This window comes from Methylobacterium hispanicum (genome assembly GCF_022179285.1).
GTDB classification, from domain to species: domain Bacteria; phylum Pseudomonadota; class Alphaproteobacteria; order Rhizobiales; family Beijerinckiaceae; genus Methylobacterium; species Methylobacterium hispanicum.
This window is the reverse complement of record NZ_BPQO01000039.1, coordinates 1-50,725: the sequence shown is the minus strand read 5'-3', so window position 1 is coordinate 50,725 and position 50,725 is coordinate 1. Positions and strand designations below refer to the sequence as shown.

At 71.1% G+C, this 50,725-nt stretch carries 46 protein-coding genes; 24 read left to right on the top strand and 22 right to left on the bottom strand.

Features of this window, described 5'->3' with window-relative positions:
- The 3 genes from MFF56_RS28850 to MFF56_RS28840 all read left to right on the top strand — a co-directional run.
- Positions 1-169 (top strand): Holliday junction DNA helicase RuvB C-terminal domain-containing protein (locus tag MFF56_RS28850; protein ID WP_283207448.1); only part of this gene is annotated, 169 nt, incomplete at its 5' end.
- Complete coding sequence (locus MFF56_RS28845) at positions 162-1,106, top strand: metallophosphoesterase (protein ID WP_066920058.1); 945 nt, start codon at positions 162-164, stop codon at positions 1,104-1,106. The genes MFF56_RS28850 and MFF56_RS28845, both read left to right, overlap by 8 nt.
- Before the next feature lie 303 nt (positions 1,107-1,409).
- Positions 1,410-2,126 (top strand): DUF4142 domain-containing protein, encoded by a 717-nt coding sequence (locus MFF56_RS28840; RefSeq protein ID WP_066920059.1) that lies wholly within the window; start codon positions 1,410-1,412, stop codon positions 2,124-2,126.
- 90 nt (positions 2,127-2,216) lie between these two features.
- Here the strand turns inward: MFF56_RS28840 and MFF56_RS28835 are convergent, their stop codons facing one another.
- Positions 2,217-3,230: a 2-dehydropantoate 2-reductase gene (locus MFF56_RS28835; protein WP_066920060.1), complete on the bottom strand. Its 1,014-nt coding sequence runs from the start codon at positions 3,228-3,230 to the stop codon at positions 2,217-2,219.
- A 242-nt stretch (positions 3,231-3,472) separates the two neighbouring features.
- Between MFF56_RS28835 and MFF56_RS28830 the strand changes: the two genes are divergently transcribed.
- From MFF56_RS28830 to MFF56_RS28805, 6 genes are all read left to right on the top strand, one after another.
- The gene (locus MFF56_RS28830) at positions 3,473-3,685 is read left to right on the top strand and encodes a CsbD family protein (RefSeq protein WP_066920062.1); all 213 of its coding nucleotides are present in this window, start codon (positions 3,473-3,475) and stop codon (positions 3,683-3,685) included.
- 86 nt (positions 3,686-3,771) lie between these two features.
- A complete protein-coding gene (locus MFF56_RS28825; protein WP_066920063.1) occupies positions 3,772-4,155 on the top strand; it encodes a CsbD family protein in 384 nt (127 codons plus the stop codon).
- 204 nt (positions 4,156-4,359) lie between these two features.
- Positions 4,360-5,760, top strand: coding sequence for an adenosylhomocysteinase (ahcY, locus tag MFF56_RS28820; protein WP_066920065.1), 1,401 nt, complete (start codon positions 4,360-4,362; stop codon positions 5,758-5,760).
- Positions 5,761-6,081: 321 nt separating this feature from the next.
- Positions 6,082-8,562, top strand: a complete 2,481-nt coding sequence (locus MFF56_RS28815; RefSeq protein ID WP_066920067.1) for a sensor histidine kinase — start codon at positions 6,082-6,084, stop codon at positions 8,560-8,562.
- Between the two features lie 70 nt (positions 8,563-8,632).
- On the top strand, positions 8,633-9,865 hold the full coding sequence (locus MFF56_RS28810; protein ID WP_238231908.1) for an MFS transporter: 1,233 nt from the start codon (positions 8,633-8,635) through the stop codon (positions 9,863-9,865).
- 107 nt (positions 9,866-9,972) lie between these two features.
- Entirely contained in the window at positions 9,973-11,043 is a 1,071-nt protein-coding gene (locus tag MFF56_RS28805; protein ID WP_066919524.1) for a GSU2403 family nucleotidyltransferase fold protein, read from the top strand.
- A gap of 7 nt (positions 11,044-11,050) precedes the next feature.
- Here MFF56_RS28805 and tolB read toward each other — a convergent pair whose 3' ends face one another.
- The 8 genes from tolB to secA all read right to left on the bottom strand — a co-directional run bounded on the left by tolB (position 11,051) and on the right by secA (position 21,343).
- Complete coding sequence (tolB, locus tag MFF56_RS28800; protein WP_066919522.1) at positions 11,051-12,391, bottom strand: Tol-Pal system beta propeller repeat protein TolB; 1,341 nt, start codon at positions 12,389-12,391, stop codon at positions 11,051-11,053.
- Between the two features lie 46 nt (positions 12,392-12,437).
- The gene (gene tolA / locus MFF56_RS28795) at positions 12,438-13,805 is read right to left on the bottom strand and encodes a cell envelope integrity protein TolA (protein ID WP_066919520.1); all 1,368 of its coding nucleotides are present in this window, start codon (positions 13,803-13,805) and stop codon (positions 12,438-12,440) included.
- A 12-nt stretch (positions 13,806-13,817) separates the two neighbouring features.
- Positions 13,818-14,261: an ExbD/TolR family protein gene (locus MFF56_RS28790; RefSeq protein ID WP_066919518.1), complete on the bottom strand. Its 444-nt coding sequence runs from the start codon at positions 14,259-14,261 to the stop codon at positions 13,818-13,820.
- Positions 14,262-14,280: 19 nt separating this feature from the next.
- On the bottom strand, positions 14,281-15,000 hold the full coding sequence (gene tolQ, locus MFF56_RS28785; protein WP_066919516.1) for a protein TolQ: 720 nt from the start codon (positions 14,998-15,000) through the stop codon (positions 14,281-14,283).
- 177 nt (positions 15,001-15,177) lie between these two features.
- Positions 15,178-15,603 carry a tol-pal system-associated acyl-CoA thioesterase gene (ybgC, locus tag MFF56_RS28780; RefSeq protein WP_066919514.1) on the bottom strand — a complete coding sequence of 142 codons (426 nt, stop codon included), beginning with the start codon at positions 15,601-15,603 and terminating at the stop codon, positions 15,178-15,180.
- Between the two features lie 71 nt (positions 15,604-15,674).
- The gene (locus MFF56_RS28775; protein WP_066919512.1) at positions 15,675-17,597 is read right to left on the bottom strand and encodes a potassium transporter Kup; all 1,923 of its coding nucleotides are present in this window, start codon (positions 17,595-17,597) and stop codon (positions 15,675-15,677) included.
- Positions 17,598-17,641: 44 nt separating this feature from the next.
- Positions 17,642-18,370, bottom strand: a complete 729-nt coding sequence (gene bioD, locus MFF56_RS28770; RefSeq protein ID WP_082772891.1) for a dethiobiotin synthase — start codon at positions 18,368-18,370, stop codon at positions 17,642-17,644.
- A 78-nt stretch (positions 18,371-18,448) separates the two neighbouring features.
- On the bottom strand, positions 18,449-21,343 hold the full coding sequence (secA, locus tag MFF56_RS28765) for a preprotein translocase subunit SecA (protein ID WP_066919510.1): 2,895 nt from the start codon (positions 21,341-21,343) through the stop codon (positions 18,449-18,451).
- Positions 21,344-21,696: 353 nt separating this feature from the next.
- Between secA and MFF56_RS28760 the strand changes: the two genes are divergently transcribed.
- Entirely contained in the window at positions 21,697-22,653 is a 957-nt protein-coding gene (locus MFF56_RS28760; protein ID WP_066919508.1) for a peptidylprolyl isomerase, read from the top strand.
- A gap of 347 nt (positions 22,654-23,000) precedes the next feature.
- Positions 23,001-24,524: an exopolyphosphatase gene (gene ppx, locus MFF56_RS28755; protein WP_238231906.1), complete on the top strand. Its 1,524-nt coding sequence runs from the start codon at positions 23,001-23,003 to the stop codon at positions 24,522-24,524.
- A gap of 226 nt (positions 24,525-24,750) precedes the next feature.
- Here the strand turns inward: ppx and MFF56_RS28750 are convergent, their stop codons facing one another.
- Entirely contained in the window at positions 24,751-27,084 is a 2,334-nt protein-coding gene (locus MFF56_RS28750; protein WP_238231904.1) for an NADP-dependent malic enzyme, read from the bottom strand.
- Between the two features lie 66 nt (positions 27,085-27,150).
- Between MFF56_RS28750 and MFF56_RS28745 the strand changes: the two genes are divergently transcribed.
- Both MFF56_RS28745 and MFF56_RS28740 read left to right on the top strand, forming a co-directional pair.
- Complete coding sequence (locus tag MFF56_RS28745; RefSeq protein WP_066925561.1) at positions 27,151-27,756, top strand: CatB-related O-acetyltransferase; 606 nt, start codon at positions 27,151-27,153, stop codon at positions 27,754-27,756.
- Between the two features lie 44 nt (positions 27,757-27,800).
- Positions 27,801-28,064, top strand: a complete 264-nt coding sequence (locus tag MFF56_RS28740) for a DUF3297 family protein (RefSeq protein ID WP_066925564.1) — start codon at positions 27,801-27,803, stop codon at positions 28,062-28,064.
- Here the strand turns inward: MFF56_RS28740 and MFF56_RS28735 are convergent.
- From MFF56_RS28735 to aspS, 5 genes are read right to left on the bottom strand one after another with little or no spacing between them, the layout of a single operon-like run.
- On the bottom strand, positions 28,022-28,384 hold the full coding sequence (locus MFF56_RS28735) for a hypothetical protein (RefSeq protein ID WP_238231900.1): 363 nt from the start codon (positions 28,382-28,384) through the stop codon (positions 28,022-28,024). The two genes, MFF56_RS28740 and MFF56_RS28735, sit on opposite strands and share 43 nt — an antisense overlap.
- 25 nt (positions 28,385-28,409) lie before the next feature.
- Entirely contained in the window at positions 28,410-28,931 is a 522-nt protein-coding gene (locus MFF56_RS28730; RefSeq protein ID WP_066924038.1) for a Fic/DOC family protein, read from the bottom strand.
- 4 nt (positions 28,932-28,935) lie between these two features.
- Positions 28,936-29,157 carry a hypothetical protein gene (locus tag MFF56_RS28725; RefSeq protein ID WP_066924041.1) on the bottom strand — a complete coding sequence of 74 codons (222 nt, stop codon included), beginning with the start codon at positions 29,155-29,157 and terminating at the stop codon, positions 28,936-28,938.
- Positions 29,158-29,188: 31 nt separating this feature from the next.
- Entirely contained in the window at positions 29,189-30,055 is an 867-nt protein-coding gene (locus MFF56_RS28720) for a glycosyltransferase family 2 protein (RefSeq protein WP_156453830.1), read from the bottom strand.
- 52 nt (positions 30,056-30,107) lie between these two features.
- On the bottom strand, positions 30,108-31,919 hold the full coding sequence (gene aspS / locus MFF56_RS28715; RefSeq protein ID WP_066924045.1) for an aspartate--tRNA ligase: 1,812 nt from the start codon (positions 31,917-31,919) through the stop codon (positions 30,108-30,110).
- Between the two features lie 119 nt (positions 31,920-32,038).
- On the opposite strand from aspS, the gene MFF56_RS28710 reads away from it, so the two are divergent.
- The 3 genes from MFF56_RS28710 (at position 32,039) to MFF56_RS28700 (ending at position 34,072) form a co-directional block, all read left to right on the top strand.
- Positions 32,039-32,449, top strand: coding sequence for a hypothetical protein (locus tag MFF56_RS28710; protein WP_066924101.1), 411 nt, complete (start codon positions 32,039-32,041; stop codon positions 32,447-32,449).
- A 77-nt stretch (positions 32,450-32,526) separates the two neighbouring features.
- The gene (rnd, locus tag MFF56_RS28705) at positions 32,527-33,678 is read left to right on the top strand and encodes a ribonuclease D (protein WP_066924047.1); all 1,152 of its coding nucleotides are present in this window, start codon (positions 32,527-32,529) and stop codon (positions 33,676-33,678) included.
- Between the two features lie 106 nt (positions 33,679-33,784).
- Positions 33,785-34,072: a hypothetical protein gene (locus tag MFF56_RS28700; protein ID WP_066924049.1), complete on the top strand. Its 288-nt coding sequence runs from the start codon at positions 33,785-33,787 to the stop codon at positions 34,070-34,072.
- A gap of 8 nt (positions 34,073-34,080) precedes the next feature.
- Here MFF56_RS28700 and MFF56_RS28695 read toward each other — a convergent pair whose 3' ends face one another.
- Positions 34,081-34,497, bottom strand: coding sequence for an EVE domain-containing protein (locus MFF56_RS28695; protein ID WP_066924051.1), 417 nt, complete (start codon positions 34,495-34,497; stop codon positions 34,081-34,083).
- A 148-nt stretch (positions 34,498-34,645) separates the two neighbouring features.
- On the opposite strand from MFF56_RS28695, the gene MFF56_RS28690 reads away from it, so the two are divergent.
- Positions 34,646-35,392 carry an RNA methyltransferase gene (locus tag MFF56_RS28690; RefSeq protein ID WP_066924053.1) on the top strand — a complete coding sequence of 249 codons (747 nt, stop codon included), beginning with the start codon at positions 34,646-34,648 and terminating at the stop codon, positions 35,390-35,392.
- Positions 35,393-35,416: 24 nt separating this feature from the next.
- On the opposite strand, the gene xoxJ is transcribed toward MFF56_RS28690, so the two are convergent.
- From xoxJ to MFF56_RS28670, 4 genes are all read right to left on the bottom strand, one after another.
- The gene (gene xoxJ, locus MFF56_RS28685; RefSeq protein ID WP_066924055.1) at positions 35,417-36,280 is read right to left on the bottom strand and encodes a rare earth element methanol dehydrogenase accessory protein XoxJ; all 864 of its coding nucleotides are present in this window, start codon (positions 36,278-36,280) and stop codon (positions 35,417-35,419) included.
- The gene (locus MFF56_RS28680; RefSeq protein WP_066924057.1) at positions 36,280-36,894 is read right to left on the bottom strand and encodes a c-type cytochrome, methanol metabolism-related; all 615 of its coding nucleotides are present in this window, start codon (positions 36,892-36,894) and stop codon (positions 36,280-36,282) included. Before MFF56_RS28680 ends, xoxJ begins: the two co-directional genes overlap by 1 nt.
- Positions 36,895-37,030: 136 nt before the next feature.
- Positions 37,031-38,836 carry a lanthanide-dependent methanol dehydrogenase XoxF1 gene (gene xoxF1, locus MFF56_RS28675; protein WP_066924059.1) on the bottom strand — a complete coding sequence of 602 codons (1,806 nt, stop codon included), beginning with the start codon at positions 38,834-38,836 and terminating at the stop codon, positions 37,031-37,033.
- A gap of 662 nt (positions 38,837-39,498) precedes the next feature.
- Positions 39,499-41,004, bottom strand: a complete 1,506-nt coding sequence (locus MFF56_RS28670; protein ID WP_066924061.1) for a sensor histidine kinase — start codon at positions 41,002-41,004, stop codon at positions 39,499-39,501.
- A 226-nt stretch (positions 41,005-41,230) separates the two neighbouring features.
- Between MFF56_RS28670 and MFF56_RS28665 the strand changes: the two genes are divergently transcribed.
- The 5 genes from MFF56_RS28665 (at position 41,231) to MFF56_RS28645 (ending at position 45,810) form a co-directional block, all read left to right on the top strand.
- A complete protein-coding gene (locus MFF56_RS28665; protein ID WP_066924063.1) occupies positions 41,231-41,686 on the top strand; it encodes a (2Fe-2S)-binding protein in 456 nt (151 codons plus the stop codon).
- Positions 41,687-41,707: 21 nt separating this feature from the next.
- Entirely contained in the window at positions 41,708-43,918 is a 2,211-nt protein-coding gene (locus MFF56_RS28660; protein ID WP_238231898.1) for a xanthine dehydrogenase family protein molybdopterin-binding subunit, read from the top strand.
- Between the two features lie 173 nt (positions 43,919-44,091).
- Positions 44,092-44,721 carry a uracil-DNA glycosylase family protein gene (locus MFF56_RS28655; protein WP_066922402.1) on the top strand — a complete coding sequence of 210 codons (630 nt, stop codon included), beginning with the start codon at positions 44,092-44,094 and terminating at the stop codon, positions 44,719-44,721.
- A gap of 46 nt (positions 44,722-44,767) precedes the next feature.
- Positions 44,768-45,466: an orotidine-5'-phosphate decarboxylase gene (gene pyrF / locus MFF56_RS28650; protein ID WP_066922400.1), complete on the top strand. Its 699-nt coding sequence runs from the start codon at positions 44,768-44,770 to the stop codon at positions 45,464-45,466.
- The gene (locus MFF56_RS28645; protein WP_066922398.1) at positions 45,466-45,810 is read left to right on the top strand and encodes a DUF1330 domain-containing protein; all 345 of its coding nucleotides are present in this window, start codon (positions 45,466-45,468) and stop codon (positions 45,808-45,810) included. Before pyrF ends, MFF56_RS28645 begins: the two co-directional genes overlap by 1 nt.
- Before the next feature lie 126 nt (positions 45,811-45,936).
- On the opposite strand, the gene MFF56_RS28640 is transcribed toward MFF56_RS28645, so the two are convergent.
- On the bottom strand, positions 45,937-46,581 hold the full coding sequence (locus MFF56_RS28640; RefSeq protein ID WP_066922396.1) for a TetR/AcrR family transcriptional regulator: 645 nt from the start codon (positions 46,579-46,581) through the stop codon (positions 45,937-45,939).
- 224 nt (positions 46,582-46,805) lie between these two features.
- On the opposite strand from MFF56_RS28640, the gene MFF56_RS28635 reads away from it, so the two are divergent.
- Complete coding sequence (locus tag MFF56_RS28635) at positions 46,806-47,576, top strand: SDR family NAD(P)-dependent oxidoreductase (protein ID WP_066922407.1); 771 nt, start codon at positions 46,806-46,808, stop codon at positions 47,574-47,576.
- 6 nt (positions 47,577-47,582) lie between these two features.
- Here the strand turns inward: MFF56_RS28635 and MFF56_RS28630 are convergent, their stop codons facing one another.
- Positions 47,583-48,155: a polysaccharide biosynthesis/export family protein gene (locus MFF56_RS28630; protein WP_066922394.1), complete on the bottom strand. Its 573-nt coding sequence runs from the start codon at positions 48,153-48,155 to the stop codon at positions 47,583-47,585.
- 191 nt (positions 48,156-48,346) lie between these two features.
- Here MFF56_RS28630 and MFF56_RS28625 point away from each other — a divergent pair, with 191 nt between their 5' ends.
- Positions 48,347-50,617, top strand: coding sequence for a GumC family protein (locus MFF56_RS28625; RefSeq protein WP_238231896.1), 2,271 nt, complete (start codon positions 48,347-48,349; stop codon positions 50,615-50,617).
- Positions 50,618-50,725: the final 108 nt, after the last annotated feature.

Below are 50,725 nucleotides of genomic sequence, written 5' to 3'. Positions count from 1 at the left end.
CATCGAGGACATCATCGAGCCCTACCTGATCCAGCAGGGCTTCGTGCAGCGCACCCCCCGCGGCCGCGTCCTCACCCCGCAGGCCTTCCGCCATATGGGCCTCGCCGTGCCCCGCACCGACCCGAGCCGGCAGCCCGGCCTGTTCCCCGACGACGGCGCCGATGCCTGAGGGGCGCCGCGCCGTCACGGTCACGCGCCGCACGGTGCTGCTGGGCCTTGGCGCGGCCGCGCTCGCCGGAACCGGGACGGCCGCCTACGCGGTCGGGGTCGAGCCGCGCCGGATCGTCGTCACTCGTTACCGGATCCGCACATCTGCCCCCTGGCCGGCCGGGCGCCGGCTCAGGATCGTCGCGCTCTCTGACATCCACGCCTGCGAGCCGTGGATGCCGCTCGGGCAGATCGCCGAGATCGTGGCGGTCGCCAACGGGCTCGGCGGCGACGTGATCGTGCTCACCGGCGACTACGTCGCCGGCATGAAGCTCGTCACCGCTACCATCGACGCGGCGGCCTGGGCGCCGGTGCTCGGGGCCTTGCGGGCCCCGCTCGGCACCTTCGCGGTGCTCGGCAACCACGATTGGTGGGAGGACCGCGCCGCGCAGCGGCGCGGGCAGGGCCCGACCGTCGCGGGCCGGGCGCTGGAGGCGGCGGGCATCCGCCTCCTGGAGAACGCCGTCGCCCCCCTCGATCTCGGCGGCGCCACGGTCTGGCTCGCCGGGCTCGGCGACCAGCTCGCCCTGCTGCCGGCGCGACGGCGCGACGCCACCCTCCGCCCCGGCGTGGACGACCTCGCCGGCACGCTGGCGCAGATCCCCCCGGGCGCGCCCGCGATCCTGCTGGCGCACGAGCCCGACATCTTCCCGCGCGTACCGCCACGGGTCGCGCTCACCCTGTCGGGCCACACCCATGGCGGGCAGGTCAGCCCCTTCGGCCACCCGATCATCGTGCCCTCGCGCTACGGGTCCCGCTACGCCTACGGCCATGTCCGGGAGCAGACGGATCTCGTGGTCTCGGGCGGGCTCGGGATGAGCGGACTGCCGGTGCGGTTCGGTATTCCGCCCGAAATCGTGGTGGTCGAGATGGAAGCCGGCGATCCCGCAGCGCGATAGATATGCATCGCACGCATATTTGATATCTTGTGCAGGGCCCGGACCGGGCGACGCTGGCATCGGAATCTCTTCCGGTACGCAGCCCAAATGCCTTTCGTCTCAGTCTAACGCACGGCCGCAGAACGGTTTTCCCCGCAGGGACGTGCGCCCCTTCGGATGCGCCGCCGCTGGCCCATGCCGGGACTGAAAGGACCGCTCCCATGCGGAACAGGACTGCGGCGCACAAGTTGATGGCGCGACCGTGCTCATCGGGAGCGCCGGCAAAACGAACGATCTCAGAGCGACCTTCGAGGAAGAACCACCATGAAGACCACCGTCCTGGCCGCGCTCGGCCTGTCCGTCGCCGCCCTCGCCACGCCCGCCCTCGCGCAGGACGCCCTGCCGCTGCGCATCGGCGCCGACGCCCCGGTCGGCGCAGCCGGGACCAGCACCCCCGCCTTCCGCGCCGAGGCCCTGCGCTCGGACGCCGCCAGCATCGAGGCGAGCCGCATCGCCCTGGAGCGCTCCCGCAACCCGCGCGTGCGCAACTACGCCAACCGCGTCCTGGTCGAGCGCGAGGCCACTACCAAGGCCCTGCTGCCCGAGGGCACCTCGCTGACGGCTACCGGCCGCGTCGTCTCCGACCGCCAGGGCATCCCGACCCGTCTCGACAACCCGCTCGGCGTGGTCCTGGCGCCCGTGACGATCGCCGCCAACCTCGGCACGAACATCGTCGGCGGCGTGCTCGGCGGCGTCGGCATCGTGGACAACAGCCCGGCCGAGCCGGGCCGCCGGGTCGCGCTCGGCCCGAACGGCCAGGAGCGCATCGCCCGCCTGCAGGCCGCCCGCAACAGCCGCGACTTCGACCGCACCTACGTCCGCGAGCAGGCCCGCTCGGATGCCCGCACGCTCGCGCTCTACCAGACCTACGCCCGCAACGGCGACAGCAACGCGGGCCGCACCTTCGCCAACGAGGCGCTGCCCTTCATCGCCGACGAGCACGCCCATTCGGCAAGCCTCGCCGGTCGCATCGACGGCTGATCGCCGCCGATCTCCGCCTGAGCGCGCAGGGCCGTCCCCGGAAGGGGGCGGCCCTCGTCGTGCCGGACCGCCCCCGGCCGCCCGAGGCCGCTATCCGGCCGGCTGGATGGCCAGACGGCCCCCCTGGCGTTCCAGGCTCCGCGCGAGAAGCCGCATCAGCGCGTAGACCGCATCGATATGCGGGGTCGCCGTGCCGGTGATCCGGCCGAGCTCGATCACCGAGCCGACGAGCGCCTCCAACTCGATCGCGCGGCCCGCCTCAACGTCCTGCAGCATCGAGGTCTTGTGCGCGCCGACCTTCTCGGCGCCCGCGATGCGCCGGTCGATGTCGACCCGGAACGTCGCGCCGAGCGCGGTCGCGATGGCCTGCGCCTCCGCCATCATGGCGCGCGCCAGCGCCCGGGTCTCGGGGAATTGGCAGATATCGACGAGCGTCGCGTGGGTCAGCGCCGAGATCGGGTTGAAGCTGAGGTTGCCCCAGAGCTTGAGCCAGATCTCGGAACGGATGTCCTCGATCACCGGTGCCTTGAAGCCCGCGTTGCCGAGCATCTGGGAGAGCGCCCGCGCCCGCGGGCTCACCGAGCCGTCCGGCTCGCCCAGCGTGTAGCGGTTGCCCTCGACCACCCGCACCACGCCCGGCTTCTCGAGGATCGCGGCCGGGTAGACCACCGAGCCGATCACCCGGGACGCGTCGAGGTGGCGGGCGATGCGGCCGCCCGGATCCGAGTTCTCGACCTGCCGGCCCGCATGCGGACCGTCGTAGCCGTGCAGGAAGTACCACCACGGGATCCCGTTCTGCAGGGTGACGACCGCCGTGTCCGGCCCGATCAGGTGCCGGAGGTCGGCCGCGATCGGCCCGACCTGATGCGCCTTGACGGTGAGCAGCACGGTATCGTGCACCCCCGCCTCCTGCATCGACTGGGTGGCGCGCACGTCGGGGGCGTGGACCTCCGTGCCGTCCTCCTCGATCAGCCGCATGCCCCCGGCCCGGATCGCCTCGAGGTTGGCGCCACGGGCGATGAAGGTGACCCGCTCGCCCGAGGCGGCGAGCTTGACGCCGAGATGTCCGCCGATGGCGCCTGCGCCGACGATCGCGATGCTCATCCGTCCGATTCCTGACCGCCGCTGGCATACGGCATGCCTACAAAACTGCCCGAACACGGACTTTCAGTCTTCCGCAAAGAATTCGGCCGACTCTCAAAAAAACTTCACCGCTCACGCATCGGTGTGCGGGGGAGCACGTGCGCGTCGGAACCTGGGTTCGGCTTCACCGTTCACGCCACCGAAGCGGCCCGCCGCGGCCACCCGCGCCGCAGCGACCGGGACCGCGAACGGGAGACGACGCGATGAGCAGCACCACCGACAAGCTCAAGGGCCTGGCCAACGAGGCCGCCGGCAACGTCAAGCAGGGCATCGGCAAGGCCACCGGCAACGAGAAGCTGCAGGCCGAGGGCAAGGCGCAGGAGCTCAAGGGTGAGACGCAGCGCGCCGTCGGCGACGTCAAGGACGGCGTGGGCAACGCCGCGCAGAAGGCCGCGGACGCCGTCAAGGGCCGCTGAGCCTCCCACCGCCGATCCATTAAGGAAGGCCGGCTCAGCCGGCCTTCTTCGTTTTCGGCCTGAGGAATCGAGAGAGAGGAAGAGAGATGAACCGCGATCACATCGAGGGTGGCGTCCGCAACCTGCGCGGCCGCGCCAAGACCGCCGTCGGCGCCGTCGGCGGTCGGCCGGGTCGTCAGATCGAGGGCGCGATCGATCAGGCCGCGGGCGCGGCGCAGTACGCCTACGGCCGCGCCCGCGACGCGGCCGAGGATCTCGCCCGCGACGGCCGCCACCTCGCCCACGAGGCGCGCGAGCGTGGGCAGGCGCTCTACGACGAGGCGGAATCCCGCGGCCGGCACTACCGCGACCGGGCCGAGCGGCACGGCCGGGCCCTGGCGCACCGGGCGAACGAGAACCGCGCAACGACGGTCGCCATCGTCGCCGCGGTGGCCTTCGGCCTGGGCTGGCTCGTCCGCGGCCGGGACTGACGGCCGGATGCACCGCACCGGCCCCGGAGATGCCGGGGCCGCTCAGAACAGGCATAAAGACATCTTTATGTCTTGATTGCCTCCTCCGTCTCGACCTGCTACAGGCCTCGCCGACGCGGTCGCGGCCGGTGTGTGGGGAGAAGGCCCCCGCGCGCCGGCCGCCCGCACCCGACCCAGAGCCTCAGAGACGGAGCTTCAGACCCCATGGCCAAGGATTACATCGTCAGGGACATCGGTCTGGCCGATTACGGCCGCAAGGAGATCTCGATCGCCGAGAGCGAGATGCCCGGCCTGATGGCGGTCCGTTCCGAGTACGGCCCGAGCCAGCCGCTGAAGGGCGCCAAGATCGCCGGCTCGCTCCACATGACGATCCAGACCGCGGTGCTGATCGAGACGTTGAAGCACCTCGGCGCCGACATCCGCTGGGTGTCCTGCAACATCTACTCGACCCAGGACCACGCCGCCGCCGCGATCGCCGCCGCCGGCATCCCGGTCTTCGCCGTGAAGGGCGAGACCCTGGAGGAGTACTGGGACTACACCGCCCGCCTGTTCGACTGGCATGATGGCGGCATGCCGAACATGATCCTCGACGACGGCGGCGACGCCACGATGTTCGTGCATCTGGGCCTGCGCGCCGAGAACGGCGACACCGCCTTCCTCGACAAGCCGGGCTCCGAGGAGGAGGAGGTCTTCTTCGCGCTCCTCAAGAAGAAGCTCAAGGAGAAGCCGAAGGGCTGGTTCGCCGGGCTCAGTGAGTCGATCAAGGGCGTCTCCGAGGAGACCACCACGGGCGTGCACCGCCTCTACATCCTCGCCAAGGAGGGCAAGCTGCTCTTCCCGGCGATCAACGTGAACGACTCGGTCACGAAGTCGAAGTTCGACAACCTCTACGGCTGCAAGGAGTCGCTGGTCGACGGCATCCGCCGCGGCACCGACGTGATGATGGCCGGCAAGGTCGCGATGGTCGCGGGCTTCGGCGACGTCGGCAAGGGCTCGGCCGCCTCGCTCCGCAACGCCGGCTGCCGCGTCATGGTCTCGGAGATCGACCCGATCTGCGCGCTCCAGGCCGCGATGGAGGGCTACGAGGTCGTCACCATGGAGGACGCCGCCCCGCGCGCCGACATCTTCGTGACGGCCACCGGCAACAAGGACATCATCACCCTCGACCACATGCGGGCGATGAAGGACCGGGCGATCGTCTGCAACATCGGCCACTTCGACAACGAGATCCAAGTCGCCGGCCTGAAGAACCTCAAGTGGACCAACATCAAGCCGCAGGTCGACGAGATCGAGTTCGCCGACGGCCACCGCATCATCCTCCTGTCGGAGGGCCGCCTGGTGAACCTCGGCAACGCGACCGGCCACCCGAGCTTCGTGATGTCGGCCTCGTTCACCAACCAGACGCTCGCCCAGATCGAGCTCTGGACCAACCCCGGCAAGTACGAGCGCCAGGTCTACACCTTGCCCAAGGCGCTCGACGAGAAGGTCGCGGCCCTGCACCTCGAGAAGGTCGGTGCCAAGCTCTCGAAGCTGCGCCCCGACCAGGCGGCGTATATCGGGGTGGGCGAGAGCGGCCCGTTCAAGCCCGAGCATTACCGCTACTGAGGGCCCTCGGCCCGCCGCTCAAAATTTTCTTGAGCTCTATCGAGCCCGGCCGTCGCGCCGGGCTCTTTACGTTTTGTCAACCCTGCACCGGGGTAGCGAACTGTGTCTTCTGTGTGTCGCGCGCGCGCGGCGTGCGCCCCGGCTCCCGGCCCTGCGCGCAAACCCCTTCCGGCGCGATTCGCCCCCGCGCTAAGGTGAATCGAATCTTCAGATGAGGTGACGCGCCGCCGGTCCGCGAGGATCGGCCGGCCGGAACGGTGCCGCGTGCGCCGCGCGATCGCGCGCGCCGGCCTCATCGGTGGTCGAGGGATGAGGCGGGTCATGGGTCTCGAACGGACGGCGCGGCTCGCGGCCCGCGTCGGCGCACTCGTCGTCGGCGCCCTGTTCTGCCTCGGGGCCGCCTGGGCGGCGCCCGCGGATCCGGCCGCGGCGCTCCACATGCACGGCGTGGCGAGCCTCTCGGTGCTGGGCGGCCTGCTCGCCTTCGCCACGATCCTCTCGCTGCTGCACCTGCGCGAGCGCGCCCGCTGGACCCGGCGCGACCGCGAGCAGGCCGCGGCGCTGGACGCGCTGCGGGGCGCCCACGACCGGGCCGAGATGCTGCTCAACGCCGAGCGCCAGATCATCGTGACCTGGAACGCCCGCAGCGAGCCGGTGATCGAGGGCGATGTCGGCCTCGCCTTCGACGGCCGATCGGCCGCGGGCGCGGCGCGGCGCGTGCTCGCCTTCGGCTCCTGGCTTCTGCCCGCCGACGCGGGCGCGATCGAGGCGGCGGTCGAGGCGCTGCTGGTGCGCGGCACCGGCTTCCACCTCGCGCTCCGCAGCCAGGACGGGCGCAGCATCGAGGCGCAGGGGCAGGCGGTGGCCGGCCGGGCTCTGCTGCGCCTGCGCGAGACCAGCGAGGAGCGCCGTGAGATCGCGGAGCTGCGCGAGACCCTGGACGAGGCCCGCCGGGGCGTGGCCGCGCTGGCCGCGCTCCTCGACGCGATCCCGCAGCCGGTCTGGCGGCGCAACCGCGAGGGCGGGCTCGCCTGGGTCAACACGGCCTACGCGGCGGCCGTCGAGGCGCCCTCCCGCGAGGCGGCCCTCGACCAGGGGCTGGAGCTCCTCGACCGGCCGGCCCGCGAGACCGTGGCGCGCGAGGACGCCGCGCGGCGCGGCGCGGGCCCGACGGTGGCCCGCCTCTCCGCCGTGGTCGCGGGCAGCCGCCGGGTGCTCGACGTGTTCGAGAGCCGCGCCGACAGCGGCCGGGTCGGCATCGCGGTCGACGTCTCGGAGCTGGAGAGCGTACGCGCCGACCTGCAGCGGCAGATGAACGCCAACGTGCGCACCCTCGACCAGCTGCCGACCGCGGTGGCGATGTTCGACGACCGCCAGCGCCTGATCTTCCACAACGCCGCCTACCGCCAGCTCTGGGACCTCGACGCCGCCTTCCTGGAGGGGCGCCCCTCGGACGGCGAGATCCTCGACCACCTGCGCGCCGAGCGGAAGCTGGAGGAGCACGCCGATTTTCGCGCCTGGAAGCAGGGGGTTCTGGCGGCCTACCGGGCGGTGGAGGCCAACGAGACCTGGTGGTACCTGCAGGATGGCCGGACCCTTCGGGTCGTCGCCGACCCGAACCCGCAAGGGGGGCTGACCTACCTGTTCGACGACGTCTCGGACCGGGTGAACCTCGAATCCCGCTACAACGCCCTGATGCGGGTGCAGGCCGAGACGCTCGACACCCTGCGCGAGCCCGTGGCCGTGTTCGGCGGCGACGGGCGCCTCACGCTCGCCAACCGCGCCTTCTCGGCCTTCTGGCGCCTCGACCCGGAACTCGTCGCCGAGCGCCCGCGCGTCGAGGCGGTGATCGAGGCCTGCCGGCGCCTCGCGCCCGCCGAGGAGCCCTGGCTCGACATCCGCGACCGCGTCGTCGGCCTGGAGAGCCGCGAGGGCCTCGCCTGCCGGCTGGAGGTGGTGGACGGCACCGTGCTCGACTGCACCGCCCAGCCGCTGCCGGACGGCGCCACGCTCATCACCCTCATCGACGTGACCGCGAGCGTGAACGTCGAGCGGGCGCTGACCGAGAAGAACGACGCCCTGGAGAAGGCCGCGCAGCTGCGCGACAGCTTCGTCCACCACGTCTCCTACGAGCTGCGCTCGCCGCTCACCAACATCATCGGCTTCACGCAGCTGCTCGGCGACGAAACGGTCGGAGCGCTCAACGTGCGCCAGCGCGAGTATTCCGAGCACATCATGCGCTCCTCGGGCGCGCTCCTCGTCATCATCAACGACATCCTCGACCTCGCCTCGATCGATGCCGGCTCGCTAGAGCTGCAGCGCGAGATGGTCGACGTGCCCGCCACCGTCGAGGCGGCGATGCGCGGCATCGAGGACCGGCTCGCGGAATCACGGCTCAGCGTGCAGCTCGACGTGCCGGCCGGCATCGGCAGCATCTACGCCGACGGCAAGCGCGTGCGGCAGATCCTGTTCAACCTGCTCTCGAACGCCGTCGGCTTCTCGCATCCGGGCGAGCGCATCGAGGTGCGCGCGCGCCGCACCGCGACCGACCTGACGCTCAGCGTGCGCGACCACGGCGTCGGCATGCCGGCCGAGGTCGCGGCGCTCGTCTTCGACCGCTTCGAGAGCCGGACGCTCGGCACCCGCCACCGCGGCGTCGGCCTCGGCCTCTCGATCGTGCGCTCCTTCGTGGAGTTGCACGGCGGCCGGGTCACGCTCGAATCGAGCCCGGGCGCCGGCACATGCGTCACCTGCAGCTTCCCGCTGGTCGATCCCGAGGCGCAGGTGGAGGCGGCCGAGTAGCCGGCCGATCACGCAGGCGTGCGGCGCGGATCGCTTGACGCGTCGGGCCCGGGATCCCAGCACGCCTGCCATGTCCACACGCGCGACCACCGGCTGGGCCGTCTTCCGCAACGGCGATTTCCGCCTGTTCGGTGCGGCCCGCTTCCTCACCGGCCTCGCCTACCAGATGCAGGCGGTGGCGATCGGCTGGTTCGTCTACGACCTCACCAAATCCGCCCTGGCGCTCGGCCTCGTCGGGCTGGCGGGCTTCCTGCCGGCGATGCTCGCCGCGCTCATCACCGGCCACGTCGCCGACACCTACGACCGGCGGCTCGTGGCGGCGGTCAGCTTCGGCGTGCAGGCGGCCACCAGCTTCGGGCTGCTCGCCTACGCGCTCTCCGGGGCGCAGGCCGTGTGGCCGGTCTACGGGCTGGTGATCCTCGTCGGCACCGGCCGCGCCTTCGCCAACCCGGCGCTGCAGGCGCTCCTGCCGACGCTGGTCTCCCGCGAGCTGTTCGGCGGCGCCATCGCCTGGAACGCCTCGCTCTGGCAGACCTCCTCCGTGCTGGGCCCGGCGGCGGGGGGCCTGCTCTACGCGGCGGGGCCGGCGGTGGTGTTCGGCGGGGCGGGGGCCAGCTTCGCGCTCGCCGCCCTTCTGGTCGCTGCCATCCGCTTCCGGCCCGCGGCTTCGGGTGAGCGGCCGCGGGTCAGCTGGGCCACGCTCTCGGCCGGGCTCGCCTATATCCGCTCGCAGCCCGTGGTGCTCGGCGCGATCAGCCTCGACCTCTTCGCCGTGCTGTTCGGCGGCGCCACCGCGCTCCTGCCGATCTTCGCCGCCGAGGTGCTGCATGTCGGGCCCCTCGGCCTCGGGGCCCTGCGCAGCATGCCGGCGGCGGGCGCCGTCACCATGGCGATCTGGCTCGCCTACCGTCCGCTGCGCCGCCACGCGGGCGCCCGGATGCTCCGGGCGGTCGCCGTGTTCGGCCTCGCCATCGTGGTGTTCGGCCTCTCGACCTCGCTCACGCTCTCGATGCTCTGCCTGTTCGTGACGGGCGCGGCCGACATGATCAGCGTCTACGTCCGCCAGAGCTTCGTCCAGGGCGAGACCCCGGACGCCATGCGGGGCCGGGTCGCGGCGGTGAACACGGTCTTCATCGGCGCCTCGAACGAGCTCGGCGAGTTCGAGTCCGGCCTGCTGGCCGCGGCATTGGGCGCCGTGCCGGCCGTGGTGGCGGGCGGCGCGATCACGGTGCTGATCGCGGTGGCGTGGGGCCGGCTGTTCCCGGCCCTGCGCGACCGAGACCGGCTGCTGAAAGAGGGGTGAGAGGTCCGCCTCCACCCCATTATCCATTTCGCGACCAAACCGGTACCGATTATGGATAAACCCTGTTACATCAGCACCTTGATTCACTTTGATGACGGTGGGGCGTCATGGATCCGGAAGCGCCGGGCTACCGGGAACTCGATGGCGATCAGGTGCGCCAGCTCATCAACACCGAGCAGGTGTTCGAGGCGTATCGAGAGGCGCGCGCCGAGCTCGGCGACCGGTTCGCCGGTTCGATGGCCTGGAAGACGGTGAGCGGCGGATCCTACCTCTACCGCGCGCGGGCCGGCACCTGGAAATCGCTCGGTCCGCGAAGCGCGGAGACGGAGGCGCTGCACGCGCGTTTCACGGAGGGGCGAGCTCGTGCCCGCGCGCGCAGCGCCGACCTCGCGCGGCGGCTCGACCGGATGGCGGCCGTCAGCCGCGCCGAGCAACTCGGCAGGATGCCGGTCATCGCCGCGCGCATCCTGCGGGCGCTGGCCGAGTCCGGCCTATCCCGGCCCATTGTCGCGACGGTCGGCACCAACGCCCTCTTCGTCTACGAGCGGATGGCGGGCGTTCAGATCGCCGAGTCCCGGCTCGAGACCGCCGACATCGACCTGCTCTACGACGCGCGGACGAGCCTGAAACTCGTCGCACCGGAGGTGACCGCGAACGGTGTGGTCGGCCTTCTCAAAAAGGTCGATCACTCGTTCGAGATCCTGCGCAAGGGCGGCTTCCGCGCCGCGAACCGGGACGGCTACATCGTCGATCTGATCACGCCGGCCGGGAAGGATCCGATCCGCCCGAGCGAGCCGCGGCGGATCGGCGCCGAGGCGGACGATCTGGTCGCGGCGGAGATCACCGGTCTCGCGTGGCTCGTGAACAGCCCGAAGGTGACGGCGACGGTCCTAGACCTGCGCGGCTACCCGGCGGAGATGGTGGTGCCCGATCCCCGCGCCTTCGCCCTACACAAGGCTTGGCTGTCGTCGCGGGACGACCGCGATCCCGGCAAGCGACGCCGCGACCGGGCACAGGCGGAACTGGTCGCGGCCCTCGTCGCCCGCTACCTGCCGCATCTCGGCTTCGACGATCCGGCCTTGCGGGCGCTGCCCGCCGCCCTGCGCCGGGAGGCGCCGTCGCTGCTCCCGGACGACGCGCCCGAGCGCGCGCACGACCGCCTGGAACCGGACTGGTGAGCGCCCCTCACCGCCCCGCGAGCAGCGGCGACCAAGTCGGATCGGAGGCGTAGGAGGGGGTCGGCACGGGCTGCTCCACCTTGCCGGTGATGTCGACCATGTAGAGCTTGCCGCCGCCCTGGCCGCCCGGATCGCGGAAGAACAGCACGTACTGGCCGTTCGGCGCGAAGGTCGGGCCCTCGTTGTGGAAGCCTTCCGTGAGCACCCGCTCGCCCGAACCGTCCGGCTTCATCACGCAGATGGCGAAGCCGCCCTTGCGCTGGCGCGTGAAGGCGATGAGGTCGCCGCGCGGCGACCACGCCGGCTGCGAGGCCGAGCCCTCGCCGAAGGAGATGCGGCGCGGGTTCGAGCCGTCGGCACCCATCACGTAGATCTGCTGCGAGCCGCCGCGGTCGGACTCGAACACGATCTGCGAGCCGTCCGGCGAATAGGTCGGCGAGGTGTCGATCGCCATGCCGTTGGTGATCGAGCGCTGCGCCTTCGAGGCGAGGTCCATCGTCACGATGTCGGCGTTGCCGCCCTGCTGCACGCTCATCACGAGGCGGCGCCCGTCCGGCGAGAAGCGCGGGCTCGCGCTCATCGAATCGACGTTGCCGACCGCCTGCCGCGTCCCGGTCTCGAGGTTGATCACCTGCACGCGCGGCTGGTGGCCGGTGGCCTGCGCCATGAAGGCGATGTCCTGGGTCGCGGGCGAGTAGCGCGGCGCCACGATGGCGTTCTCGCCGGTGGTGATGGCGCGGACGTTGGCGCCGTCCTGGTCCATCACCATCAGGCGCTTGCGGCGGTTCTCCTTCGGGCCCGACTCGTCGACGAACGCGATGCGGCTGTCGAACCACGGACCGATGCCGGTGATCTTCGTATACACGGCGTCGGAAATGAGGTGGCCGGTGCGGCGGGCGTTGGCCGGATCGGTAGCGTATTGCTGGCCGGTCATCTGCTGGCCCGACGTCACGTCCCAGAGTCGGAACTCGACCTTCAGCCGCCCCCCGCCGTCGCGCGAGACGCGGCCCGTCACGAGGCCCTGCACGCCGGTGGCGCGCCACTTGTCGAAGGCCGGCGCCGCGTCGAAGGCGGGGTTCTCGGGAAAGCGCCCCTTGTCGAGCGGCGTGAAGTAGCCGGAGCGCCGCAGGTTGTTCGCGACCACCCCGGAGACGAGGCCGCCGAGGCTCGGGTCGCCCGCGAAGTCGGCGATCGCGATCGGCAGCGGCTGGAAGGCGCCCCCGCCGATGCGCAGCTGGAGCTGCGCCTGGGCCGGCAGCCCGAGCAGCGCGAGGGCCAGAAGAGGGGCGAGGAAGGCCAGGAGCGTGGCGAGCGGCGCCGTGCGGCGTCGCGGGTGAGCGAGATGCATGCTGGTCAGGTCCGGTCGCTGGATCGGTGCAGGGGGAGCCGGGGCGTCAAGTCGCCGTGAACTCGAACTCCGCGTTGATGGCTTTCCAGTCGTTGTAGAACGGCGCGTACTGGGCCGGGATCTTGTAGGGCGCGCAGCGCCGCACAGCGCGGAGCGCCGCCGAAGCGATCGACTGGTCGGTCGCGTTCTGGCCCGAGCGCATGACCCGGGGTTCGCTGCCCAGCGTCCCGTCCGGGTTCAGGCGGATGTCGAGCACCGGCAGGATCACGCCCTGCGAGGCGCCGGGCGGGGCCGAGTAGCAACGCTCGATCTGCTGCTGCAGCATGCCGACGAGCGCGTCGCGCATCGAGGGCGAGAGCTTCTGCGACGTCCCGGTCGCCGCGCCGAGCGAGGCGACGCGCTGCACGTCGCGGCCCGTGGCACCGGTCGATTGCGAGGGCGACTTCGAGGCGAGCAGGGACTTGATGTCGCCCGCGTTGAACTTGTCGGCGATCTCGGCCTGCTTGCGGGCCTTGGCCTCGGCATCCGCCTTGGCCTTGGCATCCGCCATCGCCTTGGCCTTGGCGGCCTTGGCGGCGGCTTCGGCCTTCGCGGCGGCCTCCGCCTTGGCCTTGGCGGCGGCCTCCGCCTTCTCGCGCTCGGCCTCCGCCTTCTCGGCCATCTGCTTCTGGTGCTCGGCCTCCTTGCGCTCGGCCTCGGCCTTCGCGGCGGCATCCGCCTTGGCCTTGGCAGCAGCCTCGGCCTTCGCCTTCGCGGCGGCATCCGCCTTGGCCTTGGCCTTCGCTTCGGCGGCGGCCTCCGCCTCCTCGCGCTCGATCAGCTTGGCGAGTTCCTCGCGCTTCTCCGCTTCCGCCTTGGCGGCCTCGGCCTTCGCCTTCGCCTCGGCCTTGGCGGCGGCAGCCTTCTCGGCAGCGGCCTTCTCGGCGGCCGCAGCCTTGGCGGCCTTGGCGGCCTTGGCGGCCTCGGCCTTCTCGGCGGCGGCCTTCTCCGCCGCGGCCTTCTCCGCCGCGGCCTTGGCCTCCGCGGCCTTGGCCTCCGCCTTGGCCCGCTCCTCGGCGGGGTCCGGCTCGCTCATGCGCAGCGCCATCGCGTCGGCGTTGGCGACCTTCATGTCGGCGGTGCGGGTGGGCGCGGTCGGCGAATCGACCTTGGCGTTCTCGGGCTCGCGCTCCTCGAACTTTTCCGCTTGCCGGTCGGCACGGGGCTTGGCGTCGGAGAGCGGCTTCTCGGCGTTGCGCTCGCCCTTGGTCAGCTCCGAGAACTGGTTCTCGGTGATCACCTCGACGGGCACGCCCTCCTGGGCCTCCGGCAGCGCCGGGGCCGAGATGCCGATGATTGCGGCGGCCACCACGGCGACATGGGTGCCCACCGAGATCCAGACCCCCGGTTCCCTGCGGTCGAGCTTGAGTGCCACGCTGGCGCCCCGTTATCGCTGGTCGGGCTCGGTGACGAGGGCGACCTTGCGGAAGCCCCCGCCGGTGACGATCGCCATCACCTGGGCGACGCGGCCGTAATCGACGCGCTTGTCGCCGCGCACGAAGACCCGCTCCTCGGTGCCGGACTTCGAGGCCTCGGTGAGCTTGGGCACGATCGTGTCGTCGGAGAGCTCGTCCTCGCCGAGGAAGACCTGGCCGGTCTGGCGGATCGACAGGGTGATGGGCTTGGTGTCGGAGTTGAGCGGGGCCGCCTTGGATTGCGGCAGGTCGAGGGGCACGCCGACCGTCATCATCGGCGCGGCCACCATGAAGATGATCAGCAGCACCAGCACGACGTCGATGAACGGCGTCATGTTGATCTCGTTGATGGCGCCGCCGCGGCGCCCGCCGCGCCGCCGCCTCGTGCCGGCCTTGCCGCCCGCTGCCATGCCCATGGGTTCGGCTCCTTCCGGGTCAGGCGGCGAGCGAGAGGCGCTCGTCGATCTGGCGGGAGAGGATCGCCGAGAACTCGTCGGCGAAGCCCTCCAGCCGCGACTGGGCCTTGGCCACCTCGGCCTGGAGCTTGTTGTAGGCGAGCACCGCGGGGATCGCCGCGAACAGGCCGATCGCGGTGGCGAACAGCGCCTCGGCGATGCCCGGTGCCACGACCGCGAGCGAGGTGTTCTTGGAGGCCGCGATCGAGGTGAAGGCGGTCATGATGCCCCAGACCGTGCCGAACAGGCCGATATAGGGGCCGGCCGAGCCGATCGAGGCGAGGAACAGGAGGCGGGATTCCAGCCGCTCCACCTCGCGCTGGATGGTGACGTCGAGCGTCTTGTCGATGCGCTGGCTGAGCGACTGGATCTGACGGCCCGAGCCCTCGAAGGAGCGCTTCCACTCGCGCATGGCGGCGACGAACACCGCGGCGAGGCCGGTGGCCGGACGGTCGTTGAACGAGCGGAACAGCTCCTCCAGCGAGCGGCCGGACCAGAATGCGTCCTCGAAGGAGTCCATCTCGGCGCGGGTGCGGCGGAACAGCAGGGTCTTGTCGACGATGATCGCCCAGCACCAGACCGAGGCGCTGAGCAGGCCCACCATCACGATCTTCACGACGAAGTGGGCCTGCAGGAACAGGCCGAGCAGGCTCATATCGGCGACCGGTGCGTGGACCGCCATGGCGTCGGCTGGATTCATGGACCTGTTCCTCGGTGCCCCGGAGAGCGCCCGTACCGAAGCGGGCAAGGCTCGCGCTCGGGCCAAATCGTCGAACGATTTCAACGGCAATCGCCGCCGAACGTGTCGAAGTTAGGGCCGTGCCGGGGCCGCCCGCGTCGCCCGGATGCGTGAGGTTCAGTTAAGGCCCTGGCAGGGTTAAGGATTGGTTGCCGGAGTCAGCCTCTGCCGCAGGCGCTCGGGCAGGCGGATCGCCCGTCCGCCGCGCACGCAGGCCACCACCACCTCGGCGCGCACCAGCGCCTCCTCGCCCCGCATCACGGCCTGGGAGAGGTGCATCGAGGCGCCGCGCAGCTCCCGCGTCGCGGTGACGATCGTGAGCGCATCGTCCATGCGGGCGGGCTTGAGGTAGTCGATCTCCATGCGGCGCACCACGAAGACGAGGCCGTCCGCGTCCCGGTGCAGGTCGGACTGGTCGCCGGCCAGGTCCCGCAGCAATTCGGTGCGGCCGCGCTCCATGAAGCGCAGGTAGCTCGCGTGGTAGACGAAGCCCGAGAAATCGGTGTCCTCGTAATAGACCCGCACCGGCAGCCGGTGCGCGTCGGCGCGTGTGGTCGGATCCATGGATGCCCAAGTCTCGAGAGACGCGGGCTTCTAACGACTGGGGCGGCCGATGGCGAGGGCGAGGGACGCCCTCAGATCTCGATCTCGGTGCCCACCTCCACAACCTGCCGGGTCGGCACGCAGAAATAGGCGCCGGTGCGTTCGGCGTTGCGCTGCATGAAGGCGAACAGGTTCTCGCGCCAGGGCATCATGCCCCGGTCGTCGCTCTTCGGGATCACCGTCTCGTGGCCGATGAAGACCGTCATGTCGTCGAGGATCGCGGCCGGCAGATGCCGGTGCTCGACGGCGCAGCGCAGGCCCTCGGGGATCGAGGCGTCCTCCATGAAGCCGTAGCGCAGGATCAGCCGGTAGAAGTCCGGCGCCAGCAGGGTGGCGCGGGCGCGCTCGGTCTCGGGCACCGTCGGCGTCTCCTCGTAGAGCGCCGTGACGATGACGACGCGCCGGTGCAGCGCGTGGCTGCGCTCGACGAAGCGCGACAGGTGCAGCGGGATGCCGTGGGTCGCCGCCGACAGGAAGGCGCCCGTGCCGGGCAGGCGGACGACGTCCCGGTGCTGCAGGTTCGCCAGGAAGGCGGCCTCCGGCTGGCGCATCGCGGCGCGCGCCTCCTCGATCAGATGGTTGCCCCGCCGCCAGGTCAGCATCATCAGGGCGACGAAGCCGGCGAGCACCAGCGGAAACCAGCCACCCTCGAACAGCTTCACGCTGTTGGCGCCGAGGAAGACCAGGTCGATCACGAGGAAGAAGCCGTTGACGGCCAGGATCGCGGGCAGCGCGTAGCCCCATCTGTGCGCGATGAGGGCGGCCAGCACCGTGGTGATCGCCATCAGCAGCGAGACCGCGATGCCGTAGGCGCCGGCGAGCGCGTCCGAGGTCTCGAACACCACGACCGCCGTCAGCGTGGCGGCGGCGAGGAGCCAGTTCACCGCGGGCACGTAGATCTGCCCGCGCTCGTCGGGCGCGGTCTGGACGATGCGCATGGCGGGCAGGAAGCCGAGCTGGATCGATTGCTGGGTCAGCGAGAAGACCCCTGAGATGATCGCCTGCGAGGCGATGACGGTGGCGAGCGTCGCGAGCCCGATCAGCGGGTAGTGCGCCCAGTCCGGGGCGAGGCGGTAGAACGGGTTCTCGATGGCGTCGGGCTCCAGCAGCAGCCCGGCGCCCTGGCCCAGATAGTTGATGACCAGCGCGGGCAGGACGAGGGCGAACCACGAGACCCGGATCGGCCCGGCGCCGAAATGGCCGAGATCGGCGTACATCGCCTCGCCGCCGGTCACCGCCAGGAAGGCCGCGCCCAGCATCGCGAAGCTCACGCCCCAGCCGGCATGGCCCATGAACTCCACCGCCTTCAGGGGGTTGGCGGCGGCGAGGATCTCGGGTCGATGCCAGATCCCGCCGAGGCCGAGCAGGACGAGCACGCAGAACCAGACCAGCATCACCGGGCCGAACATCCGACCAATGAAGGCGACGCCCTTGCTCTGCACGAGGAACAGGGCGACGAGGATCGCGAGCGTGATCGGCACCACGAAGCGCCCGAGGGCGGGGGCGTCGACCTTCAGCCCCTCCACCGCGGAGAGCACCGAGATTGCGGGCGTGATCGCGCCGTCGCCGTAGAGGAGCGCGGCGCCGACGAGGCCGACCACGAGGAGGAGAGCCTGCCAGGTGCCGGGTTTGGCGTGGCGGGCGCCGAGGAGCGCCAGCATCGCCACGATGCCGCCCTCGCCGTTATTGTCGGCCCGCAGGATCAGCACCGCGTACTTGATCGAGACGATCAGGACCAGGGCCCAGAGGATGAGCGAGACGGCGCCCGTGACCGCGACCGGGTCGGCGCTGTGCGCGCCCGGGTTGGCGGCGCGCACCGCCTCCTTGAAGGCGTAGAGCGGGCTCGTACCGATATCGCCGTAGACGACCCCGAGCGCGCCGAGCAGCAGGGCGGGCCTCAGCCGGCCGCGCTCTTCGCCGGCCTCGCTCCCTGCGCGGACCTTGCTCTGGCTCACATTCGGCTCCGGGCAGGCGCGACCCGACCCGGGTCTGTCGGGCGCTACAACGCGCGACCGGGCTCCCCGGTCCCATCGCGCCGCGAAGGATAAGAAACCTGCGGCCCGCGCGCCACGTCCGCGAGTTCGTCGGGGCAGGGCGCGTCCCGGCCCAGGCAGAGCACGGGGGCGGCGACGCGCGGGCGGATCGCGGCCGCCACGGTCTCCGGCGGCGTCGGCGCGCCGGGGCTCTCGCTCACCGCGACCGCCCGCAGCGGAACGGCGTGGAGCCGCAGGGTCTCGCAGGCGGTGAGCGCGTGGCTGATCGCGCCGAGATAGCTGCCGGAAACGAGGAGCGCCGGGATCCCCAGGGCCTTGAGCCAGTCGAGGCCGGTTGCGTCCGGCGTGACCGGGCTCATCAGGCCGCCGACGCCCTCGATGATCAGGATGTCCTCGGCGCGGGCCATCTCGGCCCGGCACCACCCGACGAGGTCGGGCAGCGCGAGGGCGCGGCCCTCCAATGCTGCCGCCTGATCGGGCGCGAGCGGGGCGACGTAGCGCCAGGGCGAGCAGGCCGCGACGGTCTCCGGTGTCGGCGCGAGCCCCTGGGCGTCCAGCAGCCGGGCGGTGTCGCTCGCGGCGAAATCCGGATGGTCGAGGGGCGGGACGCCGCTCGCCAGCGGCTTCAGGGTGCGGACCCGGCGCCCCTCCGCGATCAGCCGCCGGGTGAGGGCGGCGGTGACGTAGGTCTTGCCGATCTCGGTGCCGGCACCGGCGATGAACAGGGCGGGCATGGCGTGATTGCGATGAACGATGGGGCGCGGCGCGTGCCGCTCTCCCTCCCCCGCAGAGGGGGAGGGACGTCACGCGGGTCAGACCTGATAGGTGCCGTGGCAGTGCTTGTACTTCTTGCCCGACCCGCAGGGGCAGGGCTCGTTGCGGCCGACGCGCCCCCAGGTGGCCGGGTCGGCGGGGTCGCGCTCCAGCACGGCGCCGTCGGCCGAAAGCCCCTGCGCCGCGTAGCCGAGGGCCGGGCCCGCGCCGCCGTCGCTGCCGGAGCCCCGGCCGAACTCGTTCTCGCCGGTGACCGGGTCGAGGTGCTGGGCGAACATCGGCGGCAGGCTCGGCGCCTCGCCCGGGAAGGGCTGAGCCCCCGCCTGGTCCGGCTCCTGGAACATGATCTCGACCCGCGAGAGCTGGCCGGTGACCTGCTCCCGCAGGCTCGTCACGAGGCTGTTGAACAGATCGAAGGCCTCGGACTTGTACTCGTTCAGCGGGTCGCGCTGGGCGAAACCGCGCCAGCCGATCACCTGCCGCAGGTGGTCGAGGGTGACGAGATGCTCGCGCCAGAGATGGTCGAGGGTCTGCAGCAGCACCTGCTTCTCGATATAGGCAGTGACCTCAGACCCGTTCTTCTCGGCGCGCTCGGCGTAGGACTCGTCGGCGAGCTTGCGCAGGCGCTCGCGGATCTCCTCGTCGGCGATGCCCTCTTCCTTGGCCCAGTCCTCCACCGGCACGTCGAGGTTCAGCACCTCGGCGATGCGCTGGGCGAGACCCGCCGTGTCCCACTGCTCCGCGTAGGCGTTCTCGGGGATGTGGGCGGCCACGAGGTCGTCGATCACGCCGTGGCGCATGTCGTCGACGGTCTCGCGCACGCTCTCCTGGCCCATGAAGTCGCGGCGCTGCTCGAAGACGACCTTGCGCTGGTCGTTCATCACGTTGTCGTACTTGAGCACGTTCTTGCGCATGTCGAAGTTGCGCGCCTCGACCTTCTGCTGCGCCTTCTCGATCGCCTTGTTGATCCAGGGATGGATGATCGCCTCGCCCTTCTCCAGACCGAGCTTCTGCAGCATCCCGTCCATGCGGTCGGACCCGAAGATCCGCATCAGGTCGTCCTGCAGCGAGAGGTAGAACTTCGAGCGGCCCGGGTCGCCCTGGCGGCCGGAGCGCCCGCGCAGCTGATTGTCGATGCGCCGCGACTCGTGGCGCTCGGTGCCGATGATGTAGAGGCCGCCGGGCAGGGCCTTCTTGCGGCCCGCGGCCGGGTCGGCCGGCTCGCCGGTGGCCAGCACCTTGGCGCGGTTCTCGGCGATCTCGGCCTTGATCGCCTCGACGGCCGCGTCGCGCTCCGGCCCCTCGGCGACGCCCGCGAGCTCCTTCTCGACCCGCATCTCGACGTTGCCGCCGAGTTTGATGTCGGTGCCGCGGCCGGCCATGTTGGTGGCGATGGTGATCGCGCCCGGCACGCCGGCCTCGGCCACGATGTAGGCCTCCTGCTCGTGGAAGCGGGCGTTCAGCACCGCGAAGCGCTTGGTGACGCGGCCCTCGCGGGCGGCGGCGTAGACGTCGGTGAGCGCGTTCGGGTCGGAATAGTCGAGCGCCGTGTAGCCGTGCTTGCGCAGCAGGTCGGCGAGGTACTCGGACTTCTCGATCGAGCCGGTGCCGACCAGCACGGGCTGCAGCCGGGAATGGGCCCGGTCGATCTCCTCGATGATCGCCTCGTACTTCTCCTCGACGGTGCGGTAGACCTGATCGTCCTCGTCGACGCGCTCGACCTCCTTGTTGGTCGGGATGTCGACCACCTCGAGCTTGTAGATCTCGGCGAACTCGTCGGCCTCGGTCGAGGCGGTGCCGGTCATGCCGGCGAGCTTCTTGTAGAGGCGGAAGTAGTTCTGGAAGGTGATCGAGGCGAGCGTCTGGTTCTCGGGCTGGATCGTCACCCGCTCCTTGGCCTCGAGCGCCTGGTGGAGCCCCTCCGAGTAGCGCCGGCCCTGCATCATGCGACCGGTGAACTCGTCGATGATCACCACCTCGTCGTTGCGGACGATGTAGTCCTTGTCGCGCGTGAACAGGGTGTTGGCCCTGAGCGCCTGGTTGACGTGGTGGACGAGGCTGACGTTGTGGGCGTCGTAGAGGTCGCCCTCCTTCAGGATCCCGGCCTCGCGGAGCGCTTCCTCGATGAACTCGTTGCCCTCCTCGGTCAGCGAGACGGTGCGCTGCTTCTCGTCGAGGTCGTAGTAGGACTTCTGGAGCTGGGGCATGATCGCGTCGACCGCGACGTAGAGCTCCGAGCGGTCGTCCACGGGGCCGGAGATGATCAGCGGCGTGCGCGCCTCGTCGATCAGGATCGAGTCGACCTCGTCCACGATGGCGAAGTTGTGCCCCCGCTGCGCGAGCTGGGACATCTCGTACTTCATGTTGTCGCGGAGATAATCGAACCCGTACTCGTTGTTCGTGCCGTACGTGATGTCGCAGGCGTAGCTCGCCTTGCGCTGCTCGTCGTCGAGCCCGTGCACGATGGTGCCGACGGTCAGCCCGAGGAAGCGGTAGACCCGGCCCATCCACTCGGCGTCGCGGGAGGCGAGATAGTCGTTCACCGTGACGACGTGGACGCCCTTCTCCGAGAGGGCGTTCAGGTAGACGGGCAGCGTGGCGACCAGGGTCTTGCCCTCGCCGGTGCGCATCTCGGCAATGCCGCCCTCGTGCAGCACCATGCCGCCGATGAGCTGCACGTCGAAGTGGCGCTGGCCGAGCACGCGCTTGGCGGCCTCGCGCACCGTGGCGAAGGCCGGGACCAGGATGTCGTCGAGGGTCTTGCCGTTGGCGAGTTCCGCCTTCAGCATGTCGGTGCGCGCGCGCAGGGCCTCGTCCGAGAGCGCCTGAAGCTCGGGCTCCAGCGCGTTGATCGCCGCGACGCGCGGGCGGTAGCCCTTGACGCGGCGGTCGTTCGAGGAGCCGAAAATCTTCTTGGCGAGATTGCCTAGCATCGTGGACCTACGGACGCGCGAGCCCGTCGGCGGCGTACCGCCACGGGCCGGTCTTGGCTGAGTTGGCCGGGCTTATAGAGGTAAACATCGGGTCGCGCACCTGAAAGAGGCGGTGCCCACAGGCGGGTGCTTTCGCGCCGGCCGCGCCTCCGGCCCCCGGGCCGGTACCGTTCGAGGGCCGTCCTCACGATCGGGTGTTCCGGGCAGGGACTGATCTGCGGCGACGCTTGCGTTCGGCACGCGGCCAAGCCACCTGTGTCGCCGAAAGCCGTGCCTCGAACCTTTCAGAAGGTCGTTCAGGATCCCGCACCCGCGGGAAGCGCGGCCGCCGCACGCCGAGGAATTCCGACGCCATGACGAAGCCGACCCATCTCCTGCGCGCCAGCGCCCTCGCGCTCGCCCTCGCGATGCCGGGGCTCGCCTCGGCCCAGGCCCCGGCATCCAAGGCGTCCGAGGCCAAGGCGCCTGAGGCCAAGGCGTCCGAGGCGAAGGCGGCGGAGACGCCGGCCCCAGCGCCGATCGCGCCCGACACGGTGGTGGCCAAGGTCAACGGCCAGCCGATCACCGGCGGCGACCTCGCCGTCGCCTCGGACGACCCGGCGCTCTCGCTGCCCGGCGTGGACGAGGCGCAGAAGCAGGGGCTGCTGGTCGACTACCTCGTGGACCTGAAGGTCGGCGCCCAGGCCGCCGAGGCCGCCAAGGTCGCCGACACGGCGGACTTCAAGCGCAAGCTCGCCTATTTCCGCGACAAGCTCCTGCTCGACGAGTACCTCGAGCGCGAGGCCAAGAAGGCCGCGACGCCCGAGGCGGCGCGCGCGGTCTACGACCAGAGCGTCAAGCTGATGAAGCCCGAGGAGGAGGTGCACGCCCGCCACATCCTCGTCGACAACGAGGCCGAGGCGAAGAAGATCGCCGCGCGGATCAAGGGCGGCGAGGATTTCGGCAAGGTCGCGGCCGAGGCCTCGAAGGATCCGGGCTCGAAGACGGAAGGGGGCGACCTCGGCTGGTTCACCAAGGAGCGCATGGTGAAGGAATTCGCCGACGCCGCCTTCAAGCTGCCGGTCGGCCAGGTCTCTGACCCGATCAAGACCCAGTTCGGCTGGCACGTCATCAAGGTCGAGGAGAAGCGCGTGAAGCCGCTGCCGACCTTCGACGAGTTGAAGGAGCAGATCGACCAGCACCTGATCCGCAAGGCGCAGCAGGACCTGATCCTGAAGCTGCGCCAGGACGCGAAGATCGAGCGGACCAGCGCGGCCCCGCCCTCGCCGAGCGAGGCGAAGCCCGAGGCCGCGGAGCCGAAGAAGCCGTAAGGGAGGAGCGAGGGCGGGGCCGCGCTCCCGGGTTCCCAGAAGCCACATCGTCGTCCCGGGGCCGCGCCAGCGGAACCCGGGATCCATGGACACCGGGCGCCTCGTCCTGCCGCTCCGGCATGCGTGGATCTCGGGTTCGCCAGCGGCGCCCCGGAAGCATGGAGAGACCGTCGGGAGACGGCGCGCCACGCTATCGGGCCGTCGCGGCCGTCGTGGCCCGCATGTCCTCCGCCACGCGGGAAAACCGCGCCCTGCGCCCCGCCTCCGGTTCCACGCGCCGCGTTTTGCCTCTAGCTAGGGGCCCCGGGCCGCGCCGGTGGGCGGGCGAGCGACAAGGATCGGCGGATTTGGATCTCTATCCTGCCACCTCCCACGCGGCGGGCGACCGGCTGGACCCCGTCGCGATCATCGACATCGGCTCGAACTCGGTCCGCCTCGTCGCCTACGATCGGCTCGGCCGCGCGCCGACCCCGATCTACAACGAGAAGGTCCTGTGCGGCCTGGGCCGCAACGTGCTCACCACCGGCCGGCTCAACGAGGAGGCGGTGCGGCGGGCGCTCTCCGCGCTCGCCCGCTTCCGGGTACTCTGCGACACGATGGGGGTGAGGCGCCTGCACGTGCTGGCCACAGCCGCCGCGCGCGACGCCGAGAACGGACCCGACTTCCTGGAGGCGGCGCGGAACGCCTGCGGCGCCGAGATCCAGCTCCTGTCCGGCCGGCGCGAGGCCGAGTTGTCGGCGCTCGGCGTGATCTCGGGCTTCAACGCGCCGGACGGCGTGGTTGGCGACCTCGGCGGCGGCTCGCTCGAACTCGTGGATGTGCGCGGGGCCGTGGTGGGGCAGGGGGTGACGATGCCGCTCGGCGGCCTCGCCCTGCAGGACCTCTCGGGCGGCTCGCTCAAGAAGGCGGCCAAGCTCGTGCGCGAGCACATGCGCAAGGCCGCCCCGCAGCTCGAGACGCTCAAGGGCCGGACCTTCTACGCGGTCGGCGGCACGTGGCGGGCGCTCGCCCGCCTGCACATGGCCGCGCGCCAGTACCCGCTCCACGTCATGCACGGCTACACGGTCGAGCCCTCGGACGAGCTGAGCTTCCTGCAGGTGGTCGAGCAGTCGGACGCCGCCCAGCTTCAGGACGTCGAGGCGATCTCGGAGGCGCGCCGACCGCTGCTCGCCTACGGCGCCGTCGTGCTGGAGGAGATCATCCGGGTCGGCCGCCCGCGCGAGATCGCGATCTCGGCCACCGGCGTGCGCGAGGGCCTGCTCTACGAGCAGCTCGACCGCGACGGGCGGGCCGCGGACGCGCTCCTGGCCGCGGCGGCCGAGCTGAACGCGCTGCGCGCCCGCTCGCCCGCCCACGCCGAGGACCTGATCGCCTGGACCGACCGCTTCGTGGAGAGCCTGGACGGACCCGAGACGCTCGACGAGCGCCGCCTGCGCCACGCCGCCTGCCTGCTCTCCGACCTCGCCTGGCGGGCCCATCCCGACTACCGGGGCGAGCAGAGCATCGCGCTGATCCAGAACGGCGCCTTCACGGGCATCGACCATCCGGGCCGGGCCTATCTGGCGCTGGCGGTCGCCCTGCGGCACGAGGGCGTGGCGCCCGAGAAGGCGAGCCCGGTCCTGCGGGCGCTCGCCGGCCCGCGCCTGTTCGAGCGGGCGCGGCTGCTGGGCGCCCTGCTGCGGGTGGCCTTCCCGATCTCGGCGGCGATGGGCGGGGTGCTCGAGCGGGCGCCGCTCACCGCGACGGACAGGACCGTGACCCTTCGCCTGCCCGCGTCGGCCAGGTCGCTCGGCAACGACCGGCTGCTCAACCGCGTGCGCGGCCTCGGCCGGCTGATCGGGCGGGACGGGAAGATCGAGATGGACGGGTAGCGGGCTCGGTGCGCGGAGGGTGCGGGGGCATCGTGCCGGCTCGGATCCGCGCTGAGTTCCTCGTCCGCGCGGCCCATCGCACACGACGACGCGCCGACATCCGCCACACCCTCCCCCGCAGGGGGAGGGCGGCGCGTTCAGCCGACCGAGCCCTGACCGGCGAGGCTGGCAGCCCGCACCGGACAGACCCCGCGCCCCATCCGGGATGGAGCGCTCGGCAAACGCCTCACTCCGCCTGCAGGCCCGCGCCGGTCTCCGCCGCGTCGCGCCCCGCATCGACCGCGCCGCCCTGCGCCTCGACCACCGCCGCCACCGTGACGTTGACGATGCCGCGCGCCGTCACGGACGGCGTGAGGATGTGGGCGGGCTTGGCCGGACCGATCAGCAGGGGCCCCACGGGAAGGGCGTCGGCCAGCACCTTGGCGAACTGGAAGGCGATGTTGGCCGCGTCCAAGTTCGGGAAGATCAGCACGTTGGCAGACCCCTTGAGGCGCGAGCCCGGCAGGACGCGGTCGCGGATCAACTCGGAGAGGGCCGAGTCGGCCTGCATCTCGCCGTCGACCTGAAGGGTCGGCGCCCGCTCCTGCAGCATCTCCAGGGCGCTGCGCATCTTCCGCGCCGAGGTCGAGTCGGACTGGCCGAAATCCGAGTGGCTGAGCAGCGCGATCTTCGGGGTCTGGCCGAAGCGGCTGACGTGGTTGGCGCAGGCCATCGCCATCTCGGCGATCTCCTCGGCGGCGGGGTCCGGCCGGACATGGGTGTCGGCCAGGAAGAAGGCGCCCTTCTTGGTGACGATGAGGCTCATCGCGGCGCATTGCGTGAGGCCGGGCTTCAGCCCGATCACGTCGCGGATGATGCGCAGGCGCGTCTCGAAACGGCCCTCCAGGCCGCAGATCAGCGCGTCGGCCTCGCCGCGGCGCACCGCGATCGCGCCGATCACCGTGGTGTTGGTGCGCACCAGCGTGCGGGCGGCCTCGGGCGTGATGCCGCGCCGGCCCGCGACCTCGAGGTAGGTCTGCACGTAGGCGCGGTAGCGCGGATCGTCCTCGGGATCGATCAGCTCGAAGTCGCGGCCCTCCTGCAGCGAGAGGCCGAAGCGCTTGAGCCGGGTCTCGACCACCCGCGGGCGCCCGACCAGGATCGGCTTGGCCACCCCGTCCTCGACGATGGCCTGCACCGCGCGCAGCACGCGCTCGTCCTCGCCCTCGGCGTAGATGACGCGCTTCGGAGCCTCCTTGGCCTTCGAGAAGAGCGGCTTCATGATGAAGCCGGAGCGGTGCACGAAGCGGTCGAGGGACTCGGCGTAGGCCTCGATGTCGGCCACGGGCCGCCCGGCCACGCCCGAATCCATCGCCGCCTTGGCGACGGCGGGGGCGATGCGCAGGATCAGGCGCGGATCGAACGGGCTCGGGATCAGCGAGCGGGGGCCGAAGGGCCGGGCCTCGCCGCCATAGGCGCGGGCGACGACGTCGGAGGGCGTCTCGCGAGCGAGCGCGGCGATCGCCTTCACGGCGGCGATCTTCATCTCCTCGTTGATCTTGTGGGCGCCCACATCGAGCGCGCCCCGGAAGATGTAGGGGAAGCAGAGGACGTTGTTGACCTGGTTCGGGAAGTCCGAGCGCCCGGTGCAGATCATCGCGTCGGGCCGCGCCTTCTCGGCGAGATCCGGCATGATCTCCGGGTAGGGGTTGGCGAGCGCCATGATCAGCGGCTTCTCGGCCATCTTCTTGAGGTACTCGGGCTTGAGCACCCCGCCCGCCGAGAGGCCGATGAAGACGTCGGCGCCGGGGATGACGTCGGCCAGCGTGCGGGCCTCGGTCTCCTTGGCGTAGATGTCCTTCCAGCGGTCCATCAGCTCGGTGCGGCCGGCATAGACCACGCCCTTGATGTCGGTCACCGTGATGTTCTCGACCCGGGCGCCGAGCGAGACCAGCAGGTTGAGGCAGGCAAGCGCCGCCGCGCCCGCGCCCGAGGTGACGATCTTGGCGTTCTCCAGGCTCTTGCCGGCGAGCTCCAGGGCGTTGAGCACCGCCGCCGCCACGATGATCGCGGTGCCGTGCTGGTCGTCGTGGAAGACCGGGATGTTCATCCGGGCCCGGCAGCGCTCCTCGACCTCGAAGCACTCGGGCGCCTTGATGTCCTCCAGGTTGATGCCGCCGAAGGTCGGCTCCAGCGCGCAGACGACGTCGACGAGCTTGTCGACGTCGAGCTGGTCGACCTCGATGTCGAACACGTCGATGCCGGCGAACTTCTTGAACAGGACCGCCTTGCCCTCCATCACGGGCTTGGAGGCGAGCGGACCGATATTGCCGAGGCCGAGCACGGCGGTGCCGTTCGACAGCACGGCGACGAGGTTCTGGCGGATCGTGAGGGTGGCGGCCTCCTGCGGGTCCTCGTGGATCGCCATGCAGGCGGCGGCCACGCCCGGCGAATAGGCCAGCGCGAGGTCGCGCTGGTTGCCGAGCGGCTTCGTCGCCTGGATCTCCAGCTTTCCGGGCTTGGGCAGGCGATGGTAGACGAGCGCCCCGGACTTCAGGTCCTCGGACATATTGTCGGCCATGGCCCTCTCTCCCGCTCGCTCTCAGCCCATGCGCGCACACCGCGGCGGCGCCCGTTGAAGGCCCTGTTGCACCGCCTGCGCAGTGGGCGCAACCCGAACAACGAGACACGAATCCACCTCGCGAAACTGGTTCGCCGGCACGGGTTCTCCATCGGCGCCTATTCCTACGGTCGGCCGAAGGTGCGCTTCCCCGAATCCGGCCGGCGCCTGACGATCGGCCGCTATTGTTCCATCGCCGACAAGGTCGAGATCCTGCTGGGCGGCGGGCACCGGCTCGACTGGGCGACGACCTATCCGTTCGCCGCGATGGAGGGACTGTTCCCCGACGCCGAGGCACCGGAGGATTACCACGTGGCCCGCGGCGACGTGACGATCGGGCACGACGTCTGGCTCGGCTCCGGCTGCCTGATCCTGCCGGGCGTCACGATCGGCCACGGGGCGGTGGTGGCCGCCCGGGCCGTGGTGACCCGCGACGTGCCGCCCTACGCGGTGGCCGCCGGCAACCCGGCCCGCGCGGTGCGCACCCGCTTCGAGGCCGACACCGTCGCGGCGCTGCTCGAGGCGGCCTGGTGGGACCTGCCGCACGCCACGGTGAGCCGGCTCGTGCCCCTCCTCAGCAGCGACCGCATCGACGACCTGCTGGCGGCGCTCGCCGTTGCGCGCCGGCCCTGAATCGCCTACCCGCGAGGCTCGGTTCTCAGCAGACGTACAGACCCATGTCCGAAACGCCCCCCGACCGCCTCGCCGCCAACCCGAACAGCCCGTACTACGACGAGAAGCTGCTGGAGCGCGGCGTCGGCGTGCGCTTCAAGGGCGTCGAGAAGACCAACGTCGAGGAGTACTGCGTCAGCGAGGGCTGGGTGCGGCTCTCGGCCGGCAAGACGCTCGACCGCGCCGGCAACCCGATGACGGTGAAGCTCAAGGGTCCGGTCGAGCCCTATTTTCGCGATGCGGCCTCCGAGGGGACCGCCGAGGCCTGAGCCGCAGCGCGCCTGAGCCCGCCCGCGTAGTCGCGGAGCGCCGCCGCGACCATCGCGGCGACCTGGGCCTCCGTCCGGGGCTCCCGCACCACGAGGCTCGCCAGCACCTCCGGATGCCCGCGCCGCTGCTTCGGCGTGCGGGCGTGGTTCGAGAGGCGCAGGCGCCAGGGGCCGTCGCCGTGCGCGAGGTAGAGGCTGTCGCCGCGCTCGTTGCGGGCGACCTCGCGGAAACCGTGCTCGGCGAGGAGGCGCGCCGCACGGGCGAGGGCGGCCAGCGGGGGCAGCGGAGCGGCGGGGGAGGGTGGTAGGGAGCAGCTCATACGATCATGTCCGACAGCTGTTCCGTCAGCGGCCGTTCATCGCCGACAGGAAGGTCTGAGGATCAAGCCGCGCGAGATCCAGCGGGTGCCCGGCCTGACCCGCCAGGAGCGCCATGAAGGCGAGTTGTGCACGTCCATTGCCGTCGCGGAAGGCGTGGACCGCGTTCAACTCGGCCAGAAGATGGGCCGCGCCAGCGATAAACCCTATCCGATCAAATCCGCGCAGGTTGCCGGCCTGCCGGAGACCACTGAAGATCCGCTTCAATTCGGCGTCGATATGCTCAGGGTAGCAGAAGACGCTGCCGCCCTTTCCGATGCGCACGGTGCGCGAACGGCCTGCCCAGGCATAGACGTCTTGGAAGATGTGCCGGTGGACGGCGCGAAAGTGGCGCTCGCCCCAGCGCCCGGCTGGCATCGGCTCAAGGAAGCGGTTGGCGGTCGCAACAGCCTCGAACCGGTCCAGCGCCACCTGATCGTTCAGGCCGGGACGGTTCCTGAGGACCGTCGAACCCGGATAGCAGTACGGATCGACGGCGACCGCATACATCCCGTCAGGTCGATCCGCGGCCGTACTTGTCCGCAATGGAAGACGCGCGCTGCTCCGGCGTGAGACCGCGGCGCTCCAGGGAGGCAAGGTCTCGCCGCATCTCGTCCGTGAGGTGAATGCCCTCGACGGCGCTGATCTTCTCGAACACGGCGAGGCCCAGCACGAGGCCGCTCTTCCGTTTGCCCGTTCCGGTCCGGACGGGCTTGGCATCGCGATCGTCACGCATGGTTCAATCCTATCGCGGGCTCGGCCGCATGTCAGCGCAAACCCTCGCGCCGCAACGCACTTCGCCCCCGCAGCGCCGCAAGCGCGCCCGCCGCCGCGCCGCCGTAGCGCTCCCAGCCGGCGCGGCGCAGGACGAGGAGGGAGAGCGCAGCCTTCAGGCCGTTCACGAGCAGCGTGCTCCGGCTCGGATCCGGCAGGCCGTACTTGCGGGCGACGTAGGCCCGCGACCACGCGATGTGCCAGCGGGCCCGAAAAACCCGGCCGGGCTCGGGCGCCGAGGAGCGCCCGCGGCCGTGCAGCGCCTCCGCCCCGTGGACGTGGACGAGCGCGCGGCCCGCATCGGCCATCCGGCGGCAGAGGTCGTCGTCCTCGTAGAACAGGAAGATCGCCTCGTCGAAGCCGCCGAGGTCGAGGAACAGGGCGCGCTCCACCATCAGGCAGGCACCCGACAGGAAGGGCGCGCAGGCATCGCCCTCCGGCGGGTCGCGGCGGCCCTGCGGGTTCTGCAGGTAGGGCGCCAGGAAGGACTGCGCCTGGAAGAAGAAGCGCCCGTCCGGCTCCACGATGCGCGGCGCGTAGAGCCCGGCATCCGGGTAGGCTTGCGCGCCCGCGCGAAGCGCCGCCACGGCGCCCGGCCGGAGGATCAGGTCGGGGTTGACGAAGAGGACACGGGCCGCGTCCGCCGCGCGGACGCCGATGTTGTTGGCCCGGCCGTAGCCCTCGTTGCGGGGGTTGCGGATGACGCGGGCGCCGAGCCGCTCGGCGAGATCGGCCGAGCCGTCGCGGCTGGCATTGTCCACCACGAGTGCCGGCACGCCCTCGGCGCGGAGCGCCGCGAGGCAGTCGGGCAGGGCGTGGGCGCTGTCGTGGGCGACGACGATGGCGACGAGGTCTTGCACAGGAACCACCGCGTCTCCCTCCCCCGCAGAGGGGGGAGGGTTGGCGTTGCGCCTACTTCTTCTCCGGCAGGTTCAGCCGGATGTGCAGCTCGCGCAGCTGCTTCGGCGTCGCCTCGGAGGGGGCGCTCATCATCAGGTCCTCGGCGCGCTGGTTCATCGGGAACAGCACCACCTCGCGGATGTTCGGCTCGTTGCAGAGCAGCATCACGATGCGGTCCACACCCGGCGCGATGCCGCCGTGCGGCGGGGCGCCGAGGCGCAGCGCGTTCAGCATGCCGCCGAACTTCGCCTCCAGCACATCCCGACCGTAGCCCGCGAGCCCGAAGGCCTTCTCCATGATCTCCGGCTTGTGGTTCCGGATCGCGCCGGACGACAGCTCGATGCCGTTGCAGACGATGTCGTACTGGAAGGCCTTGATGCCGAGGATCGTCTCCGCATCCGCCTCGCCGAGCTTCAGGAAGGCCTCGTGGTCGAAGTTCGGCATCGAGAACGGGTTGTGCGAGAAGTCGATCTTCTTCTCGTCCTCGTTCCACTCGAACATCGGGAAGTCGGTGATCCAGCAGAAGGCGTACTGGTCCTTGTCGCAGAGGCCGAGATCGTCGCCGATGCGGATGCGGGCCTTGCCGGCGAGCCCGGCCGCCTTCGCCTCGGGGCCGGCCGCGAAGAACACCGCGTCGCCGGCCTTGGCGCCGGCCTTCTCGGCGATGCGGGCCTGGATCTCGGCCGGGATGAACTTGGCGATGGGCCCGCGGCCGGTGAGCGTGCCGCCCTCGTCCTCGAACACGATGTAGCCGAGGCCGGGCGCGCCCTCGGAACGGGCCCAGTCGTTCAGCTTGTCGAAGAAGGAGCGGGGCTGGGTGGCCGCGCCGGTCGCCGGGATGGCGCGCACCACGCCGCCCGACGCGATCACGCCCTTGAACGCCTTGAACGCGACCGCCTCCTCGGCGAACTCGTCGGTGACGTCGGCGATGATCAGGGGGTTGCGCAGGTCCGGCTTGTCGACGCCGTACTTCAGCATGGCGTCCGCGTAGGTGATGCGCGGGAACACGTCGGTGACGCGACGCCCTTCCGCGAACTCCTCGAACACGCCGCGCAGGACCGGCTCGACGGACTGGAACACGTCCTCCTGCGTGACGAAGCTCATCTCGATGTCGAGCTGGTAGAACTCGCCCGGGGAGCGGTCGGCGCGCGCGTCCTCGTCGCGGAAGCAGGGCGCGATCTGGAAGTAGCGGTCGAAGCCCGCGATCATCGTGAGCTGCTTGAACTGCTGCGGGGCCTGCGGCAGCGCGTAGAACTTTCCGGGGTGCAGGCGCGACGGCACGAGGAAGTCGCGCGCGCCCTCCGGGCTCGACGCCGTGAGGATCGGCGTCTGAAATTCAAAAAAACCACCGTCGCGCATGCGGCGGCGGAGCGCGTCGATGATCGCGCCGCGCTTCATGATGTTGGCGTGCAGCTTCTCGCGGCGCAGATCGAGGAAGCGGTAGCGCAGCCGCGTCTCCTCCGGGTACTCGACGTCGCCGAAGACCGGCATCGGCAGCTCGGCGGCCGCGCCCAACACCTCGAGGTCGTCGATGTAGACCTCGACCGCGCCGGTCGGCAGCTCGGCGTTCTCAGTGCCTGCGGGGCGTGTGCGGACACGGCCGTCGATGCGGATGACCCACTCGGAGCGAACCGCTTCCGCCGCCTTGAAGGCCTTGGAATCGGAATCCACCACGCACTGCGTCAGGCCGTAATGGTCGCGCAGGTCGATGAACAGCACGCCGCCATGATCGCGCACGCGGTGGCACCAGCCGGAGAGGCGGACGGTGCCGCCGACGTCGGACGGGCGGAGCGCCCCGCAGGTGTGGGTACGGTAACGGTGCATGGCAGGCTCTCGGGAACGAGGCCGGCACCATTCACGGGAGGCTCACCAAGTCAAGCGCGCGCGGCGTTTCCGGGGCCCGAAGACTACCGGAATCGGCGGGCGATCCCCATATGATCTCCATGAACGCGCACGTGTTTTCCGATTTTTCGGCGGCCCGGCCCGAGGCCGCCGCGCCGGCCTCCCCGGCCTGGCATCTCCTGCCGCTCGATGGCCGGTTCGAGCTGGTCTACGAGGACGGGCAGGGGGTGTGGAGCCGCCGCACGGTCGCGGCGCGCGAGCTGAAGCTCGGGCCCGGCCGCACGCTGCTCGGCGGCATCGATCCAGGCCGCGGCGGCTACCGCGGGTTCCGGGTCGATCGCATCCGCCGCCTCACCGACACCGCGACGGGCGAGCGGCTGGAGGGCGGCATCCTCGACTGGCTGATGGCCCGCGCCGAGGCGCAGCGGCGGGAGCAGGCCAGGCACCACCGTCGGCGGACGCGCGAGCAGACCCGTGCCCGCCGCGAGGCCGCGCTGGAACGCCTCGCCTGAGCCTCCGTACTCCGCCGGCTGGGGAGGGCCGGTTAGCGCCGCTCCCCAAGCCCGAAAACCTCCGGTATAGCCGTGGGATGGACCTGATCAGCACCACGGCGGCCCTCGAAGACGCCTGCACCCGGCTCGCCGCACAGCCCTTCGTGACCGTCGACACGGAGTTCATGCGCGAGACGACCTACTACCCCAAGCTCTGCCTGATCCAGATGGCGGGGCCGGACGGGACGGGCGTGCTGGTCGATCCGCTCGCCAAGGGCATCGACCTGCAACCCTTCATCGACCTGATGGCCGACGAGGGCGTGGTGAAGGTGTTCCACTCCGCCCGCCAGGATCTCGAGATCATCTGGCTGATGGGCGAGGTCCTGCCGCACCCGTTCTTCGACACGCAGGTCGCCGCGATGGTCTGCGGCTACGGCGACTCGGTCTCCTACGAGCAGCTCGTCAACGACGTGGCCAAGGCCAAGATCGACAAGTCCTCCCGCTTCACCGACTGGTCGCGCCGCCCGCTCTCCGACGCCCAGCTCGCCTACGCGCTCTCGGACGTGACGCACCTCGTCAAGGTCTACGAGAAGCTCGCGGGCGAGTTGCTGCGCACCGACCGCGGCGCCTGGCTCGACGAGGAGATGGGCGTGCTGATCTCGCCCGAGACCTACCGGGCCGACCCGGCGCTGGCGTGGCGCCGGCTCTCCGGCCGGATGCGCAAGCCCCGCGAGATCGCGGTGCTGATGGAGGTGGCGGCCTGGCGCGAGCGGGAGGCGCAGGCGCGCAACGTCCCGCGCGGGCGCATCCTCAAGGACGAGGCGGTGATCGACATCGCCACCGCGGGTCCCCGCAGCGTCGAGGCGCTCGGGCGCCTGCGCACGATCCCGGCGGGCTTCGAGCGCTCGCGCACCGGCACCGAGATCCTGGCGGCGGTCGAGCAGGGCTTCGCGCGCGACCTCTCCGAGATCCAGCTCCCCGAGCGGGCGCGCCGAAGCGGCGGCAACGGGGCCCTGGTCGAGCTCCTGAAGGTGCTCCTGAAGGCAGTGAGCGAGAACGAGGGCGTCGCGCCCAAGATCATCGCGACGGTGGACGACCTCGAGGCCGTGGCCGACGACGACGAGGCGCCGATCCCGCTGCTCCAGGGCTGGCGCCGCGCCCTGTTCGGCGAGAAGGCGCTGGCGCTCAAGCACGGCCGCCTCGCGCTCTCGGCGGAGGGCGGACGCATCGTGGTCCGCGCGCTCGATTAGGACAGGAGCGCCCGCTCTGTAGCGGGGGATGGCGTGACAGGGGGCAGGCACGGGATTAAATGGCAACGGGATTGCCGCTTCATCCCGCCCTCCCGCGTCGCGTCCCATGGCCGAACCGAACGAAGTCCTGAAGACGCTGACGGGGCTCGGCCATGTCTCCGCGGAGGGCTGCGTTCCGGTGCGCGTGCGCTACCGGCTGCTGTTCGAGCGGCGCGGGGACGAGCTCATCGCCCACGGAACACTCAAGGGCCGCCATGCCGGCCTGCGCCCGATCTGGCTGGAGCCCGACGCGCAGCTGCGCCTGCGCAACGGAAGGCGGCTCGCCATCGCGGTGACCGACCTCGTCGGCGACGAGGCGGAGTTCGAGAGCACCGGCCCGGTCGGCGAGCTGTAGCCCCGGCCTCAAGCGAGCCCGCCCATCCGGCGGACCAGCGCCCATTCCGCCTCGGTCACCGGCTGCACCGACAGGCGCGAATTGTTGACCAGCACCATGTCCTTCAGGGCGCTCTCGGCCTTGATGGCGTCGAGCGTCACCGGGCGTGGCAGCGCCTCGACCGCGCGCACGTCGACCATGCCGAAGCGGCCGCTCTCGTCGGTGTGGTCCGGGTAGTAGGGCCGGATCACCTCCACGATGCCAACCACCGCCTTGCCCTCGTTCGAGTGGTAGAAGAAGCCCTGCTCGCCGACCTGCATCGCCATGAGCTGCTTCTTGGCGAGGTGGTTGCGCACCCCGTTCCAGAAGGTGCCGGCCGCGCCCGCCGCGACCTGCTGGTCCCACGACCAGGTGGAGGGCTCGGATTTGAACAGCCAGCGCGCCATCGTGTGCCTTCCCCGCCGGCCTCCTGCGGCCGCGCGGAGGATCCCTTAGGCCGGGCGGCGCCCACGCGCATCACCCGTGCCCCATCTTCCCGCTGGGTCCCGCGCGGTTTGGTTGCTAGGGAGGCGCGGTCCCCATCGCCGGTCCGCCATGAAGAGCCTCGAGATCCCACCGGGCGTCGCCCCCGCCATCATCCTCGTCGAGCCGCAGCTCGCCGAGAACATCGGCATGACGGCCCGCGCCATGGCGAATTTCGGCCTCACGGAACTGCGCCTCGTCAATCCGAAGAACGGCTGGCCCAAGAAGGGCGTGCGCGAGGCGGCCTCGGGCGCGACGCACGTCCTCGACGCCGCGACCGTCCACGCCAGCGTCCCGGAAGCGATCGCCGACCTCCACCACGTGCTCGCCACCACGGCGCGCGAGCGCGGGCAGATGAAGCGCGTCTACGGCCCCGAGGAGGCGATGGAGGCGGTCTGCGCCCGCGCGGGCCAGCGCGTCGGCGTGCTGTTCGGGCGCGAGCGCGTCGGGCTCACCAACGATGAGGTCTCGTACGCCGACGCGATCGTGACCTTTCCGGTCTCGCCGGACTTCCCCTCGCTCAACCTCGCGCAGGGGGTGCTGCTGACGGCCTATGCGTGGCGGCGCGCCAGCGGCCGGGCGCGACTCCCCTTCTCGGGCGAGATGCTCTCGCCCCCCGCGACGCGGGAGGCCCTGCTCTCGCTGTTCGGCAGCCTGGAGGCGGCGCTCGACGGCGCCGGCTTCTACCCGCCCGAGAAGCGCGAGATCATCGCCCGCAACATGCGCGACATGCTCCACCGCATGGCAATGACCGAGCAGGACGTGCGCACGGTGCGCGGAGCGCTGAAGGCCCTGACGCGAGGCCGCGGGGAAGGTTAGGCCCCCGGGGAGGAGACTCCCTGCCTACGGCTTGCCCGGCTCCAGCAGCCGGTTGTCGTTCTCGTCGAGCAGCGGCACGTCGAACTCCCGCAGCACGCGCTCGATGTCGTCGCGGCGCTTGCGCAGGATCGTGTTGAGCTGGCGCTTCCAGTCGTCCTCGCCGAGCCGCACGCCCATGCCGATCCGGTAGGTCATGGCGGGGCGGTCGGGCTCCTTGAGGAGGGGCACCACGTCGAGGGGCTTGCCCGTGCGCGCCGCCGCCTGCTTGGCGAGCCAGCCCGCGGCCGGACCCCAGATCACCGCGGCGTCGATCGCGCCATCGGCGAGGTCGGAGATCACCTCGGCCGAGACCGTCTGGTGCGGGCGGGCGGGGTCGAGCTGGTAGGGCGCGTAGGCCTTCATCCCGGAGATCAGGCCGAGATCGCCCATCCGGTTGACCGGCGGCGTGCCGGCGATCACGCCGATGCGCTTGCCCTTGAGGCGGGCATCGTCGAGCCCGGTCACGTCGGTGAACTCGCCGCGGCGCGTCACCAGCGTGTAGGCGGAGCGGTAGTAGGGATTGGTGCTCTGGACGAGCTCGCTGCCGAACGCGGAGCCGATGATGAGGTCGCACAGGCCGGTGCCCAGCGTGTTGCGCACGAAGCCCGGCCCCTGCGTCAGCCAGTAGTACCGGACCTTGACCTTCAGTTCGTCCGCGACGATCGCCGCGATCCGGTTCTCGAACCCGTCCTCCTTGCGCTGGGAGAACGGCATGTTGCCCGGGTCGCCGCAAACGCGCAGCGTGTCGGTGGTGACGAGGTCGGGCAGGTGCTGCGCCGGAGCCTCGCGCGCTCCTGCCAGAAGCAGGAGCGCGCAGGCGGCAGCCGTGGCGGTCGCGCGGGGCGTCATCAGCCGCCCAGGCACTCCTTCTCGGCCTTCTTGGCGGCCTCGGGCTTGTCCTCCTTGTCGCTCGGACGGACGCGGCCCATGGCGCCCGCGGCGCGCGCCTTCAGGTAGACGTAGAGGTCGTCGGCGTAGCACATGACGTTCTTGTTGTCGCCGAAGGCCGGCATCACGCTCTCGCCGCCGCCCGCGGTGTGGTTCTGGCGGCCGCCGGCGATGATGCCGATGAACTCCTCGTAGGACAGGCGCTTCAGCGAATCCTTGAGGGCGGGCGCGTAGGTCGAGCCCATGCCGTCCGGGCCGTGGCAGACGTGGCACTCGGCGTGATAGCGGCGGTAGCCCGAATAGGCGTACCAGTCGAACTTCTTGCCCTCGTTGGTGACGTGGAAGGTCGGGTGACCTTCGGCGTCGAAGTACTTGCCGTCCTCGACCTTCACGGCCGCGTCGCGCTTGAGGAGCTTCTCGTCCTGCTCGGCGGTCTTGTCGTTCGGGTTGAGCGAGTTGGCGAGGGCGGGATCGGCAGGCTTGGCATCCTCAGCATGTACGGCAACCACGTTGACGGTTGCTAGGGCGAGGGCAGCCACGAGCGGCCGCGTGACGAACGTGCTGAGGTGGTTCAACGGATGTTTCTCCCTGGACCTTTGGCCGTGCCATTCCACCGTTCGGGGCCGGCCTTCTTGAGGAACAGTCTAATCATAAGAGTACCGGCGCGGAAGCCCGCGCCGGTACCCATTCACCCCTGAGACCCGCGACCGATTAGTTCGGCAGCGCGAACACGGTCAGCTGACCGCCGAGGTTGGTGTAGTTCGACAGGGCCGCGTAGCCGCCGACCGCGCCGAGACCGGCATTCGGGTCGGTCAGGCCGGCCGCGAGGCCGATGCCGGCCCAGCCGCCGACGCCCGAGAGGACGCCCACGTACTGCTTGCCCTTGTGCTGGTAGGTCATCACGTTGCCGATGATGCCCGACGGGGTCTTGAACTTGTACAGCTCCTTGCCCGTCTTCGAGTCGACCGCCTTCAGGTAGCCCTCGAGGGTACCGTAGAAGACCACGTCGCCGGCGGTGGCAAGAGCGCCCGACCACACCGAGAACTGCTCGGCGTTCGACCACTTGATCTTACCGTTGACGCCGTCCCAGGCGATGAAGTTACCCATGCCGCCGTGCGAGCCGGGGGCGGGGTACATCGACAGGGTCGCACCGACGTAGGGCTGGCCCGGGGTGTAGCTCACCCGGAACGGCTCGTAGTCCATGCAGACGTGGTTGGTGGGCACGTAGAACAGGTTGGTCTTGGGCGAGTAGGCCGCCGGCTGCTGGTCCTTGGTGCCGAGCGCCGCCGGGCAGATGCCCTTCGAGTTCACGTCCTCGCCGTTCTGCTCGGTCGAGTACTTCGACACGACCAGCGGACGGCCGTAGGTCTTCGAACCCTTGTCCATGTCGACCTTGGTGGCCCAGTTCACCACCGGATCGAACTTCTCGGCGACGAGGAGTTCGCCGGTCGCGCGGTCCAGGGTGTAGCCGAAGCCGTTGCGGTCGAAGTGGGTCAGCAGCGGACGATCCTTGCCGTCGACCTTCTGGTCGGTAAGGATCATCTCGTTGATGCCGTCGAAGTCCCACTCGTCGTGCGGGGTCATCTGGTAGACCCACTTGGTCATGCCGGTGTCCGGGTTACGCGCCCAGATCGTCATGGACCACTTGTTGTCGCCCGGACGCTGCTTCGGGTTCCAGGTCGAGGGGTTGCCCGAGCCGTAATAGACCAGGTCGAGCTTCGGGTCGTACGAGAACCAGCCCCAGGTGCAGCCGCCGCCGGTCTTCCACTGATCGCCTTCCCAGGTCTTCAGCGAGGAGTCCTTGCCGATCGGCTTGCCGAGCGAGGTGGTCTTCTCCGGGTCGACGAGCAGCTGATCGTCCGGACCCATCGAGTAGCCGCGCCACACCTTCTTGCCCGACTTCAGGTCGTAGGCGGTGACGTGGCACTGCACGCCGAACTCGCCGCCCGAGATGCCGACGATAACCTTGTCCTTGACCGGCAGGACGGTCGCGGTGTTGGTCTCGCCCTTCTTCGGGTCGCCGTTCACGACCGACCAGTTGACCTTGCCGGTCTTGGCGTCGAGCGACACGACCGTGGTGTCGGCCTGGTGCAGGATGATGGTGCCGTCGGCGTAGGCCAGACCACGGTTCACCGTGTCGCAGCACATCACCGGGATCACGGACGGATCCTGCTTGGGCTCGTACTTCCAGACGATCTTGGCCTCGTTGTCGAGGTCGAGCGCGTAGACGATGTTCGGGAAGGGGGTGTGGACGTACATCATGTTGCCGACGACGAGGGGCGAGCCCTCGTGGCCGCGCAGCACGCCGGTCGAGAAGGTCCAGGCGACCTGGAGGTTCTTCACGTTCGAGGCGTTGATCTGGTCGAGCTTGGAATAGCGCGTGTTGGCGTAGTCGACCGTCTGAAGCACCTGCTCCGCCGGGTTGGCGATGCCCTTCATGACGCTGTCATTGGCCAGGGCCGGGGCAGCGAACGCCGCGACGCCTGCACCGAGGGCGAGAAGATGAACCGCTCTCATGGATTCCTCCGACAAGTCTTTGAGGCCCTGGCCACGGGTGTTCAGCCCGCGACGGCGAGACCTGACCTGCTGTTTGCGACAGGGATACCATTACGCCTCGGTAGCGGGTCGCTCTCACGGTGCCGAACGAGCACCGAACCAGAGCCGGCCATCCCTTCGGCCAGCCCCTCGAAACCGAAGCTTGAACGAACTCTAAGAGAAATTTGAGCGCCGTCAATCCGTCTTGCCGCTTCTACCCGCGACAGGGCAGCGCAGATCCCCAGTCCAGCTCGCGCCACGCCAAATGCTGCCACGCACAAACTCTTTGTGCATCGCAGCATGGCAACTCATCCGGCCGACGTTCCGTGCCCTGTTCTGGGCCTGTTCATGCGTATTACGCAAAACCACTCGCCGCGGCCGCGCCACGCATGCACCGGGAGCGGGCGGAACCGCTTTTGCAGCGCCGAACACTGTCCTGCCGCCGATGCGGGGCGGGGCATTCTGTAAGGCTTCCGGGCTTCGATCGCGAGCCGGCACGAGAATGCCCGCGGATGCCGGATCCTCCCGAATCTCCACCCTCCTCGGGCCGGCGAATGCGCGCCCGAGCGCATCCGGCGGGTGTCCGCACGGGCCGGGCGACGACCGGGCGAGGATCAGGCCCGCTCAGGACCACTCAGGCCCGCTCAGGCCGCGCGCGCGGCCGGCACGGCCACCGCCGTGAGCGTGTCCATCACCCGGCTCGCCGGCAGGGTGACGATGACCTCTGTCCCCTCGCGCGGGCGGGACCTGAGGGTGAAGTTGCCTCCGTGCAGGTCCACGAGCCCCTTCACGATCGGCAGGCCGAGTCCCGACCCCTGCTCGGCGGTCTTGATCGCCATCGAGCCGCGGCCGAACGAGGACATCACGGTGTCGATCTCGTCCTCCGGGATGCCGGGCCCGCTGTCCTTGACCGCGACGTACTGTCCGCCGGAGCTGGTCCAGCCGACCTTGATGGTGATCTCGCCGCCCGGCGGCGTGAACTTCACGGCGTTCGACAGGAGGTTGAGCACGATCTGGCGCAGCGCCCGCTCGTCGGCCCAGATCCGCGGCAGCGAGGCGTCGATGAACTCGGCGAAGGCCTGGTTCTTGGCCTTGGCCTTCAGGCCCATCATGTGGCGGCACTCCTCGACCACGTGGGCGAGCTGCACCGCCTCCTCGTTCATCTCGTAGCGGCCCGCCTCGATGCGGGAGAGGTCGAGGATCTCGTTGATGAGGTTGAGGAGGTGCATCCCGCTGTCATGGATGTCGGTGGAGTACTCCCGGTAGCTCGGGGCGGCGTGCGCGCCGAAGACCTCGTTCTTCATCACCTCCGAGAAGCCGAGGATCGCGTTGAGCGGCGTGCGCAGCTCGTGGCTCATCGTGGCGAGGAAGCGGGACTTGGCGAGGTTCGCCTCCTCGGCGCGCCGCCGCGCCTCGTCGGAATTGGCCTTGGCCTGCTCCAGCTCGCCGAACACCGCGTCCTTCTCCGCCCGCGACTGGAGCGCGCCCACCGTCGAGGTGTAGAGGCGGCGCGCGAGCCCGAGGAAGAAGATCTGCGAGCCGCAGGCCATCGCCACGAGGAGCAGCGCGTCGGTCTCGCGCGAGAAGGCGAGCAGCGCCAGCGCCCCGGCGATCAGCGGCGCGAGCGCGGCCACCGCCGCGGCGGGCACGGTGGCGGCGAGCATGGTGGCGACCGCCGAGGCGATGACGAGACCGAACAGGCCGAAGGTCCAGCCGCTGGTGGCCCCGAGCCCGACCATCGCCGCCCAGGCGAGGCTCTGCAGCGCCTCCCCGATGACGAAGCGGCGGCGCCAGCGCGGCAGCGCGATCGCCTGCGGGTCCGTCCGCAGGAAGCGCAGGCTCATCGCGGTGTTGAGCGTGACCAGCAGGATGACGCCGACGGCCCAGACCACCGGGATCAGCGGCCCGGTCCAGAAGCTCGCGGCGACCGCCAGCACGATGGCGAAGAGGCCGAGCGGGATCCCCGCGCCTGTGCGGTACTGGGCGTAGTGACGCAGGAGTTCGTAGTCGAAGGCGCGCTCGAGTCCGGTCTGCGAGGTGAGACGCTCGCGCGCCGAGCGCATGTCCCGGGCGATGCCCCGCCGCCGCGCCACCTCCTCCGTCGAGGGACCGCGCCCGCGCTGCACCATCTCGACGGTCAGGTCGGACATCGAACCCTTGAACGCTGCGCAGGAGAAGGCCGCGGCCCGTTCCCGGCCGCCTGCGCCAGAATGGGTCGGATGTGTTAAGAACGGCCTGCCGCGACCCCTCGGATTGTCCGCAACCCGCGCATCGGCGATTCACGCGGAGGTTGCGTGCTCCGGCGCACATGCATGGGATGCGGAGCGGATTAACGCTCACCCGGTTGTAGGGTCCGCGATCCAGGGGAGGGTTCGGATGGTCAAGCTCACCGTCAACGGCACGACGCACGAGGTCGAGGCCGATCCCGACATGCCGCTCCTCTGGGTGCTGCGCGACCGCCTCGACAAGACGGGCACCAAGTACGGCTGCGGCATCGCCCAGTGCGGCGCCTGCACGGTCCACCTCGACGGGCAGCCGGCCCGCGCCTGCCAGACCCGGATCGGGGACGTGGGCGACGCGCAGATCACCACGATCGAGGGCGTCTCGGGCCGCGTGGCCGAGGCGGTGCAGGGCGCGTGGCGCAAGCTCGACGTCGTGCAGTGCGGCTACTGCCAGTCGGGCCAGATCATGTCGGCGATCGGTCTGCTCGCCGGCAACCCGAAGCCGACCGACGCCGACATCGACGGCGCCATGGACGGCAACATCTGCCGCTGCGGCACCTACCAGCGCATCCGGGCGGCGATCCACGAAGCCGCCCGCTCCCTCGCCTGACGTCCTGACCGGAGCACCCCCATGCTGAAGATCCGTCAGCCGACGACCCAATCCTCGCCGCGCGCGAGCCGCCGCGGCTTCCTCACCGGCGCGGCGGCCGCTGCCGGCGCCATCGTGATCGGCTTCCGCCTCGATCTCGGCAAGGCGCGCGCCGCGGGCGCCGACCTTGCCGCCGTGAAGGCGCAGCCCAACGCCTTCGTGCGGATCGGGGCCGACGACACCGTGACGGTCATCGTCAAGCACCTCGACATGGGCCAGGGCAACACCACGGGCCTCGCCACGATCCTGGCCGACGAGCTCGACGCCGACTGGGCGACGGTCCGCACCGAGTTCGCGCCCGCCGACGCCGCGCTCTACAACAACCTGCTGATGGGCCCGATCCAGGGCACCGGCGGCTCGACCGCGGTGGCCAATTCCTGGATGCAGTTGCGCAAGGCGGGTGCCGCCGCCCGCGAGATGCTGGTGGCCGCCGCCGCCTTCGCCTGGAAGGTGCCGGTGGCCGAGATCACCGTCGAGAACGGCACGGTGCGCCACGCGGGCTCGAACCGGGAGGCCCGCTTCGGGGAACTCGCGGCGTCCGCCGCCTCGCTGCCCGTGCCGCAGGAGCCGCGCCTGAAGGACCCGGGCCAGTGGCGGCTCATCGGCCAGCGCGTGCCGCGCCTCGACTCGAAGATGAAGACCGACGGCAGCGCGGTCTACGCCCTCGACACGCGCCGCCCCGGCCAGGTCACGGCGGTCGTCGCCCACCCGCCGCGCTTCGGCGCCACCGTGACGGGCTTCGACGACGCGGCCGCCCGCAAGGTCGCGGGCGTGATCGACGTGGTGGCGGTCCCGAGCGGCGTCGCGGTCATCGCCCGCGACACCTGGGCGGCGATGAAGGGCCGCGAGGCCCTGAAGGTCACCTGGGACGAGAGCGCGGCCGAGACCCGCTCCTCCGACGCGATCCTGGCCGCGTACCGCGAGACGGCCAAGCGCCCCGGCATCGTCGCCTCCGAGCGCGGAGACCCGGCCGCCGGCATCAAGGGCGCGGCCCAGGTCCTGGAGGCGGAGTTCAGCTTCCCCTACCTGGCGCATGCCGCGATGGAGCCCTTGAACGCCACGATCGAGCGGGCGCCGGACGGCACCTACGACATCTATGCGGGCTTGCAGTTCCAGACGATCGAGCAGGCGACCGCCGCCGCGATCCTCGGCGTCACCCCCGACAAGGTCCGGCTGCACACGCAGTGGGCCGGCGGCTCCTTCGGCCGGCGCGCCACGCCGTCCGCCGACTACATCGCGGAGGCCGCCCACATCCTGAAGGCCTGGGACGCGAAGGCGCCCGTGCACCTCGTCTGGACCCGCGAGGACGACATGACGGGCGGCTACTACCGCCCGACCGTCTACCACAAGATCCGGGCAGGCCTCGACGCCAAGGGCGCGGTGACCGGCTGGCAGCACGTCATGGTCGGCAAGTCGATCATGATCGGCTCGCCGTTCGAGGCGATGCTGGTGAAGAACGGCGTCGACGGCACCACGGTCGAGGGCGCCTCCGACACGCCCTACGCCCTGCCGGCCTACCGCTTCGAGGTCCACAACGCCCGCGAGGGCGTGCCGGTGCTGTGGTGGCGCTCGGTCGGCCACACCCACACGGCGCACGCCATGGAGGTGATGATCGACGAGTTGGCCCACGCCGCCAAGGTCGATCCGGTGGCCTACCGCCTCTCGCTGCTGGCGAACGCGCCGCGCCTCGCGGGGGTGCTCAAGCTCGCGGCCGAGAAGGCGGGCTGGGGCGCGACGCAGGAGAGCGAGAAGGGCCGCGCCCTCGGCGTCGCCGTCCACGAATCCTTCGGCTCCTACGTGGCCATGGTGGCCGACGTCACCGCGGGCGCCGGCAGCATCAAGGTCAACCGGATCGTGGCGGCGGTCGATGTCGGCATCGCGGTCAACCCGGACATCGTGCGGGCGCAGGTCGAGGGCGCGGTCGGCTTCGCGCTCTCCTCGGTCCTGCGCAACCGCGTCACCCTGAAGGACGGCGTGGTGCAGGAACGGAACTTCGACGCCTACGAACCGACCCGGATGAGCGAGATGCCGGAGGTCGCGGTGCACATCGTGCCGAGCCAGGCGGCGCCGACCGGCATCGGCGAGCCGGGCGTCCCGGTCCTGGCGCCTGCCATCTCCAACGCGGTCTTCGCGGCGACCGGCCAGCGCCTGCGCGCGCTGCCCCTCGACCTCGCCGGCCTGAAGGGCGTGTGATTCGCCGCACATCGCGGCGGCGGTCACGGGGTCTAAGCCCGTTCTCGAAAGCACCCCAAGGCTTTCTAGACCCCAGCAAGACCCCTTCACGGCGCGGCTCACCCCGCGCCGTTTTTTCGTGTCCGTCCCGGCGCCCTGGCCGTTCATCGTGGCAGCCCCCATCTGCCGGATGGATGACCACCCCCGACACCTTCGCGACGACCGCCACGCGCCTGCGCGCCTGCCGGATCTGCCGCGACGCCCCGCTCTACGGGCCGCCCCTGCCCCAGGAGCCCCGGCCGATCGTGCAGGGCTCGGGCACCGCCCGGCTCTGCATCGCCAGCCAGGCGCCGGGCACGCGAGCGAACCGCACCGGCAAGCCCTTCACGGACCCCTCCGGCGTGCGGCTGCGCGCCTGGCTCGGCCTCGACGAGGCGGCCTTCTACGACGCCGCCCGCGTTGCCATCGTGCCGATGGGCTCGTGCTTCCCCGGCCTCGACGCCAAGGGTGGCGACCGGCCGCCGCGGCGGGAATGCGCGGAGCGCTGGCGAGCCGAGCTCTTCGAGGGCCTGCCGGACCTCGAGCTGATCCTGGTGATCGGCCAGTACGCGCAAGGGTGGCACCTGGGCAGGATGCCGGGTGGGCTCACCGCCACGGTGCGCGGCTGGCGCGCGATCCTCGGCCGGCCGGGCAGGCCCCGCGTGCTGCCACTGCCGCACCCCTCCTGGCGCAACAACGGCTGGCTGAAGCGCGAGCCCTGGTTCGAGGCCGAACTGCTTCCCGTCCTGCGTGCCGAGGTCGCGCGGGTGATGGCGCGCGATTGACAAACGGTGAGGCCGGCCCGATCCCTCGCGCCCGACCGGAGACCGCATGAGCCAGATCACCGACCCGCGCGACCGCCTGATCGTCGCCCTCGACCTCGCCGACGTGGAGGGCGCCCGCGCCCTGGTGGACCGGATCGGGGATGCGGCCACCTTCTACAAGATCGGCTACCGGCTCGGGTACGGCGGCGGCCTCGCCTTCGCGCGCGCGCTGACGGACCGCGGCCTCAAGGTGTTCCTCGACCTGAAGCTCCACGACATCGGCAACACGGTGGAGGAGGGCGTGCGGGCGGTGGCCGACCTCGGCGCCAGCTTCCTCACGGTGCACGCCTATCCCCAGACCATGCGGGCGGCGGTGCGCGGCCGGGGCGGACGCCTCAAGATCCTCGCCGTCACGGTACTGACGTCCTACGACGAGGCGGACGCGCGGGAAGCCGGATACGCCCTGCCGGTCGCCGAGATGGTGGCGCGGCGCTCGGAGCAGGCCCGCGAGATCGGCATCGACGGCATCGTCTGCAGCGCTGCCGAGGCGGCGGCGGTGCGCGGCATCGTGGGACCCGACCGCCTGATCGTGACCCCCGGCATCCGTCCGGCGGGGTCCGACCCCGGCGACCAGAAGCGGGTGCTGACGCCCGGAGAGGCACGCCGGGCCGGCATCGACCACGTCGTGGTCGGCCGCCCGATCACGGGCGCGGCCGATCCGCGGGCCGTGGCGCGGGCGATCGTCGAGGAGATGGAGTCGGCGTGATGGCCAGAGGCTACTGGATCGTGCGGGTCGATGTGAGCGACCCGGAGGCCTACGGGCGCTACGCGCAGGCGAACGGGGCGGCGTTCGCCAAGTTCGGAGGGCGCTTCCTCGTGCGGGGCGGCGGCTTCGAGGCGGTGGCCGGCACGGCGCGAGCCCGCAACGTGGTGCTGGAATTCCCGACCTACGAGGCGGCGCTCGCCTGCTGGAACTCCGACCTCTACCAAGAGGCCCGCGCACTCCAAGGAAGCACGCAGGCCGAGATCCTCGTGATCCAGGGCTACGACGGCCCGCAGCCCGGCGCCACGGAGGCGCCGCCGACCGCGAGCACGCCGGCCTCGGAGTAGGGGACCAGCGCTCTATCCGCCTCAGGGCCCGCTCGGCACAGGCGCTTGCTCTGCAGGGGCGGAATTGCGGCGTGCGCCAGCCTCACACCGAGGCAGCACGCAGCATCCGTGGAGCGGACGCGCGTCTCATCCCGCAGCCGGGCGCGCCGGCCGCAGGGCGCGCAGCGCGAAGGCGACGATCTGCTCGAGGGTCGGTTCCGGCACCTGCGGCAGCTGGCTCACCATGAGCGGGTGGGTGTGGCGCAGGATCGCGGCCTGCACGCAGCGGGCCGCGACCGCCGGATCCTCCGCCTCGAACTCGCCGCTGCGGACGCCGTCGCGCACGATGCGCTCGAACACGGCGCCGATGCGGTCGACATGGTGGCGGCAGACCTCCCAGCTCTCCCCCATCGCCGCCTCGACCATCTCGTGGATGCGCGGATAGCCGGCCCAGCGCTCGACCGTATCGCGGTGAAGCATCGTGATCGCCTGCCGCAGCCGCGCCTCGGCGGAGAGGCCGGCCGCGTCCGCGATCCGGGCGATCAGCGCCTCGACCTCGCCGGTGACGCGCTCGACCACGGCCTCGTTGATCGCCTTCTTCGAGTCGAAGAAGCGGTAGACGTTGGCCGGGCTCATCTTCAGCGTCTTGGCGATGTCGGCCACCGTGGTCTTCTGGTAGCCGATCTCCCGGAACGAGCGCTCGGCCACCGCCAGGATGCGGCAGCGCGTGGTCGGCGCGCTCTCCTCGGGCGCGCCGTCCTGCGCGGGATCCGGATGGGCCAGGGTCGTCATTCTCGCTGCATGTGCCGTGGCGGGGGCTGCTGAGCCGGCTTGCGTCCTGATTAGGCAGGCCGGCCCGGCCCGTCAAAAGACGCCGGCCCCGGCGCGGCGGTTCCGGACGGGGACGATGCGCCGCCGCCGCGGGTCCGGAACCGCGCCCGCGGGCATCGATTGCCATGCCGACGGCGGCGCATCACCGCGATCCGGGCCGTCGCGCCGGGGAGCGGGCGACACGCATGAAGCTGCAGAACAAGCGGGCCCTGGTGACGGGCGCCGATTCCGGTATCGGCCGGGCCACGGCCGAACTCCTGGCCCGCGCGGGCGCGGACGTGGCGATCACCTACCACACGGACGCGGACGGCATCCGGGAGACGCAAGCGCGCGTCGAGGCCGCGGGCCGCCGGGCGCTCGCCCTTCAGCTCGACGTCGGCGACCCGGGCGCGGTGCGGGCCGCCTACGACACGATCGCGAGCCGGTTCGGCGTGCTCGACATCCTGGTGGCCAACGCGGGGCAGGCGATGAGCGGCATGGCCGTGGCCGACATGGAGGACGCGCGCCTCGAACAGATCCTCAGGGTGAACCTGATGGGGCCGCTCTTCACCGTGCGGCCCTTCATCCACCTGCGGCGGGCGGCCGGCGGGCGCGGCAAGGTGGTGTTCGTCTCCTCGGTCGCCCAGCACCTGCCGACGCCCGAGAGCGCGCCCTACGGCATGTCGAAGGCCGGGCTCGGCTCGCTGTGCCGCAGCCTGTCGCGGGAGCTCGCCGAGGACAGGATCAACGTGAACAACGTCGCGCCCGGCCTCATCGAGACGCCGATGACCGCCGACCGCTTCGAGAACCCCGACAAGCTGGAACAATCCCTCGAGCGGATCCCCTGGCACCGGGCCGGCCAGCCGGAGGACATCGCCCAGGCGATCCTCTACCTCGTCTCGTACGAGGCCGATTACGTCACGGGCCACACCCTCGTGGTCGATGGCGGGCTCACCATGCAGTGGGGCGGCGCCTGAGACGGCTCAGAAGAAGCGCTCCTTGATCACGATCGTGTCGCCGGGGCGCACCGGATAGCTCATCGGCACGATGCCGTTGACGAGGCCGCCCGGTCCGCCACGGGTCAGCACGGCGTAGTCGCGGGCGGCCCGCGGGCCGAAGCCCGCCGCGATCGCGACCGCGCTCTCCACCGTCATGCCGTTGACGTAGGGGTACTGGCCCGAGGTCGTGACCTCGCCCAGGATGTAGAAGGGCCGGTAGGCATCGACCTCGACGGTGACGTGGGGCTCACGCACGTAGCCCGAGGCGAGCTTCGCCTCGATGGTGCGGGCGGCCTGGGCCGTGCTCTGCCCGCCGATCCCGACCGCGCCGATCAGCGGCATGGCGATGCGGCCGGCGCCGTCGACCGCGTATATGTTCGAGAGGTTGTCCTGCCCGAACACGATCACCCGCAGCTTGTCGCCCGCGGCGAGCGTGTAGCGGGCGCCGATCGAGCCGGTGCCGGTGGCGTCGAGATCCGCGGTGCGGAATTCGGGCCGGAGGCAGCCGCCGAGGGCGAGGCTGCCGGAAAGTGCCAGGAGCAGAGCGCGCCGGTTCATCACACCATGACCGTCGGAGAATACCAGATGGGATGGTGTCTAGTCCGTTAGGGTTAATGAAGACTGACCCGGCCCGTCCCCGGCCCGTCCCCGGCACGGCGATGCGGCCAGCGCTTAACGGCTGCTCAACCTTAACGGCGTCATGATGCGGCCCGGCGGCACGTCCGCCCGTACCGTCGCGAAGGCCGTCCATGTCCCGCTCCAGCCCGCGCGCAACACCCGAAGGCCGCTCCCCGGGGGAGGGCGTCAGCGTGGCCGAGTTGCCGGGCCTGCTGCGCCGCTCCTGGGCCTGGATCCTTCTGCCGACGCTGGCCGCCGCCGCCGCCGCCCTCGCCTTCGTGCAGGTCGTGCCGCCGCGCTACACGGCGGAGGCCAAGCTGCTCCTGGAGAGCCGCGATCCCGCCTTCGCCCGCACCGCTCAGGAACGCGCCGATCAGGCCGCGCCGATCGACGAGCAGGCCGTGGCGAGCCAGGCGCAGGTGATGATGTCGCGCGACCTCGCCCGCGAGGCGGTCCGCCGGCTCAAGCTCGTCGGCAACCCGGAATTCGACGCCGAGGCCGGCACGCCCGGCCCCCTGCGTCAGGCCCTGATGCTGCTCGGTCTCGCCCGCAACCCCCTCGAACGCCCGGCCGAGGAGCGGGTGCTCGACGCCTTCCTCGAGCGCCTGCTGGTCTACCCGGCGGGCAAGTCGCGCATCCTGACGGTCGAGTTCCGCTCGCGCGACCCGGACCTCGCGGCCGAGGGCGCCAACACGGTGGCCGAACTCTATCTCGGCTCCCTGGAGGCGGCGAAGGTCGATACCGCCCGCTACGCCTCGACCTGGCTCGGCGGCAACATCGACACGCTCCGCCGCCGCGTCACCGAGGCCGAGGCGAAGGTCGAGGCCTTCCGGGCCAAGAACGGCCTCGTCTCCGGATCCGGCTCGACGGGGCAGCGCCTGACCAGCCAGCAGCTCTCCGAACTCTCGACCCAGCTCTCGCAGGCGCGCACCATCCAGGCCGACCTCGCGGGCCGGGTGAAGTCGATCAAGGAGATGGTCAAGGACGGGCGCGCCTTCGAGATCCCGGACGTCGCCAACAACGAGCTGATCCGCCGCACGATCGAGAACCGCATCACCGTGCGGGCGCAGCTCGCGCTCGAGTCGCGTACCCTGCTGCCGGCCCATCCCCGCATCAAGGAGCTGACCGCCCAGGTCGGCGAGCTCGACGCGCAGATCCGGGCCGCGGCCGAGCGCATCGGCAGGACCCTCGAGAACGACGCCCGCATCGCCGCCTCCCGGGTCGAGAGCCTGCAGGCCGCCGTCGACGGGCAGCGCGACGTGGTGGTGAAGGGCAATTCGAGCGAGGTCGAGCTGCGCGCGCTGGAGCGCGAGGCCAAGGCGCAGCGCGAGCAGCTCGAATCCTACCTCTCGCGCTACCGCGAGGCCGCCGCCCGCGACGCCGAGAGCGCGACGCCGGCCGACGCGCGCATCGTCTCGCGGGCGGTGCGGCCGGAGCAGCCCTCCTTCCCCAAGAAGCTGCCGACGCTCGGCTTCGCGACGCTGCTGGCCTTCCTGCTCTCGAGCGGCGCGGTGATCGGGCGCCGCCTGCTGGCCGAGCCCGGACCCCACGAACCGCGGGGCGGGGACGCCCCCTGGGACGGCGACGCGCCGCAGGGCGGCGGCGGGCCGGGCGGACCGGGTCCGTCCTGGCGGCGCACCGAGCCCTACAGCTTCCCCGAGGCGATGCCGCCGAGCCGCTGGGAGGGGGGCCTCGCCAACGCGGCGCCGGCCATGCCCGCCCGGCCCGCGGCCCGCGCCGCGGCGCAGGAGCCGGAGCCGATGCCCGCGCCGTCCGGCGCGCCGGAACCGGCCGGGTTCGCGCTCGCTCCGCTCGTCGCCCGGCTGGGCGACGGCCCGCGCCGGACTTCGGGCCGCACGGTGCTGGTGGTCGAGACCGAGCCGCGCCGGGACGGCGACCTGCCGGACGCGCTCGCCCGGCATCTCGCGGCGGGCGCCGCGACGCTCGCGATCGACCTGAACGGCCCGGAGGAGGAGGCGGACGAACCCGGCCTCACCGACCTCGTCGCCGGCGAGGCCGCCTTCCAGGATGTGATCCAGGCCGCGGGCGGCCTGCAGCGGATCGCGACCGGGTCCGTGGACACGCAGGTGCTGCTGGACGAGCCCGACGTCCTGGCCGCGACCGTGGATGCCACGGCGGAGGCCTACGACTGGGTGGTCTTCCGCCTGCGCCTCGTGCCGGAGGTCCTGGCGCTGCTGGCGCAGCTCGCCCCCCAGATGGACAGCGTGATCCTCGCCTCGAACGCCTCGGCGGACGATCCCGAACTCGGCGACCTGTTCGGCCTCGCCGAGGATGCGGGCGCCGGGCAGGTGCTGGTGGCCCAGGACCGTCCCGCGCGCCGCGCCGAGCCGGTAACGGAGCCGGTCGCGGAGCCGATGGAGCTGCGCCTCTCCGCCGCCTGAGAGCCTGTTTGAGGTCCTCCGCCGGCCGTCCCCATCTGTCTCGTGTCACCAATACACGATCCGTCTGGCAGGACGGAGGAGAGAGCAGATGTGGACGGACCGGCATCG

What these genes read in the sequence shown, in the direction of transcription:
- MFF56_RS28790 (WP_066919518.1), bottom strand. Translation starts at nt 14,261, where the DNA reads ATGGGCATGGCAGCGGGCGGCAAGGCCGGCACGAGGCGGCGGCGCGGC.
- tolB (WP_066919522.1), bottom strand. Translation starts at nt 12,391, where the DNA reads ATGCATCTCGCTCACCCGCGACGCCGCACGGCGCCGCTCGCCACGCTC.
- MFF56_RS28840 (WP_066920059.1), top strand. Translation starts at nt 1,410, where the DNA reads ATGAAGACCACCGTCCTGGCCGCGCTCGGCCTGTCCGTCGCCGCCCTC.
- tolQ (WP_066919516.1), bottom strand. Translation starts at nt 15,000, where the DNA reads ATGAATCCAGCCGACGCCATGGCGGTCCACGCACCGGTCGCCGATATG.
- MFF56_RS28655 (WP_066922402.1), top strand. Translation starts at nt 44,092, where the DNA reads ATGACCACCCCCGACACCTTCGCGACGACCGCCACGCGCCTGCGCGCC.
- MFF56_RS28760 (WP_066919508.1), top strand. Translation starts at nt 21,697, where the DNA reads ATGACGAAGCCGACCCATCTCCTGCGCGCCAGCGCCCTCGCGCTCGCC.
- MFF56_RS28625 (WP_238231896.1), top strand. Translation starts at nt 48,347, where the DNA reads ATGTCCCGCTCCAGCCCGCGCGCAACACCCGAAGGCCGCTCCCCGGGG.
- ybgC (WP_066919514.1), bottom strand. Translation starts at nt 15,603, where the DNA reads ATGGATCCGACCACACGCGCCGACGCGCACCGGCTGCCGGTGCGGGTC.
- MFF56_RS28710 (WP_066924101.1), top strand. Translation starts at nt 32,039, where the DNA reads ATGAACGCGCACGTGTTTTCCGATTTTTCGGCGGCCCGGCCCGAGGCC.
- aspS (WP_066924045.1), bottom strand. Translation starts at nt 31,919, where the DNA reads ATGCACCGTTACCGTACCCACACCTGCGGGGCGCTCCGCCCGTCCGAC.
- rnd (WP_066924047.1), top strand. Translation starts at nt 32,527, where the DNA reads ATGGACCTGATCAGCACCACGGCGGCCCTCGAAGACGCCTGCACCCGG.
- MFF56_RS28640 (WP_066922396.1), bottom strand. Translation starts at nt 46,581, where the DNA reads ATGACGACCCTGGCCCATCCGGATCCCGCGCAGGACGGCGCGCCCGAG.
- ahcY (WP_066920065.1), top strand. Translation starts at nt 4,360, where the DNA reads ATGGCCAAGGATTACATCGTCAGGGACATCGGTCTGGCCGATTACGGC.
- MFF56_RS28830 (WP_066920062.1), top strand. Translation starts at nt 3,473, where the DNA reads ATGAGCAGCACCACCGACAAGCTCAAGGGCCTGGCCAACGAGGCCGCC.
- MFF56_RS28635 (WP_066922407.1), top strand. Translation starts at nt 46,806, where the DNA reads ATGAAGCTGCAGAACAAGCGGGCCCTGGTGACGGGCGCCGATTCCGGT.
- MFF56_RS28700 (WP_066924049.1), top strand. Translation starts at nt 33,785, where the DNA reads ATGGCCGAACCGAACGAAGTCCTGAAGACGCTGACGGGGCTCGGCCAT.
- MFF56_RS28690 (WP_066924053.1), top strand. Translation starts at nt 34,646, where the DNA reads ATGAAGAGCCTCGAGATCCCACCGGGCGTCGCCCCCGCCATCATCCTC.
- MFF56_RS28660 (WP_238231898.1), top strand. Translation starts at nt 41,708, where the DNA reads ATGCTGAAGATCCGTCAGCCGACGACCCAATCCTCGCCGCGCGCGAGC.
- MFF56_RS28815 (WP_066920067.1), top strand. Translation starts at nt 6,082, where the DNA reads ATGGGTCTCGAACGGACGGCGCGGCTCGCGGCCCGCGTCGGCGCACTC.
- MFF56_RS28725 (WP_066924041.1), bottom strand. Translation starts at nt 29,157, where the DNA reads ATGCGTGACGATCGCGATGCCAAGCCCGTCCGGACCGGAACGGGCAAA.
- MFF56_RS28630 (WP_066922394.1), bottom strand. Translation starts at nt 48,155, where the DNA reads ATGAACCGGCGCGCTCTGCTCCTGGCACTTTCCGGCAGCCTCGCCCTC.
- MFF56_RS28665 (WP_066924063.1), top strand. Translation starts at nt 41,231, where the DNA reads ATGGTCAAGCTCACCGTCAACGGCACGACGCACGAGGTCGAGGCCGAT.
- secA (WP_066919510.1), bottom strand. Translation starts at nt 21,343, where the DNA reads ATGCTAGGCAATCTCGCCAAGAAGATTTTCGGCTCCTCGAACGACCGC.
- MFF56_RS28825 (WP_066920063.1), top strand. Translation starts at nt 3,772, where the DNA reads ATGAACCGCGATCACATCGAGGGTGGCGTCCGCAACCTGCGCGGCCGC.
- MFF56_RS28735 (WP_238231900.1), bottom strand. Translation starts at nt 28,384, where the DNA reads ATGAGCTGCTCCCTACCACCCTCCCCCGCCGCTCCGCTGCCCCCGCTG.
- MFF56_RS28805 (WP_066919524.1), top strand. Translation starts at nt 9,973, where the DNA reads ATGGATCCGGAAGCGCCGGGCTACCGGGAACTCGATGGCGATCAGGTG.
- MFF56_RS28670 (WP_066924061.1), bottom strand. Translation starts at nt 41,004, where the DNA reads ATGTCCGACCTGACCGTCGAGATGGTGCAGCGCGGGCGCGGTCCCTCG.
- MFF56_RS28645 (WP_066922398.1), top strand. Translation starts at nt 45,466, where the DNA reads ATGGCCAGAGGCTACTGGATCGTGCGGGTCGATGTGAGCGACCCGGAG.
- MFF56_RS28750 (WP_238231904.1), bottom strand. Translation starts at nt 27,084, where the DNA reads ATGGCCGACAATATGTCCGAGGACCTGAAGTCCGGGGCGCTCGTCTAC.
- MFF56_RS28835 (WP_066920060.1), bottom strand. Translation starts at nt 3,230, where the DNA reads ATGAGCATCGCGATCGTCGGCGCAGGCGCCATCGGCGGACATCTCGGC.
- pyrF (WP_066922400.1), top strand. Translation starts at nt 44,768, where the DNA reads ATGAGCCAGATCACCGACCCGCGCGACCGCCTGATCGTCGCCCTCGAC.
- xoxJ (WP_066924055.1), bottom strand. Translation starts at nt 36,280, where the DNA reads ATGACGCCCCGCGCGACCGCCACGGCTGCCGCCTGCGCGCTCCTGCTT.
- xoxF1 (WP_066924059.1), bottom strand. Translation starts at nt 38,836, where the DNA reads ATGAGAGCGGTTCATCTTCTCGCCCTCGGTGCAGGCGTCGCGGCGTTC.
- MFF56_RS28845 (WP_066920058.1), top strand. Translation starts at nt 162, where the DNA reads ATGCCTGAGGGGCGCCGCGCCGTCACGGTCACGCGCCGCACGGTGCTG.
- MFF56_RS28695 (WP_066924051.1), bottom strand. Translation starts at nt 34,497, where the DNA reads ATGGCGCGCTGGCTGTTCAAATCCGAGCCCTCCACCTGGTCGTGGGAC.
- MFF56_RS28740 (WP_066925564.1), top strand. Translation starts at nt 27,801, where the DNA reads ATGTCCGAAACGCCCCCCGACCGCCTCGCCGCCAACCCGAACAGCCCG.
- bioD (WP_082772891.1), bottom strand. Translation starts at nt 18,370, where the DNA reads ATGCCCGCCCTGTTCATCGCCGGTGCCGGCACCGAGATCGGCAAGACC.
- MFF56_RS28730 (WP_066924038.1), bottom strand. Translation starts at nt 28,931, where the DNA reads ATGTATGCGGTCGCCGTCGATCCGTACTGCTATCCGGGTTCGACGGTC.
- MFF56_RS28810 (WP_238231908.1), top strand. Translation starts at nt 8,633, where the DNA reads ATGTCCACACGCGCGACCACCGGCTGGGCCGTCTTCCGCAACGGCGAT.